General features: G+C 73.0%; 48 protein-coding genes and 1 pseudogene. 25 read left to right on the top strand and 24 right to left on the bottom strand.

Annotated features, from left to right (window positions below; genetic code table 11):
• Positions 1-337 (bottom strand): annotated as a pseudogene (locus tag PLJ28_RS08260) (2,3,4,5-tetrahydropyridine-2,6-dicarboxylate N-succinyltransferase); the annotation flags it as partial.
• Positions 338-354: 17 nt separating this feature from the next.
• On the opposite strand from PLJ28_RS08260, the gene dapE reads away from it, so the two are divergent.
• Positions 355-1,551, top strand: coding sequence for a succinyl-diaminopimelate desuccinylase (gene dapE, locus PLJ28_RS08265; RefSeq protein ID WP_298045553.1), 1,197 nt, complete (start codon positions 355-357; stop codon positions 1,549-1,551).
• 25 nt (positions 1,552-1,576) lie between these two features.
• On the opposite strand, the gene PLJ28_RS08270 is transcribed toward dapE, so the two are convergent.
• The 4 genes from PLJ28_RS08270 to PLJ28_RS08285 all read right to left on the bottom strand — a co-directional run bounded on the left by PLJ28_RS08270 (position 1,577) and on the right by PLJ28_RS08285 (position 4,994).
• The gene (locus PLJ28_RS08270) at positions 1,577-2,464 is read right to left on the bottom strand and encodes an amino acid ABC transporter permease (protein WP_298045555.1); all 888 of its coding nucleotides are present in this window, start codon (positions 2,462-2,464) and stop codon (positions 1,577-1,579) included.
• Positions 2,461-3,135 carry an amino acid ABC transporter permease gene (locus tag PLJ28_RS08275; RefSeq protein WP_183527042.1) on the bottom strand — a complete coding sequence of 225 codons (675 nt, stop codon included), beginning with the start codon at positions 3,133-3,135 and terminating at the stop codon, positions 2,461-2,463. Before PLJ28_RS08275 ends, PLJ28_RS08270 begins: the two co-directional genes overlap by 4 nt.
• A 115-nt stretch (positions 3,136-3,250) precedes the next feature.
• Positions 3,251-4,126, bottom strand: coding sequence for a glutamate ABC transporter substrate-binding protein (locus PLJ28_RS08280; protein WP_298045556.1), 876 nt, complete (start codon positions 4,124-4,126; stop codon positions 3,251-3,253).
• A 73-nt stretch (positions 4,127-4,199) separates the two neighbouring features.
• Positions 4,200-4,994 (bottom strand): amino acid ABC transporter ATP-binding protein, encoded by a 795-nt coding sequence (locus tag PLJ28_RS08285; protein WP_324590023.1) that lies wholly within the window; start codon positions 4,992-4,994, stop codon positions 4,200-4,202.
• Positions 4,995-5,140: 146 nt separating this feature from the next.
• Here PLJ28_RS08285 and PLJ28_RS08290 point away from each other — a divergent pair, with 146 nt between their 5' ends.
• The 3 genes from PLJ28_RS08290 (at position 5,141) to PLJ28_RS08300 (ending at position 6,632) form a co-directional block, all read left to right on the top strand.
• Positions 5,141-6,004, top strand: a complete 864-nt coding sequence (locus PLJ28_RS08290; RefSeq protein ID WP_183527036.1) for an LOG family protein — start codon at positions 5,141-5,143, stop codon at positions 6,002-6,004.
• Complete coding sequence (locus PLJ28_RS08295) at positions 6,001-6,354, top strand: DivIVA domain-containing protein (RefSeq protein WP_183527017.1); 354 nt, start codon at positions 6,001-6,003, stop codon at positions 6,352-6,354. The genes PLJ28_RS08290 and PLJ28_RS08295 overlap by 4 nt, the downstream gene beginning before the upstream one ends.
• A gap of 107 nt (positions 6,355-6,461) precedes the next feature.
• Positions 6,462-6,632 carry a DUF3117 domain-containing protein gene (locus PLJ28_RS08300; RefSeq protein ID WP_083843390.1) on the top strand — a complete coding sequence of 57 codons (171 nt, stop codon included), beginning with the start codon at positions 6,462-6,464 and terminating at the stop codon, positions 6,630-6,632.
• Positions 6,633-6,760: 128 nt separating this feature from the next.
• Here PLJ28_RS08300 and PLJ28_RS08305 read toward each other — a convergent pair whose 3' ends face one another.
• On the bottom strand, positions 6,761-7,411 hold the full coding sequence (locus PLJ28_RS08305; RefSeq protein ID WP_183527014.1) for an O-methyltransferase: 651 nt from the start codon (positions 7,409-7,411) through the stop codon (positions 6,761-6,763).
• 266 nt (positions 7,412-7,677) lie between these two features.
• Here PLJ28_RS08305 and PLJ28_RS08310 point away from each other — a divergent pair, with 266 nt between their 5' ends.
• Together PLJ28_RS08310 and PLJ28_RS08315 are read left to right on the top strand one after the other, a co-directional pair.
• On the top strand, positions 7,678-8,796 hold the full coding sequence (locus tag PLJ28_RS08310; protein WP_183527011.1) for a zf-HC2 domain-containing protein: 1,119 nt from the start codon (positions 7,678-7,680) through the stop codon (positions 8,794-8,796).
• A 55-nt stretch (positions 8,797-8,851) separates the two neighbouring features.
• Positions 8,852-9,556 (top strand): twin-arginine translocase TatA/TatE family subunit, encoded by a 705-nt coding sequence (locus PLJ28_RS08315; RefSeq protein ID WP_183527007.1) that lies wholly within the window; start codon positions 8,852-8,854, stop codon positions 9,554-9,556.
• A gap of 54 nt (positions 9,557-9,610) precedes the next feature.
• Here PLJ28_RS08315 and PLJ28_RS08320 read toward each other — a convergent pair whose 3' ends face one another.
• Genes PLJ28_RS08320 through PLJ28_RS08330 form a run of 3 tightly spaced genes read right to left on the bottom strand, consistent with a single transcriptional unit; the run spans position 9,611 to position 12,833 of the window.
• Positions 9,611-10,798 (bottom strand): Mrp/NBP35 family ATP-binding protein, encoded by a 1,188-nt coding sequence (locus tag PLJ28_RS08320; protein WP_183527005.1) that lies wholly within the window; start codon positions 10,796-10,798, stop codon positions 9,611-9,613.
• Positions 10,795-11,553: a DUF1003 domain-containing protein gene (locus tag PLJ28_RS08325; RefSeq protein WP_183527001.1), complete on the bottom strand. Its 759-nt coding sequence runs from the start codon at positions 11,551-11,553 to the stop codon at positions 10,795-10,797. The genes PLJ28_RS08320 and PLJ28_RS08325 overlap by 4 nt, the downstream gene beginning before the upstream one ends.
• A complete protein-coding gene (locus tag PLJ28_RS08330) occupies positions 11,553-12,833 on the bottom strand; it encodes a magnesium transporter MgtE N-terminal domain-containing protein (RefSeq protein WP_298045568.1) in 1,281 nt (426 codons plus the stop codon). The genes PLJ28_RS08325 and PLJ28_RS08330 overlap by 1 nt, the downstream gene beginning before the upstream one ends.
• A 146-nt stretch (positions 12,834-12,979) precedes the next feature.
• Here PLJ28_RS08330 and PLJ28_RS08335 point away from each other — a divergent pair, with 146 nt between their 5' ends.
• The 4 genes from PLJ28_RS08335 (at position 12,980) to PLJ28_RS08350 (ending at position 17,137) form a co-directional block, all read left to right on the top strand.
• The gene (locus tag PLJ28_RS08335; RefSeq protein ID WP_324590024.1) at positions 12,980-14,128 is read left to right on the top strand and encodes a LolA family protein; all 1,149 of its coding nucleotides are present in this window, start codon (positions 12,980-12,982) and stop codon (positions 14,126-14,128) included.
• Positions 14,125-15,078 carry an ABC transporter ATP-binding protein gene (locus PLJ28_RS08340; protein ID WP_324590025.1) on the top strand — a complete coding sequence of 318 codons (954 nt, stop codon included), beginning with the start codon at positions 14,125-14,127 and terminating at the stop codon, positions 15,076-15,078. Before PLJ28_RS08335 ends, PLJ28_RS08340 begins: the two co-directional genes overlap by 4 nt.
• A gap of 22 nt (positions 15,079-15,100) precedes the next feature.
• The gene (locus PLJ28_RS08345) at positions 15,101-15,901 is read left to right on the top strand and encodes an ABC transporter permease (protein WP_298045583.1); all 801 of its coding nucleotides are present in this window, start codon (positions 15,101-15,103) and stop codon (positions 15,899-15,901) included.
• Between the two features lie 102 nt (positions 15,902-16,003).
• The gene (locus PLJ28_RS08350) at positions 16,004-17,137 is read left to right on the top strand and encodes a YflT domain-containing protein (RefSeq protein ID WP_324590026.1); all 1,134 of its coding nucleotides are present in this window, start codon (positions 16,004-16,006) and stop codon (positions 17,135-17,137) included.
• A gap of 27 nt (positions 17,138-17,164) precedes the next feature.
• On the opposite strand, the gene PLJ28_RS08355 is transcribed toward PLJ28_RS08350, so the two are convergent.
• Positions 17,165-18,724, bottom strand: a complete 1,560-nt coding sequence (locus tag PLJ28_RS08355; RefSeq protein WP_298045575.1) for an aminopeptidase P family protein — start codon at positions 18,722-18,724, stop codon at positions 17,165-17,167.
• A gap of 46 nt (positions 18,725-18,770) precedes the next feature.
• On the opposite strand from PLJ28_RS08355, the gene PLJ28_RS08360 reads away from it, so the two are divergent.
• The gene (locus PLJ28_RS08360; protein ID WP_298045578.1) at positions 18,771-19,619 is read left to right on the top strand and encodes a PHP domain-containing protein; all 849 of its coding nucleotides are present in this window, start codon (positions 18,771-18,773) and stop codon (positions 19,617-19,619) included.
• Between the two features lie 56 nt (positions 19,620-19,675).
• Here PLJ28_RS08360 and PLJ28_RS08365 read toward each other — a convergent pair whose 3' ends face one another.
• From PLJ28_RS08365 to PLJ28_RS08380, 4 genes are all read right to left on the bottom strand, one after another.
• Positions 19,676-21,361 carry an ATP-binding cassette domain-containing protein gene (locus tag PLJ28_RS08365; RefSeq protein ID WP_324590027.1) on the bottom strand — a complete coding sequence of 562 codons (1,686 nt, stop codon included), beginning with the start codon at positions 21,359-21,361 and terminating at the stop codon, positions 19,676-19,678.
• 300 nt (positions 21,362-21,661) lie between these two features.
• Complete coding sequence (locus PLJ28_RS08370; RefSeq protein ID WP_298044620.1) at positions 21,662-22,531, bottom strand: DNA-methyltransferase; 870 nt, start codon at positions 22,529-22,531, stop codon at positions 21,662-21,664.
• 27 nt (positions 22,532-22,558) lie between these two features.
• Positions 22,559-24,325 carry a DEAD/DEAH box helicase gene (locus PLJ28_RS08375; RefSeq protein WP_298044622.1) on the bottom strand — a complete coding sequence of 589 codons (1,767 nt, stop codon included), beginning with the start codon at positions 24,323-24,325 and terminating at the stop codon, positions 22,559-22,561.
• 292 nt (positions 24,326-24,617) lie between these two features.
• A complete protein-coding gene (locus PLJ28_RS08380; protein ID WP_324590028.1) occupies positions 24,618-26,168 on the bottom strand; it encodes an RNB domain-containing ribonuclease in 1,551 nt (516 codons plus the stop codon).
• A gap of 96 nt (positions 26,169-26,264) precedes the next feature.
• Between PLJ28_RS08380 and PLJ28_RS08385 the strand changes: the two genes are divergently transcribed.
• The gene (locus tag PLJ28_RS08385) at positions 26,265-26,945 is read left to right on the top strand and encodes a 4a-hydroxytetrahydrobiopterin dehydratase (protein ID WP_298044625.1); all 681 of its coding nucleotides are present in this window, start codon (positions 26,265-26,267) and stop codon (positions 26,943-26,945) included.
• A gap of 1 nt (position 26,946) precedes the next feature.
• Here the strand turns inward: PLJ28_RS08385 and PLJ28_RS08390 are convergent, their stop codons facing one another.
• The 3 genes from PLJ28_RS08390 to PLJ28_RS08400 all read right to left on the bottom strand — a co-directional run bounded on the left by PLJ28_RS08390 (position 26,947) and on the right by PLJ28_RS08400 (position 29,408).
• Positions 26,947-27,180 carry a DUF3107 domain-containing protein gene (locus PLJ28_RS08390; RefSeq protein WP_029139347.1) on the bottom strand — a complete coding sequence of 78 codons (234 nt, stop codon included), beginning with the start codon at positions 27,178-27,180 and terminating at the stop codon, positions 26,947-26,949.
• A 140-nt stretch (positions 27,181-27,320) separates the two neighbouring features.
• A complete protein-coding gene (locus tag PLJ28_RS08395) occupies positions 27,321-27,941 on the bottom strand; it encodes a TetR/AcrR family transcriptional regulator (RefSeq protein WP_298044626.1) in 621 nt (206 codons plus the stop codon).
• Positions 27,942-28,037: 96 nt separating this feature from the next.
• Positions 28,038-29,408, bottom strand: a complete 1,371-nt coding sequence (locus PLJ28_RS08400; protein WP_324590029.1) for a glutamyl-tRNA reductase — start codon at positions 29,406-29,408, stop codon at positions 28,038-28,040.
• Between the two features lie 85 nt (positions 29,409-29,493).
• On the opposite strand from PLJ28_RS08400, the gene hemE reads away from it, so the two are divergent.
• From hemE to PLJ28_RS08430, 6 genes are all read left to right on the top strand, one after another.
• Positions 29,494-30,624: a uroporphyrinogen decarboxylase gene (hemE, locus tag PLJ28_RS08405; protein WP_298044629.1), complete on the top strand. Its 1,131-nt coding sequence runs from the start codon at positions 29,494-29,496 to the stop codon at positions 30,622-30,624.
• Positions 30,621-32,117, top strand: a complete 1,497-nt coding sequence (locus PLJ28_RS08410) for a protoporphyrinogen/coproporphyrinogen oxidase (protein WP_324590030.1) — start codon at positions 30,621-30,623, stop codon at positions 32,115-32,117. Before hemE ends, PLJ28_RS08410 begins: the two co-directional genes overlap by 4 nt.
• Positions 32,118-32,236: 119 nt before the next feature.
• Positions 32,237-32,962: a hydrogen peroxide-dependent heme synthase gene (gene hemQ, locus PLJ28_RS08415; RefSeq protein WP_298044632.1), complete on the top strand. Its 726-nt coding sequence runs from the start codon at positions 32,237-32,239 to the stop codon at positions 32,960-32,962.
• A complete protein-coding gene (locus PLJ28_RS08420; RefSeq protein WP_502876482.1) occupies positions 32,962-34,230 on the top strand; it encodes a ferrochelatase in 1,269 nt (422 codons plus the stop codon). Before hemQ ends, PLJ28_RS08420 begins: the two co-directional genes overlap by 1 nt.
• Positions 34,227-35,264 carry a hydroxymethylbilane synthase gene (gene hemC / locus PLJ28_RS08425; RefSeq protein WP_183526961.1) on the top strand — a complete coding sequence of 346 codons (1,038 nt, stop codon included), beginning with the start codon at positions 34,227-34,229 and terminating at the stop codon, positions 35,262-35,264. Before PLJ28_RS08420 ends, hemC begins: the two co-directional genes overlap by 4 nt.
• A gap of 40 nt (positions 35,265-35,304) precedes the next feature.
• Complete coding sequence (locus PLJ28_RS08430; RefSeq protein WP_183526958.1) at positions 35,305-36,132, top strand: uroporphyrinogen-III synthase; 828 nt, start codon at positions 35,305-35,307, stop codon at positions 36,130-36,132.
• 85 nt (positions 36,133-36,217) lie between these two features.
• Here the strand turns inward: PLJ28_RS08430 and PLJ28_RS08435 are convergent, their stop codons facing one another.
• On the bottom strand, positions 36,218-37,135 hold the full coding sequence (locus PLJ28_RS08435; protein WP_183526955.1) for an NYN domain-containing protein: 918 nt from the start codon (positions 37,133-37,135) through the stop codon (positions 36,218-36,220).
• Between the two features lie 133 nt (positions 37,136-37,268).
• Here PLJ28_RS08435 and hemB point away from each other — a divergent pair, with 133 nt between their 5' ends.
• Together hemB and hemL are read left to right on the top strand one after the other, a co-directional pair.
• Complete coding sequence (gene hemB / locus PLJ28_RS08440) at positions 37,269-38,255, top strand: porphobilinogen synthase (protein ID WP_298044635.1); 987 nt, start codon at positions 37,269-37,271, stop codon at positions 38,253-38,255.
• Positions 38,255-39,658: a glutamate-1-semialdehyde 2,1-aminomutase gene (gene hemL, locus PLJ28_RS08445; RefSeq protein WP_221243368.1), complete on the top strand. Its 1,404-nt coding sequence runs from the start codon at positions 38,255-38,257 to the stop codon at positions 39,656-39,658. Before hemB ends, hemL begins: the two co-directional genes overlap by 1 nt.
• A gap of 107 nt (positions 39,659-39,765) precedes the next feature.
• Here hemL and PLJ28_RS08450 read toward each other — a convergent pair whose 3' ends face one another.
• From PLJ28_RS08450 to PLJ28_RS08465, 4 genes are all read right to left on the bottom strand, one after another.
• Positions 39,766-40,635, bottom strand: coding sequence for a MetQ/NlpA family ABC transporter substrate-binding protein (locus tag PLJ28_RS08450; RefSeq protein WP_183526949.1), 870 nt, complete (start codon positions 40,633-40,635; stop codon positions 39,766-39,768).
• A 40-nt stretch (positions 40,636-40,675) separates the two neighbouring features.
• Complete coding sequence (locus PLJ28_RS08455; RefSeq protein ID WP_183526946.1) at positions 40,676-41,353, bottom strand: methionine ABC transporter permease; 678 nt, start codon at positions 41,351-41,353, stop codon at positions 40,676-40,678.
• Positions 41,350-42,399, bottom strand: a complete 1,050-nt coding sequence (locus tag PLJ28_RS08460; RefSeq protein WP_298044639.1) for a methionine ABC transporter ATP-binding protein — start codon at positions 42,397-42,399, stop codon at positions 41,350-41,352. The genes PLJ28_RS08455 and PLJ28_RS08460 overlap by 4 nt, the downstream gene beginning before the upstream one ends.
• A gap of 242 nt (positions 42,400-42,641) precedes the next feature.
• Positions 42,642-43,364 (bottom strand): 3'-5' exonuclease, encoded by a 723-nt coding sequence (locus PLJ28_RS08465; protein ID WP_298044640.1) that lies wholly within the window; start codon positions 43,362-43,364, stop codon positions 42,642-42,644.
• Between the two features lie 71 nt (positions 43,365-43,435).
• Here PLJ28_RS08465 and PLJ28_RS08470 point away from each other — a divergent pair, with 71 nt between their 5' ends.
• Genes PLJ28_RS08470 through PLJ28_RS08480 form a run of 3 tightly spaced genes read left to right on the top strand, consistent with a single transcriptional unit; the run spans position 43,436 to position 50,645 of the window.
• On the top strand, positions 43,436-43,864 hold the full coding sequence (locus tag PLJ28_RS08470; protein ID WP_324590031.1) for an MGMT family protein: 429 nt from the start codon (positions 43,436-43,438) through the stop codon (positions 43,862-43,864).
• Positions 43,865-43,872: 8 nt separating this feature from the next.
• Positions 43,873-47,211, top strand: a complete 3,339-nt coding sequence (locus tag PLJ28_RS08475; RefSeq protein ID WP_324590032.1) for an ATP-dependent helicase — start codon at positions 43,873-43,875, stop codon at positions 47,209-47,211.
• Positions 47,208-50,645, top strand: coding sequence for an ATP-dependent DNA helicase (locus PLJ28_RS08480; RefSeq protein WP_324590033.1), 3,438 nt, complete (start codon positions 47,208-47,210; stop codon positions 50,643-50,645). The genes PLJ28_RS08475 and PLJ28_RS08480 overlap by 4 nt, the downstream gene beginning before the upstream one ends.
• 93 nt (positions 50,646-50,738) lie before the next feature.
• Here the strand turns inward: PLJ28_RS08480 and PLJ28_RS08485 are convergent, their stop codons facing one another.
• On the bottom strand, positions 50,739-52,142 hold the full coding sequence (locus PLJ28_RS08485) for a phosphotransferase (protein ID WP_255459451.1): 1,404 nt from the start codon (positions 52,140-52,142) through the stop codon (positions 50,739-50,741).
• A 194-nt stretch (positions 52,143-52,336) separates the two neighbouring features.
• On the opposite strand from PLJ28_RS08485, the gene nudC reads away from it, so the two are divergent.
• Positions 52,337-53,347 carry an NAD(+) diphosphatase gene (nudC, locus tag PLJ28_RS08490; protein WP_298044010.1) on the top strand — a complete coding sequence of 337 codons (1,011 nt, stop codon included), beginning with the start codon at positions 52,337-52,339 and terminating at the stop codon, positions 53,345-53,347.
• A gap of 23 nt (positions 53,348-53,370) precedes the next feature.
• A complete protein-coding gene (locus tag PLJ28_RS08495) occupies positions 53,371-55,551 on the top strand; it encodes an ATP-dependent DNA helicase UvrD2 (protein WP_183526929.1) in 2,181 nt (726 codons plus the stop codon).
• Here the strand turns inward: PLJ28_RS08495 and PLJ28_RS08500 are convergent, their stop codons facing one another.
• Positions 55,552-56,595: a hypothetical protein gene (locus PLJ28_RS08500; protein WP_183526926.1), complete on the bottom strand. Its 1,044-nt coding sequence runs from the start codon at positions 56,593-56,595 to the stop codon at positions 55,552-55,554.
• Between the last annotated feature and the right edge of the window lie 60 nt (positions 56,596-56,655).

Raw genomic sequence — 56,655 nt, forward strand, 5'->3', positions numbered from 1 at the left:
CGAAGATCCCGTCCAGGTTGAGGGTGTTGGGGGCCGCCAGGCGGTGGGACAGCAGATGCAGCCGCAGCCAGGAGTCCAGGGTGTCGACGGGCGCGGAGTCCAGGTCAGACTCCACGGTCACGACCCGCTGGGTGGTGCCCCGGTCCGCGTCGGGGCGGGCGACGGACTCCAGGGCCCCGGTCATCGAGCTGTCCACGTCGGCCGCCGGGCCCAGCGCCGGGGCCGGGAACCAGACGTCCAGGACGGTGCCGTCCGCGGCGAAGGTCGCCAGTCCGAGGCCGGAGGCCGTCCGTGGGGTGGTCAGGGTGGCGCCGGGCTGGGAGGGGTTGGAGTCCATGGGAATATCCTACTGGCATGGATTCTTCCCTCCCGGTCACCACCGCGCCCGTCCTGCCCCCTCTCGACCTCGACGTGGCCCTGCTGACCGCCGAGCTGCTGGACATCCATTCCGTGTCCGACCACGAGACCCTGCTGGCGGACGCCGTCGAGGAGGCGCTGCGGGCCCTGCCGGCCCTGAGCGTGCAGCGCATCGGTGACGCGGTGGTGGCCCGCACCGAGTTCGGGCTGGACTCCCGGGTGGTGCTGGCCGGTCACCTGGACACCGTCCCGCTGCCCACCGTCCCCGGTGCCCGGGGCACGGTGCCCTCGCGCTGGGAGCCGGCGACCGGCGTCGGGACCGTGGCGGCCGTGCCGGCCGACGGGGACGTGCTCTACGGACGCGGCGCCACGGACATGAAGGGCGGAGTGGCCGTCCAGCTGGCACTGGCCGGGCTCCTGGGGCGCGACGCCGGCCCCCGTCCCGCGCGGGACGTCACCTGGGTGTTCTACGACCACGAGGAGGTCGAGGCGGCGCGGTCCGGCCTGGGCCGCATCGCCCGGCAGGCGTCCGCGTTGCTGGAGGCGGACTTCGCGGTGCTGCTGGAACCCACCGACGGCGTGGTGGAGGGAGGGTGCAACGGCACCAGCCGGTACCTCGTGACGGTGCCGGGCGTCGCCGCCCACACGGGCCGGTCCTGGCGCGGGGTCAACGCGATCCACGCGACCGCCCCCCTGCTGACGGTGCTGGCCGCCTACGAGCCGGCCACGGTCACGGTCGAGGGCCTGGACTACCGGGAGGGACTGAACGCGGTGCGGATCCACGGCGGCACCGCGGGCAACGTCGTGCCCGACTCCTGCGCCGTGGAGGTCAACTACCGGTTCGCCCCGGACAAGACCGTCGAGCAGGCGCACGAGCACGTGTACGCGGTCCTGTCCCACGCCGGCATCTCCCCGGAGGCCGTCGAGGTCACGGACGCCTCGCCCGCGGCCCGCCCCGGCCTGGACCACCCTGCGGCGGCGGCCTTCGTCGCCGCCGTCGGCGGGGTACCGATGCCCAAGTACGGCTGGACGGACGTGGCCCGGTTCTCCGAGCTGGGCGTGCCGGCCGTGAACTTCGGGCCGGGGGACGCCCTGCTGGCCCACGCCGACGACGAGCACGTCACCGCCGGCGCGGTGCGGGCGTGCCTGGGGGCGCTGCGTCGCTGGCTCGTGCCGGAGTCCGACGTCCGCTGACGGCCCGGACCGCCGGCCGCCCGGCCTACCTGACCGAGAGTGCGGGGCCCATGGTGGTGGAGGTGACCGGTGCGGTGTCCCCGCCGGTGCGGGAGGAGAGCCGTCCGGCGAGCTTGGAGGCCAGCCAGGTGAGGATGAAGTTGATGACGATGAAGATCAGTGCGGCCACCACGAGGGTCTGCAGGATGTTGGAGTAGCCCGAGCCGAGCTGGCGGGAGTACTGCAGCAGTTCGTAGAAGCCGATCAGGTAGCCCAGGGCGGAGTCCTTGATGATGACCACGAACTGGCTCAGCAGTGAGGGCAGCATTGCGGTCAGGGCCTGGGGGACCTCGACCAGGCGCAGGGACTGGTTGTTGGTCATCCCCACGGCTGCGGCGGCCTCGCGCTGTCCCTTGGGCAGCGACTTCACCCCGGAGCGGACCAGTTCGGCGATCACGGCCCCGTTGTAGACGGTGAGCCCGACGATCACCCCGTAGTACGCGGCGTCCGCGGAGGCGATCAGTCCCGAGGGGGCGACGATGCGGGAGAAGAAGAAGTACAGGAAGAACATCATCACCAGCACCGGCACGGCGCGGAAGAACTCGACCACCACGCCGGCGATCCAGCGGATCGGGCCGAACGGGGCCAGGCGCATGAAGCCGAAGATGAGCCCGAAGACCATGGCCGTGACCACGGCGATCCCGGAGGCCTGCAGGGTGAACTTCAGCCCGGGCAGGTAGTAGTTGGCCCAGGCGTTGGCGTTCAGGGCGTTGGCCCACTTCTCCGGGGCCAGCTGGTCCTGTTCGTTGAGCTGGATCAGCACCAGCACCACGATGACCAGCACGACCACCAGGGCCGCGGCGTTGGAGAGCAGGATGTTGCGCCGGGCCCTGGGGCCCGGGGCGTCGAAGAGGACGGTGGCCTGGGTTCTCATCGGGCCACCGCCAGCTTGTCGGAGAGCCAGGTGGTCAGCAGGCCCATCGGGATCACGATGATGCAGAACCCGATCGCGATGGTCAGGAAGATGGAGACCATCAGGTTGGGGTTGAACTCGATCATGGTCTTCATCAGTCCGGAGGCCTCCGCCACGGAGGCGGCCGCGGCCACCGTGGTGTTCTTGGTCAGGGCGATCAGGGTGTTGCCCAGGGGGGTGATGGCCCCGCGCAGGGCCTGGGGGAGCACGACCACCCGGGCGGCGGGCAGGAAGCTCAGGCCGATGGCGCGGGCGGCCTCGGCCTGGCCCTGGGGGACCGTGTTGACCCCGGAGCGGATGGCCTCGCACACGAAGGCCGCGTGGTAGATCGACAGCGCGATGACGGCGTAGATGAAGAAGTTGAGCTCGAAGTCCGAGGAGAACGTGATCTTCAGCTGGCCCCACACGGCCAGCACGCCGAGCACCATGATGATCGTCAGCGGGGTGTTGCGCACCACGTTCACGTAGGAGGTGCCGATGGCCCGCAGCGAGCCCACGGGGGAGATCCGGAACACGGCCAGCACGGTGCCCAGCGCGAACGAGCCGATGGCCGCGAGGATGGTCAGCCGGATGTTCATCCAGAAGGCGCCGATGATGTCGTACTCGGCGAAGAGTTCAAGAAAGCCGTTCATGGGGTTCCTGTCCCTGGAGCGGACGGAGGGGTGGGGCCGACGACGGCGGCGGGACGGCCCGAGGGCCGTGCCGCCGCCGTCTCAGTGCCGCGGTTCAGTCGCGCGGCGCGGCGGCTCAGGCCTCGCAGGGCACCAGCTCGGCGTCGGGGCCGTTGTTCAGCGTCTCGTCGGGGGTGTAGCCCGTCCCCTCGGTGTTCGTGGTCAGGGCCTCCTCCCAGGCGCCCTCGTCCTTCATCTTGGTGATGGCGTCGTTGATGGCCTGGCACTGGTCCGAGCCCTTGGGGATGCCCACGCCGTAGCGTTCGGTGGTGAAGGCGTTGCCGACCACCTTGAACTTGCCGGAGTTCTCGGGGGTGGCGGCCAGGCCGGCGAGGATGATGTCGTCCGTGGTGACGGCGTCCACCTGGCCGGACTCCAGGTAGGTCACGCACTCGGCGTACCCGCCCTGCTCGACCAGGTTCACACCCTCGGCGTACTCGTCCTTGATCCGCTGGGCCGAGGTGGACCCGGTGACGGAGCACAGGTTCTTGCCGTTCAGCGCCTCCGGGCCGGTGATCTCGGTGTCGTCCTGGCGCACCAGCAGGTCCTGGCCGGCCACGAAGTACGGGCCCGCGAAGTCCACGCGTTCGGCGCGCTCGTCGGTGATGGAGTAGGTGGCGAAGATCATGTCGACCTCGCCGCCCTCCAGGGCGTTCTCCCGGTTGGCCGAGGGGGTCTGGATCCACTCGATGTCGCCCTCGGCGTAGCCCAGCTCCCCGGCCACGTACTTGGCGACGTCCACGTCGAAGCCGGTCGGGTCGCCGGAGCCTTCGCGGAAGCCGAGGCCGGGCTGGTCGAACTTGATGCCGATGCGGACCGTCTCGCCACCGCCCTGGGTCTCACCGCCGCCGGTCTCACCGCCGCCGTTGTCCGTGGAGGACGGCGAGCAGGCGGACAGGGCGAGGGCGGCCGACGCGGCCAGGGCGGCGACGGAGATGTACTTCTTGCGCATGGTTCCTCCAGGGACGGTGATGATGTCGGTGCGACGGGTGGTCTGGGTGGGCGAGCGGTGCGTTCGCCCGGGTTCAGTGGGTGAGGATCTTGCCGAGGAAGTCCTTGGCGCGGGGGTGCTGGGGGCGGGTGAAGAAGGACTCGGGATCGGTGTCCTCCAGGACCTTGCCCTCGTCCATGAACAGCACCCGGTCCCCGGCCTTGCGCGCGAAGCCCATCTCGTGGGTCACCACCACCATGGTCATGCCCTCGCGGGCCAGCTGGACCATGACGTCGAGCACCTCCTGGACCATCTCCGGGTCCAGGGCCGAGGTCGGCTCGTCGAAGAGCAGGACCTTGGGCTTCATGGCCAGGGCGCGGGCGATGGCCACGCGCTGCTGCTGGCCGCCGGAGAGCTGGGCCGGCATCTTCCGGGCCTGCTGGGCCACCCCGACGCGTTCGAGCAGCCCCATGGCGTCCTTCTCCGCCTGGGCCTTCTTCACGCCCTTGACCTTGATCGGGCCCAGGGTGACGTTCTCCAGGATCGACTTGTGGGCGAAGAGGTTGAAGGACTGGAACACCATCCCGACGTCGGCGCGCAGCCGCGCCAGCGCCTTGCCCTCCTCGGGCAGGGGCTTGCCGTCGATGCGGATCGTCCCGCCCGGGTCGATGGTCTCCAGGCGGTTGATGGTGCGGCACAGGGTGGACTTGCCCGACCCGGACGGGCCCAGCACGATCGCCACCTGCCGTTCCGGGATGGTCAGGTTGATGTCCGTGAGCGCCTGGAACGACCCGAAGTGCTTGTTGACGTTCTCCAGTTCGACCAGGATCCGGGTGCCGGTGCTGTCCGCCGCGGGGGGATCCGCTGGGGGCGGTGTGGTCTGCGTCATGGCGACGAGACTAGCGGAGAACGACGCCGCCCGTCAGGTGACGTGGGTGGTTCATGGTGGTTTAACACCATCGTTGCGGAACTGAAACAACTCTTTCCCGTCCGGGGGCTACCGGGTCCGGAGGCCCCGCCGACTAGTGTGGTCCCATGTCACAGAACTCCGACGACCGGCGGCCGCGACCGGAGGTCCGGCGCGGTCCCCAGACGCTGCGCGGCGCCGACGCCTCGGCGCCGACGTTCGACCAGATGCTGCTGGACTCCCGCCAGCGTCAGGCGGGTTCCTCCGGACGGCGGAGCACCGAGTCGATCGCCCGGGACACCTGGCGGGTGATGCGCATGCAGGGCGAGCTCGTGGAGGGTTTCGGCTCGCTGGCGACCCTGGGCCCGGCCATCTCCGTGTTCGGCTCGGCCAGGGCCCGGCCCGGCGAGGCGGACTACGAGCAGTCCCGGGAGGTCGGCCGACGGCTGGCCGAGGCCGGCTTCACGGTCATCACCGGTGGCGGGCCCGGGGTGATGGAGGCCGCCAACCGGGGGGCCAAGGAGGGCGGCGGGCATTCCGTGGGGCTGGGCATCGAGCTGCCCCACGAGCAGGGGTTGAACGACTGGGTGGACCTGGGCATCGACTTCCGCTACTTCTTCGTCCGCAAGGTCATGTTCGTGAAGTTCTCCCAGGGTTTCGTGGTGGCCCCCGGTGGCATGGGCACCCTGGACGAGCTCTTCGAGGCGCTGACCCTGGTCCAGACCGGCAAGGTCACCGCCTTCCCCGTGGTCCTGCTGGACCGGGAGTACTGGACGCCGCTCGTGGCGTGGATCCGGGACACCCTGGTCGCCCGCGGGATGATCGCGGAGGACGACGTGGACCTGCTGCGCGTGGCGGACACCCCTGAGGAGGCCGTGGAGCTGGTGCTGACCACGGTGCCCGTGTCCCGCTGGCCGGACCGCCTGGCCGGGCGCGACGTGACCGACGACGGCCTGGGCGAGGGCGGCCCGGCCGACGGTGACCCGCAGTGACCGTGCCCGTGGTGCTGGTCCTGGTGGCGGCCGTCGTCGTGGTGGGCCTGATCGCCCTCGCCCTCGCCGGGCGCACCGGTTTCGCCCGGCCGCTGGCCGAGCCGGTCCGGACCCTGCCCCCGGTGCTGCTGCCGGCGGACCCGGAGGCGGCCGACGTCGACCGCCTGCGCTTCTCACCGGCGCTGCGGGGCTACCGGATGGACCAGGTGGACGAGACCCTGCAGCGGCTCGCGTCAGCGCTGGCGGATCGGGACGCCGAGATCACCGCGCTGCGGCGGCAGGCGCAGGACGGGCCTGACATCGGCGGTCCTGCCGGTGTGATTAGCGGCACCGCGCCGAATCCGGAATAATAGGGGATGTCAAGCGCTCTGCGACCGGCTCCCCTCGGGTGCCGGTCGCACGAACTATCGTGCGGCCCCAGCGCGACACGGGACCCGCAGTTGAGAAGGGAACACAGATGGCAGCCATGAAGCCTCGTACCGGGGATGGTCCCATGGAAGTGACCAAGGAGGGACGAAGCCTGATCATGCGCGTGCCGATCGACGGCGGCGGACGACTGGTCCTCGAGCTCAACAACGAGGAGGCCAATTCGCTCAAGGAGTGCCTCGTCGGGGTCACCGAGGGCTGACGTCCCGCCTCGTGACACCGGTATCGCACGAGACCCCCGGATCCCCGCCGCACGGCGGGTCCGGGGGTCTCGTGCATGATGGCGAGCGCCGGGAGCGCCGGTGTACCGGGGCAGTGCCGCTCCGGCGGTCAGCGCCGGACGGCCGCCAGCACGCCGGTACCGGTCGGGACGAGGGCGGAGAACCACTGCTCCTCGTCGCGCAGGAGCTTGCCGGCCTCCCGGGCGGCCACGGTGGAGGCCTCCCGCACCGCGGGCTTGGGGACCCGGTCCTGGTCCAGCGCGTCGTTGACCACCAGCAGCCCGCCCGGACGCAGCAGCCGCGCGGACTGCTCCACGTGGAAGACGAGGGACGCCTTGTCCGCGTCGAGGAACACCATGTCGTAGGACCGGCTGGTCAGCCGCGGCACCACGGTGCGCGCCCGGCCGGTGATCATCCGGGTCCGGTTGGCCGGGAACCCGCCGTCGGCGAAGGCCTCGCGGGCGGCCCGCAGCGCCTCGGCATCCGGGTCGATCGTGGTCAGCATGGAGGTGCGGACGAGCCCGCGCATCAGGGCGAGACCGGACACCCCGGCCCCGGTGCCGATCTCCACCAGGGTGGCGGGGGACCGGGTGGCCGCCAGCACGGTCAACAGGGCGGCGGTGCCCTCGCTCACCGGGACGATGCCCAGGTCTGCCGAGCGCTCGCGGGCCCGCAGCATGACCTCGTCCTCGTCCGGACGCGACTCGGCGAAGGCCCAGCTGGCATGCTTGTCCGTCTGATGGGGGCTCAGGGCCTTCATGGGGCGGGCTCGATTCTGTCGTCGGTTCCGGCGTCCTGTCGTCAGTCGCGGCACCCCAGTCTACGGCGACCTGGGCCTGTGCTCAGGCTCCTCCCAGAAAGACGGGGCACACTGGTCGGGTACGGAAAGGAGTCGTCGGCCGTGATCCCCACCGACTGCACCACCCCTCCCACCACACATGACAGCCGTTCCGGCCCCCGCGTTTCCGGCCCCAGTGCCTCGATCTCCTCCCCGGGAATGCCCGCCGGAGGGACGGACGAGGGCTGATGGCCGTCCTGCATCCCCGGAGCCGTCTGGACTCCTTCATCGAGGGCGCCCTGACCCCGTATTCCCGCGCGCGCGTCTCCGCCCATCTGGCGGACTGCTCGGACTGCCGCCGCGAGGTCGGTCAGCGCGAACGCATCCTGCGCGCCGCGTCATCCCTCGGACCGGTTCGCGGGCCGTCGTCTGACCCGTCCGGCCCGGAGGGTGCCGGGCAGCGGTGCGTCCCCGTGCTGGAGCGCCGCGACGGAGTGGCCGGCTGGAAGGTCGTGCTCGGTCTCGGAGCGGTGGGGCTGCTCACCTCCGGTGTCCTGATGTCGGCGTGGGTCGCCGGTGACCCGGAGGCCCGGGACCCGCAGGCCGGCCAGTTCCAGTTCCTGTCCTTCGCCGGGGACTCCTCCCCGGTCCCCGAGGCCGACGTGGGCCGCTCGGCCGCCGCGTCGATGTCCGGTGCGTCCTCGGGTGCCGCGTCCGTGTCACCGGTGCCGGACCGCGCACCTGCCGGTTCGATCCTGTCCTCGGCGGCCGGCATCACCCCGGACACGGCGGGTACGCTGACGCCCTCGATGGTGACCGACCTGCGCCAGGCGGGCTGGAACGTACCGACGTTCCACGGGCTCGGGATGCCCGCCACGTCGACCGGCTGGCAGCGCGGGGAGGGCTTCACCGAGGTGGTGATGACCCTGACCGGTGCCGGACACACCCTCGAGTTCCACGAGTGCCGCACCCTGCCGGACGCAGAACCGGTACCGTCCTGCCCGGTCGGCTGGGACCTGCGCAGCGGTCCCGCGGCGGAACGGGCGGCGGCGCCGGTCACCGGGCCGCTGTCCTGGACGGGCGCAGACGTCGTCCGGCTGCCGGTCGGCCTGGACATGCAATTGCGCGAGCACGCCGACGGTTCCTGGACCGCCGCACTGGCCACCTCCCAGGCGGGGTACACCGTGAACTCGGACCTGCCGGTCGAGAGTGCCCCGCGGGTGATGTCCATGGTGGTCATCTCGGAGCGCTCGCGCGTGCAGGGCGGCGCCGCACCGGAATCCCCGGGCGACCGGCTGGCGCGGGGCTTCGAGCGAATCCTCCCGTGGACGGACGGGACGGACGGGACGGAGCCGCAACGCCGGTGACGCCGGGCCGAGGCAGTCGCGGGCGGCCCCCGGTGCTCGGGTAGTCTGGGGTCCCGTGACCTTCGGAATCAACGGTGCAGAACTGATCATCCTGATCATCCTGGCCGTCCTGGTGCTCGGCCCGGAGAAACTGCCCGAGTACACGCGCAAGCTCACCGAGTGGATCCGCACCCTGCGGCGCATGGCCGAAGGGGCCAAGGTCCAGTTCAAGGACGAGACCGGGACCGACTTCGACGAGATCGACTGGCGGCGCTACGACCCCCGCCAGTACGACCCGCGGCGCATCATCCGCGAGGCCCTCGCCGACCCGGTCGACGATCCCGGGACGGACCGCCGGGCCTCCGGGACGGGCACCGGATCGACCGCGGCGAGGACCCCGCCGGACACCCGCGAGACCCTGCGGAACGACCTGGACGCCGTCCGTTCCGAACGCGATGCCCTCCGCGAGGACCTGAAGGAGATGGATCCCCGGGCACTGTTCTTCGGCTCCTCCGCCGCACGTCGCACCACCTCGTCGCCGAGCGGCGCCGGGTCATCGGCCCCGGACGACCGGGACGCCGCGGCGATCGAGGCCCCCACTCCGGCCGGCACCCCCGCGGTGCCGGCTGCCCCCGGCGCCGCGGCGAGGGAGGGGGCTGCTCCGGCCCCGGCTGCGGACGGCGCCGTGGCGGTCGAGGCCGGGGCGGACGCGGTCGGCGCCGAGCCGGCCGGCCCGCCCGCGGCGGCCCGCCCGGCACCCTTCGACGCCGAGGCGACCTGATCGGGCGCCCGGGCACCGGGACCGCGCGCCGGGGCCTCCGGGTGCGGTCCCGGATCAGTCCCGCGGGCTGACCGGCAGCCGCACCCCCGAGAGTCCACGCGGGCGGACGGCCAGTGCGTCGGCGATGCGCCGCAGCTCGGTGCCGGCCGCCGAGCCGGGATGGGCCAGGACCACGGGGGTGCCGCCGTCGCCGTCCCGGCGCAGGACGGGGTCCAGCGGGACCGAGCCCAGCAACGGGACCGGCTGGCCCAGCGCGGCCGAGAGCCGGTCGGCCACGAGCCGGCCGCCGCCGCTGCCGAAGAGGTCGAGCACCGTGCCGTCCGGCAGGGTCATCGCGGCCATGTTCTCCACCACTCCGGCCACCTGCTGGCCGGTCTGCTCGGACAGCTCCCCCGAGCGCGCCGCCACCTGGGCCGCCGCCTGCTGCGGGGTGGTCACCACGAGCAGCTCGGAGGTGGGCATCAGCTGAGCGGCGGAGATGGCGATGTCACCGGTGCCCGGGGGCAGGTCCACGAGCAGGATGTCGAGGTCCCCCCAGTACACGTCCGTCACGAACTGCTCCAGGGCCCGGTGCAGCATGGGTCCGCGCCAGGCGACCGGGCGGTCGGTGTCCAGGAACATCCCGATGGAGATGACCTTCACGCCGTGCGCGACGGGGGGCAGGATCATCTCGTCCACGCGCGTGGGGCGCTCCGCGGTCCCCAGCAACCCGGGGATGGAGAAGCCGTGGATGTCCGCGTCCACGAGTCCCACCGCCAGGCCGCGGGCGGCCAGCGCGGTGGCCAGGTTGGCGGTGACGGTGGACTTGCCCACCCCGCCCTTGCCGGAGGCCACCGCGTAGACGCGGGTCAGGGTGGACTGGCCGAAGGGGTTGGCCGGTCGCCCGGCGGTGAGCCGGTCCTTGAGGGCGGCTCGCTGCTCGGGCGTCATCACCGTCATGACGACCTCGGAGCCCGAGCATCCCGGCAGCCCGTCCAGGGCCCGCTCGACGTCCCCGGTGATGGTGTCCCGCAACGGACAGCCCGCGATGGTCAGGCGGATGCCGATCGTCAGGTGCCCGGGGGAGTCGGCCTGCGGGCTGGTGGCGAGTGCCTCGACCGGACGCCCGGTACCGCCCTCGGTGACGGAGGCGACCATGCCCAGTTCGGTGACGGGGCGCCGCAGCTCGGGATCCAGGACGGAGCCCAGTCGCTCCCAGGCGGCCCGTTCCAGTGGCGTGGTGAGTTCGGGGGTGTCTGTCATGCGGTGGTGTCGTCCTTGCTGGTCTCGGTGTCCACGGCGGCCTCCTCCGCGGCGATGATCGCCAGCGTCGTGGTCTGTGCGCCGTCCTCGTCGCCCTCGATCCGCTCACGGGCCTCCCGGCTCGGCCGGTTCTTCTTCTTTTTCTTCTTCCGCGCCACGGTGCCGGACCCCCGGTACGGGGCGCCGTCGTCGGGACCCTGCCGCAACTCCTCGAGCAGCTCGGCGCGCACCTGCTCGCGCATCTGGTCCTTGAGCTCCTCGGTGATCTCGGCGACCGCATCGCGCATCTCGGAGCGCACGAAGTCCCGGGTGGCCACGTCCTGCAGGGCGATCCGCAGGCCGGCGAGCTCACGGGTCAGGTACTCGGTGTCCGCGAGGTTGCGCTCGGCCCGCGCACGGTCCTCGCGCAGGGACACCTTGTCCCGGTCGTCCTGCCGGTTCTGGGCCAGCAGCAGCAGCGGGGCGGCGTAGGAGGCCTGCAGGGACAGCACCAGCGTCAGCGCGGTGAAGCCCAGGGCGGCGGAGTCGAACCGCCACGCCTCCGGGGAGAACGTGTTCCAGACCAGCCAGATGGCACAGAAGATCGTCATGGCCAGCAGGAACTGCGGGGTGCCCATGAACCGGGCGAACCCCTCGGTGGCCTCTCCGAACGCGTCCGGGTTCGGGCTCAGCCGCGGCCAGCGCCGTTCGCGGGCGCCCATCGGGGTCTCCAGGCCGGTCCGGCGCTGGACCTGGTCGGTCGACTTCTCTGCCATCAGCTGGCCTCCTCTCTCGGCACCGGTGCGTCCTCGGCCTCGGAGTCGTCCATGCTGCGCCAGTCCTCGGGCAGGATGTGGTCCAGCACGTCGTCCACGGTGACGGCCCCCACCACGCGGTGGTGCTCGTTGACCACCGGGATGCAGGTCAGGTTGTAGGTGGCCAGCTCGCGCGTCACGGCCGGCAGCGGCAGCAGGTCGGACACCGGTTCGAGGTCCTTGTCCAGCAGGTTGCCCAGGGGCTCCGGCGGCGGGTAGCGCAGCAGGCGCTGGAAGTGCACCACGCCGAGGTAGCGGCCGGTGGGGGTCTCCAGCGGGGGCCGGGCCACGATCACCAGGGAGGCCATCGCGGGGGTGAACTCCTGCTGGCGGATGTTGGCCAGCGCATCGGCGACGGTCGCCTCCGGGGGCATGATCACCGGCACCGGCGTCATCACCGAACCGGCCGTGTTCTCCTCGTACTCCATGAGGCGGCGGACGTCGTCGGCCTCCTCGGGTTCCATCAGCTCCAGCAGCAGCTCCTGCTGGGAGTCGGAGAGCTCGTGCAGCAGGTCGGCGGCATCGTCCGGGTCCATCTCCTCCAGCACGTCGGCCGCGCGCTCGATGTCCAGGTGGGAGATGATCTCGACCTGGTCGTCGTCCGGCAGCTCCTGGAGCACGTCCGCCAGCCGTTCGTCCTGCAGCTCGGTGGCGACCTCCACGCGGCGCTTGGCCGTCATCTCGTGCAGGACGTCCGCCAGGTCGGCGGCCTTGAGGTCCTCGTGGGCGGCCACGAAGCTGGTGGCACCCTGGGGCTCGGCCTGGTCGGCCCACCGGGCCTGTCCCCATTCCACGAGCAGGTGCTCGCCGCGGGCCCGGCCGAAGGCCGTGCGGCCGGCGTCGCGGCGGACGTAGAGGTCGCTGACCACCCAGTCGCCGTTGCGCTGCCGCTCCAGGCCCAGGTCCTCCAGGATGGCGTTCCCGGACCCGTCCGCCAGGGTGACCTTGCGGTCGAAGAGGTCCCCGGCGACCATCAGCTCTGCCCCGCGGCGTTCGAAGCGGCGCAGGTTGATCAGCCCCGTGGTGATGATCTGACCGGAGCCCATGGAGGTCACCCGGGTCATCGGGACGAAGACCCGTTTCTTGCCCGGCACCTCGATGACCAGGCCGACCGCGACCGGCGGCAGGCCGGGCCCGCGATCGGTCACGACGGCGTCGCGCATCCGTCCCAGCCGGTCGCCCAGCGGGTCGAACACGTCCAGGCCCAGCATCCGGGCGACGAAGATCTTGGGGGCACTCACCCCTCCAGCCTAGTCGGCCCGGGTCGGCCCGCCCGGGGGCGGCCGGGCCCGGCGAGGGCGGGGACACGCCCAGCGGGGCCATGGTCAGGGCGGCCGGGGCGGCGTACCGTAGGAGCACGGATATCCGCCCCAGGGAACGAGTGGCTATGAACCGTGGCCCATGGAAGAAGTGGACTCCCGCCGTGGCGGTGAGCGCGACGATCGCGGCGCTCGCGGCGGGTGGCTCCATCGCGGCCAGCGCGCGGACGGACCTGCCGGACAGGACACCCCGGGACGTGCTCGAGATGGTCGCCGCGCACGAGGTCGAGGGGTTCTCCGGCCGCCTGACGGCCAGCGTCGAGCTGGGCCTGCCGCAGCTGCCCGTGGAGGCCGTCCGGGACGCCGAGGCCCAGGACACCGGCGCCGTGGACGCACGACTGGCCGAACTGCTCGCGCTGGTGCCGGGCACGCACGAGGCCCGGGTCTTCGCCGACGGACACGACCGGTCGCGCCTGCAGCTCCTGGACGGGGCCGAGGAGAAGAACCTCATCCGCAACGACGAGGAGCTCTGGTTCTACGACTCCGTCGAGGACCGGGCCGTCCACGCCACCGTGCCCCGGGACGGCGCGGGGCACGGTGAGGCCTCGGACCCATGGCGGCGTGACGGGGCCCTGCCCACCCCGGAGCGGATCGCCGAGCGCGTGCTGGACCGGGCCGAGGTGCACAGCACGGTCACGGTCGAGGAGGGCACCGCTGACTCCGGCCGGGACGCCTACACCCTGCGCCTGGACCCGCGCACCGATCAGACCCTCGTGGACAGTGTCCTGGTCGACGTCGATGCCCAGACCGGCATGCCGGTCGGCATCGAGGTGCGTGCGGTGGGCCAGGACGAGCCGGCCGTCAGCGTCGCCTTCACGGAGTTCACCCCGGGTGCGCCCGACGCCGGCCTGTTCGACTTCGAGCCGCCCGCCGGGGCCACGGTGGAGGAGCAGACCCTTCCGGACTGCGGGCAGCGGTCCGATGCCGCCGGCGCCCGGGAAGACGTGAACCGGGAACCGGTCTCCGGTGACCGGGCACGGGGTGAGGTCATCGGCGAGGGCTGGGAGGCCGTCGTGGTGATGCCCGCCGGGACCGGCCCCGGGGAACTGGCCGGTTCGGCGCTGCTGGACGAACTGGCCGTGGAGGTCGAGGGCGGACGGGTGCTGAGCACGCCGTTGCTGAACGTCCTGCTGGCGGACGACGGGCGGGTGCTCGCGGGACCGGTGCCGCAGCACCGGCTGCTGGAGGTCGCCGCCGCCGGAACCGGCGAGGAGTGAACGGCGCATTCCCGGACGCGGACCCGGTCATCCGCACGCGCCGGTTGAGCAAGCGGTTCGGGAGGCGTCAGGCCGTCCGCGAGGTGGACCTGACCGTCCCGCGCGGCGCGGTGTTCGGGTTCCTGGGGCCCAACGGCTCCGGCAAGACCACGACGATCCGGATGCTGCTGGGCCTGGCCGCGCCGACCTCCGGCACCATCAGCCTGCTCGGCGAGCCGATGCCGCAGGCAGCCCTGCGGGTCCTGCCGCGCGTCGGGGCGCTCGTGGAGGGCCCGGCGTTCTACCCCTACCTCTCCGGGCGGGCCAACCTGGTCCGCCTTGACGCCGCGGACCGCACCTCCGATGGCCGCACGCGGGTGCGGCGGGTGGAGGAGGCGCTCGAGCGCGTGGGGCTCTCGCGCGCCGCCCGACTGGCCGTGCACGCCTACTCCCTGGGCATGAAGCAGCGACTCGGCATCGCCGGCGCCCTGGCCGCCGAGCGCGAACTGCTGGTGCTGGACGAGCCCACCAACGGACTGGACCCGCAGGGGACACGCGAGGTGCGGCACCTGGTGGCCTCACTGGCCGGGGCCGGGCTGACGGTGTTCGTCTCCAGCCACCTGCTCAGCGAGGTGGAGCAGGTGTGCACGCACGCGGCGGTCATGAGCAACGGGAGGCTCGTGGCACAGGGGACGCTGGACGAACTGCGCGGGACCGCGGCGGGGCGGGTGGTGGTGCACACCCGGGACACCGAGGCCGCCGGACGGGTGCTCGCCCGCCTGGGGCTGTCTCCGCTGCCCGACGGGACCGGCACCGTGCGCGCCACCACGGGCCCGCACGCGCCGCCTCCCGAGGACATCGTCTCCGCCCTGGTCACCTCCGGGGTGGGCGTGCGCGGGTTCAGCGTGGAGGGAACGAGCCTGGAGGAGCGGTTCGTGCAGCTGACGGGAGAGGGGTTCGACATTGCCTGAGCGCACCGCGCGGGCCGGTGGGATGCTCGCCTCGGAGCTGCACCTGTTGTTCCGGCGCCGGCGTACCTGGGCCCTGTTCGCCGCGCTGGCCGCGGTGCCGGTGCTCATCGGGCTGGCCGTGCGGGTCTCCACCGGCCCGCCGCGGGGCCGCGGGCCGGCGTTCCTGGACCAGGTCGCCGGCAACGGGCTCTTCCTGGCCGTGGTCGGACTGCTCGTCAGCGTGCCGCTGTTCCTGCCGCTGACCGTCGCGGTGGTCGCCGGGGACTCGATCGCCGGCGAGGCCTCCCAGGGCACCCTGCGCTACCTCCTGACGGCCCCCGTGTCGCGGGCCGGCCTGCTGCTCGTCAAGTACGCGGTCATCGTGGTGTTCTGCGCCGCTGCGGTGCTGGTGCTCGCGGGGGCCGGGGTGCTGGTCGGCCTGGTCCTGTTCGGGGTGCAGCCGGCCGTGCTGCTCTCCGGGGACACCCTCGGCCTCGGGGCGTCGTACGCGCGGATCGCCCTCATCGCCGCCTATGTGGCCGTGTCCCTGCTGGGGCTGGGGGCGATCGGGCTGTTCCTCTCGACGCTCTCGGACGTACCGGTGGGCGTGATGGCGGCCATCGCCGTGCTCGCGGTGGCGGCCCAGATCGCCGGTTCCCTGCCGCAGCTGGACTGGCTGCACCCCTGGCTGTTCACCGAGCACTGGACCGGTTTCGTGGACCTGCTGCGCCAACCGGTGCTCTGGGACTCCTTCGTCGACAACGCGGTGCTGCAGGCCGGTTACGTGCTGGTGTTCGGCGCGCTGGCCTACGGCAGGTTCGCCACGAAGGACGTGCTGAGCTGACCGGGGGCCGGGGGCGGGGGCCGGCACCGTGTTGCTTACGCCGGTGGCTGAGAACCGGCGCCCCGTGGTGACCGTCCAGGTCGTCAGCGGCAGAATGGACCCATGTCGATGCTCTTCGGTCCCGCGTCCTCCGACCCGGCAGCCAGCGGCCTGCCCCGTGGCGAGGTGCTGGGCACCTACGACTCCTACGCGGACGCCCGGAAGGTCGTGGACCGGCTGGCCGAGCAGGACTTCGACGTCCGGACCGTCTCGATCGTCGGCGTCGACCTGCGCACGGTCGAACGGATCCGCCACCGGCAGACCTATGCCTCCGTGGCCCTGCGCTCGGCCCTGCAGGGAGCGTTCTTCGGACTGATGCTCGGCATCCTGATGAGCCTGATCGACCCCGCCGGCACGGGTCCGCAGATGCTTTACACCGTGGGCCTCGGCGTCGGGATCTGGGTGCTGTTCGGGGTCATCGGCCACGCGATCCGCAAGGGCAAGGGCTTCGACTCCGTCCAGCAGCTCGTGCCCGCCCGCTTCGACGTGGTCTGCGAGTTCGCCTCGGCGGCCACGGCCCGCCAGATCCTCGGGGGCGCCCCGGCGCCGTCACCGGCGCCCACCGCCGCACCGGCGCCCGCGCAGCAGCCGCCGGGCCCCGCTCCGTCCGGCCCGACGGCGCCGGTCGGCCCGGCGACCCCGCCCACCGGGACGGGCGGCACCGGCCGGGAACCGGCCTCCGCACCGCCGGCCCCGACCGCGGACTCCGCGCCGGCTCCGGCCCCGGCCTCCGCGGCGACGCCCGCCTCCGCTCCGGCCCGCACCCATCACTTCCCCGACCTGCCCGACGGTCGGCCCCAGTACGGCGTCCGGCTGCCGGAGGAGCAGGCCCAGGCGCTGCGGGAGCAGATGCTGAAGGACCACTCCGGCGCCGGCCGGTCCGGCAACACCCCCGGGGCCTTCGCCGCCCCCGACTACGGCCGGCGCGGCAGCGGCCGGCGGAGGGACCCGGACCGCCCGCTCGACGGCGGCCCCGCCCCCGATGCCGGGTCCGGCACCGCGTCCGAGCCGCCCTCCGTCCCTGCAGCGGGGGAGGGCACCGCGGCGGGCACCGGGCCGGCGTCGGGCACCACGGAGGGACGCTTCGCCCGGCCGCGCTACGGCCGCCACGCCGAGCGCCCTGCCGGCGAGACCGGCGCGGAACCCGGCGCCGGACCGGACACCGTGCCTCCGGCGCGCGACGACGACCCGGCCTGACACCGGCCGGGCCGTCACGGGCGGGGCTCAGCGCTGGAGGTCGGCCATCCAGGCCTCGATCGCCTCGGGGGTGCGCGGCAGGGCGGCGGAGAGGTTCTCGGCGCCCTCGTCGGTGACACGGATGTCGTCCTCGATGCGGATGCCGATGCCGCGGTACTCCTCGGGCACGGCCAGGTCCTCGGCCTTGAAGTACAGGCCCGGCTCGATGGTGAAGACCATCCCCGGCTGCAGCTCGCCGTCGAGGTAGAGCTCCCGCTTGGCCTGGGCACAGTCGTGGACGTCGAGGCCGAGGTGGTGGCTGGTGCCGTGCGGCATCCACCGACGGTGCTGCTGGCCCTGCGGGGACAGCGCCTCCTCCACGGTGACCGGAAGCAGGCCCCACTCGTGCAGGCGCTCGGCGAGCACCCGCATGGCGGTCTCGTGGATCTGGCGGAACCGGATGCCCGGCCTGACGACCTCGAAGGCGGCGTCGGCGGCGTCCAGCACCGCCTGGTAGACCGTCCGCTGCACGTCCGTGAACGTCCCGTTGACCGGCAGCGTGCGGGTGATGTCCGCCGTGTAGAGGGAGTCGGCCTCCACGCCGGCGTCCACGAGGATCAGGTCCCCGTCCCGCACCGCGCCGTTGTTGCGGATCCAGTGCAGCACGGTGGCGTTGTTCCCGGAGGCCGCGATCGTGTCGTACCCCAGGTCGTTGCCCTCCAGCCGGGCCCGGGAGAAGAACGCGCCCTCGACGATGCGCTCACCGCGCTCGTGGCCGGCCGCCGCGGGAAGCACCTTCACGATGTCCTCGAACCCGGAGATGGTGGCCGCGACCGAGCCGCGCAGTTCCTCGATCTCCCAGCCGTCCTTGACCAGGCGCAGCTCGGAGAGGAACTCGGCCAGCTCGGCGTCGAGCCCGTCCGAGACCTCCAGGTCCACGCCGGTGTTGATCCGCGAGGTGTCGACCAGGGCCTCGACGTCCAGGTCCGAGCCGCGCAGCAGGCGGATCCGGATCCCGCCGATCTCCACCGCACCGGCGTTCTTGGTGACCGCGACCTCCAGCCCGGACAGGTCGGAGGTGCGGATGCCGGTGCGGGACTGCATCTGGCCGAGGGTGGGGCGGGCGCCGATCCAGAACTCGCCGGTGCGGGCGTTGGAGTAGAACTCCTCGGAGTCACGGCCGGCCAGCGGCCGGAAGTACAGGGTGGCCTCGTGGTCCGAACCGTGGTCGCCGGTCCCCGGGTCCACCGGTTCCAGCACGAGCACGGCGTCCGGCTCGTGGTCCACCCCGAGCCCGGTCAGGTGGGCGAACGCGGAGTGGGCACGGAACCGGTAGTCGGTGTCGTTGGAGCGGACCTTCAGCGGACCGGCCGGGACGACGATGCGCTCGCCCCGGTACTTCTCCGACAGGGCCGCCCGGCGCTTGGCCGCGAACGGCGCAGAGGTGTCCGGCATGACCAGGGGGGTCTCGGCCGGGGCCCAGTTCGAGCCCATGAACTCCTTGAAGGCCTCGGAGGTCGGCTTCTGGGACCGGTTGTTCACGCGGTCCTCGATGGGCTGGGTGTCGTGGGCCGGGGTCTCCGGGGTCTGGGACTGTGCATCACTCATGGCGTCCATCATCGCACTGCGCCCGGCGTTGGCTAGGCTGGTGGTCATGCCGTTCGACCTGCACACGCACTCCAACATCTCGGATGGCACCGAACCGCCCGCCACCGTGGTGCGCGCCGCGGCCAGGGCCGGGCTGAGCGGCCTGGCGCTGACCGACCACGACTCCACGGCCGGCTGGGCCGAGGCCGCGGACCAGGCGGTGGCGTCAGGGATCGTGCTCATCCCGGGCATGGAGGTCTCCTGCGTCTCGGACACCGGCATCAGTGTGCACCTGCTGTCCTACCTGCACGACCCCCACGATCCGGACCTGTCCGCGGAGATCGAGCGGTCCCGCAGTTCCCGCCTCACCCGGGCCCAGCGGATGGTGGGCCGGCTGGCCGAGGACTTCCCGATCACGTGGGACCACGTGCTGCGCCACTCCACGCCGGACGCCACGATCGGTCGGCCGCACATCGCCGACGCGCTCGTCTCCCTCGGCGTGGTGGAGGACCGCTCGGCGGCGTTCACGTCGATCCTGACGCCGCGCTCCAAGTACTACGTGGGCCACTACGCCCCGGACCCGGTGGACGCGGTCCGGCTGGTCCTGGCGGCCGGGGGAGTGCCCGTGTTCGCCCATCCCATGGCCTCCATGCGGGGGCGCGTGGTCGGTACGGAGCTGTTCCGCGAGATGATCGACGCCGGGCTGGCCGGGGTGGAGGCCGACCACCGGGACAACCCGGACGACGCCCGCCGCTGGCTGCGCGTGCTGGCCCGCCAGCATGGGATGTTCGTCACCGGTTCCTCCGACTACCACGGGGCCGGCAAGCCCAACCGGATCGGGGAGCACACCACCGACGCGGCCGTGGTGCAGCAGATCATCGAGCGCGGCACGGGCACCGAGGTCATCTACCCCTGACCCCCGCGGCGGGCGGCGGAGGACACGGGGGGCTCACGGGCGGAGCCGCGCCTGTCTCAGCGCCAGGGGTTCCGGGTCACGGACACGTGCACCGTCCAGGCCGCCAGGCCGAGGAAGGCCAGGGCCTGGACCCCGAGCAGGCCCAGGTCCATGAGCCACTGTCCGGCCGTGGGCTCGAACAGCGGGTCGATTCCGGGCGCGGGGGGTTGCTGGAGGCCCACCGTCGCGGCCGTCGCCGCATAGCCGAAGCGAGCGGGCAGCAACCAGGACACCTGCTCGAGGCCATCGCGTCCCGCCAGCGGGAACAGCCCGCCGCACAGAATCAGCTGGGACATCACCATGGCGACGAGCGCGGGCATGGTCTGTTCCGTGGACGTCACGGCTCCCGAGACGGCCAGTGCGGCGACGGCCATGGCCACACCGACCGCCGCTATCGCCACGGCGACCTCCACGCGTCCGTCGCCCAGCAGCAGGGCGTCGTCCGGTCCCGGCAGGCCGAGGAGGGCGAGCACGGTGAACACCAGGCATTGGCAGGCCACCAATACGCCGAGCACCACGGCCTTGCTGAGCAGGTATGCCGCCGGAGAGAGTCCGACGGCGCGCTCTCGTCGGTAGATCGGCCGCTCCCCGACGAGCTCGCGGATGGACAGCGCCGTTCCCATCAGGGCGGCGCCCACGACGAGGACCACCAGGCGTTGCTGGACCTGGTTGACGTCACCCTGTGCCTCGCTCAGGGACAGCCCGGCCCTGCCGGGGAAGGCCTGTGCCATCAGCGCGAGCAGCATGGGCATGCCGATCAGGAGCATGACGAAGAGCCGGTCCGCGGCGACCACCGAGATGTTCCGCCGGATGAGTGTCCACAGCTGGCGAGCCGGCGCCGCCCGCTGGGGCGGCGGGACAACCGCCGCCGGGACCGGCACCTGGACGGACGTGGTCCTGCCCGCGTAGGCGTCACGGGCGGATGCCCGTGCGTTGCGGTCCACCCAGGTCTCGTCCTCCAGGGCCGCGAACGCCGACGGGTAGTCGTCCACGCCGAAGAAGGGCAGCACCTCTGCCGGCGGTCCGAAGAACGCGACGCGCCCGCCCCGGGCCAGGACGAGCACGCGATCACACTCGTCCAGGGCCAGGACGCTGTGGGTGACCACCAGCACCACTCGGTCGCAGTCGGCCAGCGACCGCAGGCTCTCCATGACCTGCCTGTCCAGGCCGGGATCCAGTCCGGACGTGGGCTCGTCCAGGAACAGCAGTCGCGGTGCCGTGAGCAGCTCCAGGGCGATCGAGGTGCGTTTGCGCTGGCCCCCCGAGAGGGAATCGATCCTCTGGTCTGCCTGACCCGTCAGGTCGACCTCGGCGAGGACCTCATCGACCCGTTGGTCCCGCTCTGCCGAGCGCATGCCGGGAGGCAGGCGCAGCCGGGCGGCGAACTGGAGCGCCCTGCGGACGGTGAGCTGGCGGTGGAGGATATCCTCCTGCGGCACCAGTCCCACCAGGAACCGGAGCTGGGCGTACTCGGTGTAGAGGTCCCGCCCGTTCCAGGTGACCTGTCCGCGCGTCGCCGGCTGCAGCCCGGTGAGGGCGCCCAGCAGCGTCGACTTTCCCGCACCGGACGGGCCGATGACGCCCACGAGGGTGCCGGAGGGGACGGTGATCGAGACATCGTCCAGCAGCTGTACGCCGGACTTCGTGGTGACCTTCAGGTTCCGGGCGCTGAAGACGGGAGGTCCAGACGGCGGTGTGACCACATCCTCTTCATTCCACATCACCATGGTCGAACCAACTCCGATTGAGGCACCCTTGCTCGGCAGGCCCTCGCCGTGGACACGTCCGGCCTTGAGGGAGGTGCCGCTGAAGCTACCAGCGCTGCACAGGACGGCGCCATGGCCGCCCGCCGCGAGGGTCGCGGGACGGCGCAAAGCAAGTGGAAGACGAGTGGAGGACCATCAGATCGTCGCGCATCACGGCGGACGAGTGCGGTCCCCGCGCCGGACACGGGCCGGACACGAGGCGGGCCCTCCGGCCGGGGGCGGAGGGCCCCGGCCGTCTCACGGCCCGGTGCGGAACTCCAGGTGGGCGCTGACCGGCGCCAGCCGTCGGCGCATCACCTCGATCGCCTCGGGGTTCTGGTCCACCAGCACGAATCGGCGCCCGAGTTCCGCCGCCGCGGCCCCCAGCGTCCCGGAGCCGGCGAAGAAGTCCAGCACCCAGTCATCGCGCCGGGACGAGGCGGCGACCATCCGGCGCAGCAGGCCCAGGGGCTTCTGCGTCGGATAACCGGTCTTCTCCCTGCCGGTGGGGGAGACGATGGTGTGCCACCACACGTCGGTGGGCAGCTTGCCCCGCGCGGCCTTCTCCGCGGTGACCAGGCCCGGTGCCATGTACGGTTCCCGGTCCACCTCGGCGGAGTCGAACCAGTACCCGTCGGGGTCCTTGACGTAGACCAGGATCGTGTCGTGCTTGGACGGCCAGCGGCGCTTGGAGCGGCCGCCGTAGTCGTAGGCCCAGATGATCTCGTTCAGGAAGCACTCCCGGCCGAAGATCGCGTCCAGCATGACCTTGGCGTAGTGCACCTCGCGGTAGTCCAGGTGCAGGTACAGCGTCCCGTCCTCGGCCAGCAGCCGCCAGGCCTCGCGCAACCGCGGCTCGAGGAACTCCCAGTAGTCGGCGAAGGCGTCGTCATAGGAGGCCAGCGCCCCCTTGATGGTCCGGTACCCGCGGCCACCGAAGCCGATCCGGTCCGCCTCCTCCTCGGGGGCGCGCACGGTGGTCAGCTGCTGCCGTCGCTGGGTCCGTCCGGTGTTGAACGGCGGGTCGAGGTACACCACGGTGAAGGCCCCGCCCGGCAGCGACGGCAGGAACTCCAGGTTCTCCGCCGCCACCACGAGGTCGGGGCCCTCGGGGTCGAAATGCGTCACGTCAGGGCGTCATCCGCGACCGGTGCCTCAGCGGTCCTCGGGCTGCGCACCGGACTGGCCGGCCTCGCCCCCGGCGACCACGTTGCCGTTGCGCCGGCGCGTGCGGGTCCGGCTGCGGCCGCGGCTGCGGGCCGCGCGCTGCTCACCGCCCTCGGCACCGGCCCCTGCCGCCGCGCCGTCACGACGCCGGCCCTCGGCCTCCGTGCCCTGCTCGTCCTCGCGCGGCGCACGCTCGGTGCGCTCACCCCGTCCGGCGCGCTCACCCCGTCCGGCGCGCTCGCCGCGTCCGCCCCGCTCGGCGTCGCGGCCACCGGAGCGTCCACGCCCCCGGCCGCCGTCGGCCCCGTCCCGTCCGCCGCGTCCACGGCCGCCCTCACGGCCGCCACGGGGTGCGCCCGGGCCGCCGAGGTCCTCGAGCTGCTCCGCGTCCAGTCCTGCCTTGGTGCGCTGCGACCGGGGCAGCCGGCCCTTGGTGCCCTTCGGGATGCCGAGGTCCGCGAAGAGGTGCTTCGAGGAGGAGTAGGTCTCCGGCGGTTCCGGGACGTCGAGCCCCAGGGCCTTGTTGATCAGGGTCCACCGGGGCATGTCCTCCCAGTCCACCAGGGTCACGGCGGTGCCCTTGTTGCCGGCGCGGCCGGTGCGGCCGACCCGGTGCAGGTAGGTCTTCTCGTCCTCGGGGCACTGGAAGTTGATCACGTGGGTGACGTCGTCCACGTCGATGCCGCGGGCGGCGACGTCCGTGGCGACGAGCACGTCGATCTTGTCCCCGCGGAAGGCGCGCAGGGCCTGCTCGCGGGCGCCCTGGCCGAGGTCGCCGTGGATGGACCCGGCGGCGAAGCCACGCTTCTCCAGTTCGTCGGAGAGCCTGGCCGCCGTGCGCTTGGTGCGGGTGAAGATGATGGTCTTGCCGCGGCCCTCCGCCTGGAGGGACCGGGCCACCAGCTCGTCCTTGTCCATGTGGTGGGCGCGGTAGACCAGCTGGCGGATGTCCTTCTTGGTGATGCCCTCGTCCTCGGGGTCCGCGGCGCGGATATGGGTCGGCTGGGTCATGTACCGGCGGGCCATGGCGACCACGGGGCCGGGCATGGTCGCGGAGAACAGCATGGTCTGGCGGACCTCGGGCACCGCGGACAGCAGGGTCTCGACGTCCGGCAGGAAGCCCAGGTCCAGCATCTCGTCGGCCTCGTCGAGGACGACGATCTTCACCAGCTTCAGGTTCAGGTGCCGCTGGCGCATCAGGTCGATCAGGCGGCCGGGGGTGCCGACGACGACCTCCACGCCGCGCTGCAGCTCCTCGATCTGCGGCTCGTAGGCCCGGCCGCCGTAGATGGTGGCGATGCGCACGGACCGCTTCGAGGCGGCGGCGGTGATGTCCGCGGCCACCTGGTTGGCGAGCTCGCGGGTGGGGGCGACCACGAGGGCCTGCGGGGCACCGGGGGCAGCCAGCCTGTCGAAGCCCTCCTCGTCCGGGCCGATGACACGCTGCAGCAGCGGCAGGCCGAAACCGAGGGTCTTGCCGGTACCGGTCTTGGCCTGGCCGATGATGTCGTGCCCGCCCAGGGCGACCGGCAGGGTCATGGCCTGGATGGGGAAGGGATGGGTGATGCCCTTCTCGGCGAGGGCCTCGACCATGTCGGCGCGCACGTTGAAGTCGGCGAAGGACTTCTCGGGCTGCGGCGCGTTGGGCTCGGTGATGTCGATGGAGTCCTCGACGTCGATGGTCTCCAGGGAGGCCGTGGCCAGGTCCTCGGTGTCGATGTCGTTGTCGGCGGCGATCTTGTGTTCAGGGGTCATGGGGGAGTTCGGTCCCGTCGTTCAGGCACGTCGGCCCGGTGCGATGGCACTGTCTGCGAGTGCACTCCGGCGGCTCGCCCACACGTGGGGGCGGCGCGGATCGGCCGGACGCCGTGCGTCCTTGTGGTGGAGCCGATCGCTGGGAGTTGCCGGGACGTCCTCCGCGAGGGGGAGTCCCGGGACCCGGGCTGGGCCACACCGCTGACGGGGCGGGGCCGCGTGCCGGATCCGGTAAGTCAGATCACGAGGGTGAACACAGATGAACAGTGCGACCGGTCATCCTTGGTGGGGATCAGTCTACCGGTCCGGGCGCGTCCTGGTGTGCGCCGTCCCCGGCCGGGGCCTGGCCGGCCACCCGGAACAACACCGTCCGGGTGGCCATGTCCGCGCGCACCAGGACCACCCGGATGCGGCTGCCGGCCTCGGCGAAGCCCTCGTAGCGGGCCAGCACGGGCGGGTGCTCCACCTGGACCTCGCCCCACGGCAGCCGTCCCTGCGCACGGGCCCTCTCCTCCTGCTCGGGGCCCGGTCCGGAGACCACCACGGCGGTGAACTCCTGCCCCTCAAGGCCATGCAGCGAGGCCGCCTCCACCAGTTCCAGGGCGGCGTTGGAGGTCCGGGAGGCCAGCAGGTTGGACTCCCTCATGGCCTCGGGCAGGGCCGGCAGGATGGCGCGGATCGCCTCCGGGACCCGCTCGCCGTGCCGCAGGGCCAGGCAGGTCACCAGGACGAAGCGGTCCACGAGGCGGCGCAGCGGGGCCGTGGCGTGGGCGTAGGGCGCCGCGATGGCGGACTGCACGGCGATCTCGGGAGCGTCACCGTCGAAGGCGGTGTATCCGGCGCCGCGGAACAGGGAGGTGGCGGCGTGCATGATGGCCAGTTGCTGCGGGTCCCTGATGTCCAGCCCGCGCAGGTACTCGCCGTAGGACTGCCGATCGGACCACGGGTGGCCCAGGGCGCGGGTGCGTGCCCGGAACCGGTCGATGGAATCCGCGTCCGCCGGCGGCATGGTGCGCAGGAGGCCGATCCCGCCCTCCAGCATGATCCGCGCGGCGGCCATCCCGGTGAGCAGGGACACCTGAGCGTTCCAGTCCTCGACCTCCAGCGGGGGAGCGGTCAGCACCTCGTAACCGTGATCGGTGACCGTGATCTCCTGCTCGGGAAGTCTCAGGCTGGCCCCGCCCCGCGCCGCCTCCTGACGGGTACGCAGGATCCCGACCTGCTTCAGCAGGGCCAGGGACGTGGCGGTCTCGTCGTCGGCGCTGCCCGGGCCGGCATCGATCCTGGCCTGGGCCCGCTCATAGGTGAGCTGCTCGCGGCTGCGCACGGTGGCCCGTTCCAGGGCGGTGTCCACCACGGCGCCGTCGGCGTCCAGGGCGAAGGTCCACAGGTACGCCCCGCGGTCCACTCGCGGCAGCAGCGAACCGGCGTCCTCGCTGATCACCTCCGGGTGGAGGGGCACGCGTCCGTCCGGGAGGTAGATCGTCTGGCCGCGCCGCAGGGTCTCGGCGTCCAGGGCACCACCCGGGGCGATGAACGCCGGGACGTCCGCGATGGCGTAGTGCACGGTGAACCCGTCCGGATGTCCCTCGGCCCCGCGCTCGATGTACAGGGCCTGGTCGAGATCGGTGGACCCGGGCGGATCGATGGTCACCAGCGGCAGGTCCGTCCGGTCGTTCCCCGGCAGCGACCGCACGACGGCGGCGGCGGCCCGCTCGGCCTCGTCCAGCACCTCGGGCGAGAACGCGGTGGGCAGGTCGAACTCCTCGCGCAGGGCGGCCAGGCTGCGCGCCAGTTCGGTCTGCGCGGCGGAGCGGGCGAGGTCCAGATGGTAGTAGGCCACGGATCACACCCTACCGGCGGGTCGGGGCATTCCGGCGGGCCCTCGTGGCCTGCAGGTCGTTGACCGATCGCGGGGGTGGACGGCACGGTGGGGTGCATGACTGGCAAGGGAATCCTCACCACCGCCGAACTCGACGACGCCCTGTCCGGGCTGCCGGACTGGCGGCGCCGGAACACCGGGATCTACACCGCCTACCGATGCGCGGACAGCGCCGCCGCGGTGGACCTGATGGGCCGCATCGCCGCCGTGTGCCAGGAGCTCGACCACCACCCGGACCTGGACTGGCGGTACGACCACCTGTTCATCGACTCGTCCAGCCATGACGCCGGCGGTGCCGTGACCAAGCGGGACGTGCGGCTGGCCCGGAGGATCTCCGAACTGGCCGCCGACGCCGGGGCCACGCCGGTGCCGGCCGAGAACCGTACCTACGACCTCGCCCTGGACACCCGAGACCCGTCAGCGCTGGAGGACTTCTGGACCACGGCCCTGGGGTACCGGAGGAACGAGCGGACCGGAGACCTGCGGGATCCCTGGGGGCGCGGGCCGGGGCTCTGGTTCCAGCGGACCGACACCCCGGACCCCCGCCCGATGCACGTGGACGTCAACGGCCCGCGGGACGGCTGGGACCCGGTGCGCGCCGCACTCACCGAACGCTCACGAGACCAGCGCGAGGACGCCACCTTCGCCCCGCGCTGGTGGATCTACACCGACGCGGACGGCAACCGGGTGTGCCTGTGCAGCGGCGAGGACGACACCGGCGACGACGCCGACGGCTAGGTCAGGCGCTCGGGGCTGCGACGAAGCCCACGGGGCGGGCGGCCTCGGTGCCGATCTCCACGTAGCCGATGATGCCGGCGGGGATCATGACCAGGCGGCCCTTGGTGTCCTTCAGCCGCAGCATGCCGCCGTCGGAGATGGCGTCGGAGACCAGGCGGGCGACGTCCTCGTTGCTGGCGTCCGATTCGATGACGACTTCGCGGGCCACGTTCTGCACGCCGATGCGGATCTCCATGGCGGTCTCCTTCAGTAGGTCACGGGCCGTCCAGGGGGGACGGCCGGGCTGCTCTTACGTCGCCAGACTAGGCGAAAACCGGCGCTCGACGGGCGGATGCGCCGTTTCTTCGGCTGGCGGCGTAACGTGCCGCCGGCCGGTCAGCCCTCCTTGGGGAACCGGCTGATGCCACGCCAGGCCAGCCGGAAGGCGAGGTCCGCGGCGCTCTCCAGGTCCGGGCGTCCCTCCTGGCCGGCCTGCCCGGCCCAGTGGCGGGACGCGGACTGCGCGAGACCGGCCAGGCCGTGGCCCAGCAGCAGCGCCTCCTCCCGCGATAGCCGGGTGTCCGCGGCGATGATCTCGGCGATGTCCGTGGCGAAGCGGTGGTCCATCTCCTCGACCCGGCCGGCGACCTCGGGGTCGTTGTTCAGCCCGGAGTCGAAGATCAGGCGGTAGGCACGGTCCGGCCGGTCCACGAACTGGAAGCAGGCCCTGATGGTGGCCAGGACCCGCTCCTTGTTGTCCGTGGTCGACCCCAGCGCGTCGGAGAGGGCGCCCTGCAGGAGCGTCAGCTGGGTGTCCATCAGGTCCAGGAAGAGCTCGTGCTTGCCGGGGAAGTGCTGGTAGAGCACCGGCTTGGAGACGGCGGCCGCCACGGCGATGTCGTCCATGGAGGTGTCGTGGTAGCCGTGCTCCACGAAGACCTGCTGCGCGGCCTCCAGGAGCTGGCGCCGCCGCTCCTCGCGGGGCAGCCGGGACTGGCGCATGGGGCTGGAGGTCACGGTGAGGCCTTTCTGCACGGGTACGCCCGGTCAGGACGGTGTCGAGGAGTCTACCGGCCGGTAGGACGGTGGGGGAACGCCGGTCGTCGGGGCCGGTCAGGCGATCCGGGGCGAGGCGGCGAGGGCGTCCGGCAGGGCGTCCTCGCGCGGGTCGCCGACCGGGCAGGACCCCGGGGCGCCGTTCGCAGCGGAGGGCGAGACGTCCAGGCCGAAGAGGACGTTCAGTGCGTTCTCGTACTCGTCGAGGCGACCCTCGGCGGCGAGTTCCTTGGCGCGGACGGTCGGCTCGTGGAGCATCTGCCGGACCATGCGACGCAGGGCGAACTCGACCTCCTCGGCGGCCGCGGTGCACCCGTGCCGGCTGCGCACCCGTTGCATCTCGGAGTCCAGCACCCGCTGCGTGTGCCGGCGCAGGGCCACGATGGCCTCATTGGCGCTGCGGGACTTGCGCTCCTGCAGGAAACCGTCCACTGCGCCGTCCACGAGCTGCGCGGCGGCGGTCAGGGCGGCCTGTTGTCCCTCCGGCGCGGCCATCTTCACCGATTCCAGGGTGATGAGGTCCACGCCGGGCAGGTCGGCGATGGCGGGGTCGAAGTCATGGGTCAGGGCCAGGTCCAGGACGGTCAACCGGGCGGTGACACCCTCGCGCAGGCGCCGCAGGGTCTCGGCCTCGAGCCGCCGGTCACCACCGGAGCAGCCGATGATCACGTCGGCCTCCGCGATGGCCCCGTGGATCTTCTCGCCCCCCAGGGCCAGGGCCCAGCCACCACGGTCGGCGACGAAGGCCTCCGCGCGGCCCGAGGACGAGTGCACGCCCACGTTGGCGGCGCCGCGATCGGCCAGCTGGGCCAGCGTGGTCCCCGCGTAGGCCCCGGTGCCGATCAGCAGGATGTTGGCGTCCTGCCAGAAACGCTGGGCGCCGACCACCGAGGTGCCGGCCCGCATGCTGGTGGCCAGGTCCAGGGCCACGGAGACGATCGAGCGGCCCGCCGTGCCCAGGGCGGTGTGCGTGCCCACGTCCTTGGCGGTGCGGGTGGCGGACTCGAAGAGCTTGGTCAGGGTCCCGGTGGCGGTGCCGGATTCCCGGGCGGTGCCGAGCGCGCGCCGGACCTGGCCGGCGATCTCGCGCTCTCCCACGACGGCCGACTTCAGCCCGGCGCCGACCTCGAACAGGTGCCGGACCGCCGCGTCACCGGCGAGGGTCCGGAACGAGGAGGCGACGGCGTCCGTGGACAGGCCCGATCCCCGGGCGATGGCCTCGACGAGCTCCTGGCGGGCCTGGTCCACGGATCCCTCGTCCGGGGCCTCGGCATAGATCTCCACCCGGTTGCAGGTGGCCAGCACGACCGCCCCCTGGGCGGTCGAGGTGGGGATGGCTGAGGCGACCTCGTCGGTGCCGTTGCTCAGCTGCGCCACCGTGTCGAGGTCAAGGTCGGTGTGCGAGGCAACCAGGGAAAACAAAGTCACAATGCGAGCGATTCTACCGCCTGTAGAGCATGGGGGGCCACCGGACCTGCCGGTCAGCGGAAACACGGGCGGGTTCGATGGAAGAATGGGCGCCATGCCTTCCTCCACCGCCCTGCCCGCCGACCACCCGCTGATCACCACGGACCCCGCCCGCTCGACGGCGTCGTCACCGCTGATCACCGCCTACCGCGGCGGTACCCCGTCCCGGAAGCCGGTGTGGTTCATGCGCCAGGCAGGGCGTTCCCTGCCGGAGTACCGTGCCCTGCGTGAGGGCACCGACATGCTGGAGTCCTGCCTGAGGCCCGCGATGGCCTCGGAGATCACGCTGCAGCCCGTGCGCCGGCATGACGTGGACGCCGCCATCTTCTTCTCCGACATCGTCATCCCGCTGAAGCTGGCCGGCGTCGACGTCGACATCGTGCCCGGCACCGGTCCCGTCCTGGGCGCCGCCGTGCGCACCGCCGAGGACGTCGCGGCCCTGCCCGAGCTGACGGACGAGGCCCTGGAACCCATCCGCGAGGCCGTGCGGCTGACCGTGGCCGAACTCGGCTCCACCCCCCTGATCGGCTTCGCCGGGGCGCCGTTCACCGTGGCCGCCTACATGGTCGAGGGCCGCCCCTCGCGCGACCACCTGGGCCCGCGGACCATGATGCACGCCGACCCGGAGACCTGGAACGCGCTGGCCGCATGGGCCGCGGACGCCTCGGGCCGGTTCCTGCGCGCCCAGATCGAGGCCGGGGCCTCGGCCGGCCAGCTCTTCGACTCCTGGGCCGGGTCGCTCTCCCTGTCCGACTACCTGGAGTACGTCCAGCCCCATTCCGCCCGGGCCCTGTCCCACGTCCAGGACCTGTCCGGTGAGACCGGGGTGCCCCTCGTGCACTTCGGCACCGGCACGGGGGAGATCCTGCCCGCCATGCGCGACGCCGGCGCCTCCGTGGTGGGCGTCGACTACCGGCTCCCCCTGGACGAGGCCCATCGCCGCCTGCAGGCCAGCCCGGGAGCGGACGGCCGCGGCGCGGTGCCCCTGCAGGGCAACATCGACCCCGCACTGCTCTCCGCTCCCTGGGAGGTGCTCGAGGCACACGTCCGCGAGGTCGTCGAGACCGGCCGGGTCGCCCCCGGGCACGTCGTGAACCTCGGCCACGGCGTGCCGCCGACCACGGACCCCGAGGTCCTGACCCGGGTCGTCGGGCTCATCCACTCGCTGCAGCCGTGAGGTCCGGCACCGAGGCGCACGACGGCCACCGCGGTCCTAGACGGGCCGTCGTCGTCGGCGGCGGGATCTCCGGGTTGCTGTCCGCCTGGGAGCTGGCCCGTTCCGGGCACGAGGTGACCCTGCTGGAGGCCACGGCCACCCTCGGGGGCTGCGTCGCGCCCGTCCGCGCCCCGTTGCCGGACGGCACGGAACTGGTCCTCGACGCCGGCGCCGAGTCGTTCGCGGTCCGCACCCCCGCCGTGCGCGGACTGATCGAGGAGCTCGGGCTCTCCGACGCCGTCGTGAGCCCGAACCCCGTGGGCTCGTGGATGTACCTGCCGGGCCCGGCCGGAGGCGGCGGGCGGGCCGTCCGCTCGCCGCGCGTCGGGATCCTGGGCATCCCCGGGGACCTCGACGCCCCCGAGGTCGCCGAGGCCCTGGGGGCCGACGCGCTGGAACGGGCGCGCCGGGACCTCGCCCTGCCGGTGGGGCGCTGGGAGCGGGCCCTGCGCGACGGCGGCCCGGTCACCGTCGGGGCGGTGGTGCGGGACCGGATGGGCGAGGGCGTGCTGCAGGTCCTCGTGGCGCCGGTCGTCGCCGGAGTGCACTCGGCAGACCCGGACACCCTCGACCTGCGGACCGTCGCCCCGGGCCTGCTGGAGGCGCTCGTGGCCGAGGGGTCGCTGGCCCGGGCGGTGGCCGCCCGGCGCGCCGCCGCCCCGCCCGGTGCCCTCGTGGCCTCCCTGCGCGGGGGGATGAACACCCTGACCGCGGCCCTGGCCCAGGCCCTGCGGGACGCCGGGGTCTCGGTCCGGACCGGGGTCCGCGCGACCGGGCTGGACCGTGCCGCGGACGGGTGGACCGTCTCGGCGCGCACGCAGGACGGCACGCACGAGACCCTGTCCGCCGGCCGCGTCGTCCTCGCCACCGACGGGCCGGCCGCCTGGGACCTGCTCGCCCCCGTGGCCGGCGGTGCCCTGACCGAGGCGGACCGCCCGGCCGAGGGGGCCGGGGTCGCCCTGGTGACCCTGGTGGCCGACGCCGCCGGGCTCGACGCCGCCCCGCGGGGGACCGGCCTGCTGGTCTCCCCGCAGGTGCCGGCCGACGTCGTGGGTGCCAAGGCGATGACCCACGTGACCGCCAAGTGGGACTGGGTCCGGACGGCACCGCACCGGCACGTGCTGCGCCTGTCCTACGGTCGCGTCACGGACGCCCCGGACGCCTCCACCCCGGGATACGGCACCGGCGACCGGGAGCTGCTGGCCCGGGCCGTGACCGACGCGACCACGCTGACCGGCGTGGACCTGGCCGGCGCGGTGGTGCACTCCTTCGTCGTGCGCTGGCGATCCGCCCTGCCCGCGGCGACCACCGCCCACCGGGCGGCGGTGCGCAGCGTCCGGGACTGGCTGGACGGGCAGGACGGCCTGGACGCCGTCGGCGCCTGGCTGGCAGGGACCGGACTGGCCGCCGTCGTGGGGGACGTCCGGCGCCGGATCGGTGCGGGCGAGACCTGAGGGGTAGGCTGGACACGCCGTTCTACCGGCTGTAGAAGCCGGTGCGCGGCAACGACCACGGCAGCGCGGTGCACCGCACGTGCCCGACGCCACACGGTGACAACACAGGAGTTGTGACGATGACCGAGAACCAGGCAGCAGCGGACCCCGAGGCCGGGAGCGCCGAGCACGTCGAGTGGTTCACCACCTACACCGTCTTCGCCCGGAACGGGTCCGGCCAGGGCGGGGCACACACCGAGGCCGAGCGCCAGCGGGCGGTGAAGCAGTTCGACGCCGCGGTCGCCGGGCTCGCCGAGCGCGGCGTGACGGTCCGGGGCACCTACGACGTCTCCGGCATGCGCGCCGACGCGGACGTCATGGTGTGGATGTACGGTCACGTCCCCGAGGACCTGCAGGCGGCCATCAGGACCCTGCGCCGGACCGAGCTGCTGGCCGGGACGCAGATCGTGCTGTCCGCGATGGGCTCGGACCGGATGGCCGAGTTCAACAAGGACCACGTGCCCGCGTTCGCCATGGGCCGCGAGCCGCTGAAGTGGCTGTGCTTCTACCCCTTCGTCCGCTCCTACGACTGGTACACCCTGGAGCCGGCCGAGCGCGGCCGGATGCTGAAGGACCACGGGCTGCTGGGCCGGGACTTCCCCATGGTCTGGGCCAACACCACGAGCGCCTTCGCCCTGAACGACTGGGAGTGGCTGCTCGGGCTCGAGGCGCCGAGGCTGAACCACCTGGTGGACATGATGCGCCACCTGCGCAACAACGAGACCCGTCACTACGTGCGCGAGGAGGTCCCGTTCTACACCGGACGCCTGATCTCCTCGGCCGAGATCGCAGAGGTGCTGGCCTGATGAGCGAGAACACCACCGGAACCGCCGGGCAGTCCTTCGACCCGCGCACCGGGTACGACGAGAACGGGGTCATGGCGCCCAAGGCCTACGACGCCGTGCTGCTGGCCTCCTTCGGCGGGCCCGAGAGCCAGGACGACGTGATCCCCTTCCTGCGCAACGTCACCCGGGGCCGGGGCATCCCGGACGAGCGGCTCGAGGAGGTGGCCACCCACTACCGGGCCAACGGCGGGGTCAGCCCCATCAACGCGCAGAACCGCGAGCTGAAGGCCGCGATCGAGGCGGAGCTGGCCGCCCGCGGCATCGACCTGCCGGTCTACTGGGGCAACCGCAACTGGGACCCCTACGTCCCCGAGACGCTGGAGCGCATCTACGCCGACGGCCACCGCCGGCTGCTGACCGTGGCCACCTCGGCCTACTCCTGCTACTCCTCCTGCCGCCAGTACCGCGAGGACCTGGGGATGGCCCTGCGCTCCACCGGCCTGGAGGGCAAGCTCGAGGCCGACAAGGTCCGCCAGTACTTCAACCACCCCGGCTTCGTGGAGCCCTTCGCCGAGGGACTGCGCACCGGGCTGGCCGAGATCCGTGCCGATCTCGCCGAGGCGGGCCGGGCCGGGGGCCGGTTGCACCTGTTCTTCGCCACCCACTCCATCCCCACTGCCGACGCCGAGGCCGCCGGCCCGCGTCCGCTGGCCGCGGAGCTGCAGGAGAGGACCGGGCTGAAGCCCGGAGAGGGCAACGGCGCGGACGTCTACTCCGCCCAGCACCTGGACGTGGCCGAGGAGGTCCTCAGGCTCGTGCCGGAGGCCGAGGGCATCGACTGGTCGCTGGTCTACCAGTCCCGCTCCGGCGCCCCGCACGTCCCGTGGCTGGAACCGGACATCAACGACGCCATCGAGGAGCTGGCTGCGCGGTCCGGCGAGGACGGCACGGAGCCGCTGGCCGGCGTCGTGGTCATCCCGCTGGGCTTCGTCTCGGACCACATGGAGGTCGTCTGGGACCTGGACACCGAGGCCCGGGAGACCTGTGAGGAGCTCGGGCTGGCCTTCCGCCGGACCCCGACGCCGGGCACCCACCCCTCGTTCGTGTCCGGCCTGGTAGACATCGTCGAGGAGCGGCTGGGCACCCGCGAGGGCCGCGCCGCCGTCGGCTGCTTCGGCCCGTGGTACGACGTCTGCCGGCCCAACTGCTGCGTCAAGGTCATGCGGGACGGGACCGTGCGGCCCACCGTGGCCGCCGTCGACTCCGAGGTGGGGGTGCCGTCCGCGTGAGTGGTGCAGACACCGGCTTCACCGTCGGCACCCGCGGGTCGAACCTGGCCCGGACCCAGACCACCACGGTGGCCGAGGCGCTGGCCGTCGGGTCCGGGCTGGAGTACGAGCTGCGGATCATCCGCACCGAGGGGGACGTGACCACCGGGTCCCTGGCCTCTCTCGGTGGCACCGGTGTCTTCGCCTCCGCGCTGCGCGCCGCCGTGCTCGACGGCGACGTGCAGCTGGCCGTGCACTCGCTCAAGGACCTGCCCTCCGCCCAGCCCGCCGGGCTGCGGATCGCCGCCGTTCCGCCGCGCGTGGACGTCCGTGACGCCCTGTGCGCCCGGGACGGGCTGACACTGGCCGAGCTGCCCGAGGGGGCCACGGTGGGCACCGGCTCCCCGCGCCGGGTGGCCCAGCTGCTGGCCGTCCGCCCCGACCTGAGGGTCGTGGACATCCGCGGCAACGTCCAGACGCGACTGGCCCGGGTGCCGGGACTGGAACAGCACGACGACCATGCACCCGCCGCGGCCGGTTCCCCCCGGGGCGACCTGGACGCGGTGATCCTGGCCTGCGCCGGCCTGGACCGGATCGGGATGCAGTGGGCGATCACCGAGCGGCTCGCGCCGACCGTGATGCTGCCGGCGCCCGGCCAGGGTGCCCTGGCGGTGGAGTGCCGGCCGGAGACCGCCGATGCCGGTGACGCCCTGGCCCAGGCGCTGGCCGGGTACGACGACCCCGTCACGCGGTTGCAGGTCACCGCCGAGCGCGGGTTGCTCGAACGCCTCGAGGCTGGCTGTGCCGCACCCATCGGCGCCCTGGCCCGCGTGGAGAAGGACCCGGCCCGGTTGGTGCTGGACGCCGTGGTGGCCGCCACCGACGGCAGCCGGGTGCTGCGCAAGCACGCCTCCGTGGAGCTGCCCGCCGTGCGGATCCGGTTCGAGGACGGGGCACCGGACGAGGAAACCCTCGCGGCGGCCCGGGCCCTGGGCATCGAGGTGGCCGAGGCGCTGCTGGCCGACGGCGCGGACCTGCTCCCGGCCGACCGCTGACACGGATGCCGGGACGGTGCTCGTGACCGGACGGGTCGTCATGACGCGCCAGCCCGCCCAGGCCGGGGACGTGGAGGCCGGGCTGCGCGAGGCCGGGTGGACGGTCCGGTTCCTGCCGCTGACCGACTTCGAACTGCCGGCCGACCTCACGGACCTGCACGCGGCCGTGGACCGGCTGCGTGCCGGGGGCTACGCCTGGCTGGTCGCGACCAGTCCCAACACCGTGCGCTCGCTGGTCCGGGCCGGTTGGGACGGATCCGTGCCGGCGGGCACGCGGGTGGCCGTGACCGGACCGGGGACGGCCCGCGTGCTGGCCGGGGCCGGATGCCCCGCGACCCCCTGGATGCCCGACGGCGACGCGTCCGCCGCGGGGATCATCGCCGGGTTCCCGGCCGCACCGGGGGCGGCCTCCGCCCGCGGGGCCGGGGGCTCCCGGGAGACGGCGCGGGTGTTCCTGCCCCAGTCGGCCCTGGCCACGGACGAGGTGGCCACGGCGCTCCGGTCCCGCGGCTGGGACGTGCAGCGGGTGGAGGCCTACCGTACGGTGCCGTACCCGGCGGCGCCGGAGCGCCGCCTGCTGGCCGGGACGGGACGCGCCCCCGCGGCGGACGGTCCGGGGGGAGCGGTGGTGGGCCTGCCGGACCTGTCCGGCGCCGTCGTCGTGCTGACCAGCCCGAGCGCCGTCCGGGAACTGTCCCGCCACCCGGACGGACCAGGACCCGCCGGTGTCCGGTTCGTGGCCATCGGCCAGCCCACCCGGCGGGCCGCCGAGAGGGCCGGGATCGAGCTGATCGGCACCGCCGCCAGCCCGGACGCCGCCGGGCTGCTGGCGGTGCTCGGCCGTCAGCCGGCCCCGCGCTCACCCTGACCCAGGACCCCCGCCCACGGAACCTCCGCCCGGTCCGGGGTCCGCGGACCGGTCCCGTCAGCCGGTGACCCGCGGCGCCGGGCCGTCACCTGCGGCCGGCCCGCCGTTTCAGGGCGACCTGCATGTGACCGCCCTCGGTGCGGTGCTCGAGGTAGGGCTGTTCGGCCACCAGGGTGCTGAGCTTCTGGTGGCCGAAGTCGCGCGGGTCGAAGTCCACGTGGGCGCGGCTCAGGTGCTGGCCGACCCGGCTCAGTCCGGCCCAGCCGTCGTCGTTGCTCGTGGCGTTGACCGCCTTGACCAGCGCGCTCTCCAGGTTGATCCGCGGCGCCTCGGCCTCGCCGGCGCCGTTCGTCTCCTCGGTCCCGGGGGCCTCACCGGTGCCGGTCGTCTCTCCGGTCCCGCGGATCCCGCCGTCCGGCGCCGCCGCCGCGGGGACACCCGATACCGCGGGCACATCGGCCACGGAGCCGGTGCCGGCCGCCGCCTGGGCCCTGCGGCTCCGGCTCCGGCCGGTCGAACCGCCGGTCGAGGGTTCGGCGGCACCGGTGGACTCACCGTCACCGAGCAGCTCGAGGTAGATGAACTGGTCCACGGCATTGCGCAGCGACGCCGGGGTCTTGCGCTCACCCAGGCCGATCACGCGCTTGCCGGACTCGCGCAACCGGGTGGCCAACCGGGTGAAGTCCGAGTCGGAGGACACCAGCGCGAACGCCTCCACGTTGCCCATCCACAGCAGGTCCATCGCGTCGATGATCAGCGCCGAGTCCGTGGAGTTCTTTCCCGTGGTGTAGGAGAACTGCTGGACCGGCTGGACGGCCAGCCGGTTCAGCTCGTTCTTCCAGCCGCCCAGCTGGTTGGTGGTCCAGTCACCGTAGGCGCGCTTGATGGTGGGCGTTCCGTAGGTGGCCAGTTCCTCCAGGACGGCGCCGGCGTGGGTGGCGGAGACGTTGTCGCAGTCGATGAGCACGGCGATGCGGGTGGTCGCACTGGAGGAGATGGTCATGCCCCTCACCCTACTGGCCCCGGGTCCGCCGGACCCGTCCGTGGCGAGGCCTCCGGATCGGGGCGGCACGGGAGAGGAAAACCCCATGGCTCACTAGACTGGTCTGGCACCACCGTCGAGCCCAGAGGAATCCATGTCCTTCCCCACCCACCGTCCGCGCCGCCTGCGCCAGTCCGCCGCCATGCGCCGGCTGGTCGCCGAGGTCCGGATCCACCCGGCCGACCTCATCCTGCCGGTCTTCGTCCGGGAGGGTGCCACCGAGCCGATCCCGCTGCAGTCCATGCCGGGGGTCGTCCAGCACACCCAGGACTCCCTGCGCTCCGCCGCCGCCGAGGCCGCGGAGCTGGGCCTGGGGGGCATCATGCTTTTCGGCGTCCCCGAGACCCGGGACGCCACCGGTTCGGCCTCCCTCGACCCTGCCGGCGTGCTCAACGCCGGCATCCGGGCGGTCAAGCAGGAGGTCGGGGACTCCCTCGTGGTGATGTCGGACCTGTGCCTGGACGAATTCACCGACCACGGCCACTGCGGCGTGCTCACCGCGGACGGCGTGGTGGACAATGACGCGACCCTGGAGATCTACGGCCGGATGGGCGTGGCCCAGGCCGAGGCCGGGGCCGACATGGTCGGCCCCTCCGGCATGATGGACGGCCAGGTGGTCGTCATCCGCCAGGCCCTGGACGACGCCGGCCACCAGGACACCGCGATCCTCGCCTACGCCGCGAAGTACTCCTCGGCGTTCTACGGCCCCTTCCGTGAGGCGGTGGACTCCCAGCTGACCGGCGACCGCAAGACCTACCAGATGGATCCCGCCAACCGGCGCGAGGCCATGCTGGAGGTCTCCCTCGACCTGGACGAGGGTGCCGACCTCGTCATGGTCAAGCCGGCCATGAGCTACCTGGACATCCTGCGGGACGTGGCCGAGGTCTCCGACGTGCCGGTGTCCGCCTACCAGATCTCGGGGGAGTACGCGATGATCGAGGCCGCCGCCGCCAACGGTTGGATCAACCGCGACCAGGCGATCATCGAGTCCGTGCTGTCCATCCGGCGTGCCGGGGCGGACAGCGTGCTGACGTACTGGGCCAGCGAACTGGCCCGCTGGATCAAGGAGGGAAGGCTCTGATGTCGGAGACCACGGAGACCACGGAGACCACGGAGACCACGGAGACCACCGGGACCACCGGGCAGGCACGCGCCGGCGCCCCGTCGCCGTCCACCAACGCGGGGATCTACGAGGCGGCCCGTACCGTCATCCCCGGCGGGGTGAACTCCCCGGTCCGGGCCTTCGGCTCCGTGGGGGGCACCCCGCGGGCCATGGTGAGGGCCCAGGGTGCCTACCTGACGGACGTCGAGGGCAACGAGTACGTGGACCTGGTGTGCTCCTGGGGGCCCATGCTGCTGGGACACAACCACCCCGCCGTGGTGGACGCCGTGCACCGTGCCGTGGACGCCGGGCTGTCCTTCGGCGCCTCCACGCCGGACGAGGCGCGGCTGGCGGCCCTGATCGCGTCGCGCGTCCCCGTGGACCGGGTCCGCATGGTCTCCACCGGCACCGAGGCGACCATGACCGCCGTGCGGCTGGCACGCGGGGCCACGAACCGGAACCTCATCGTGAAGTTCGCCGGCTGCTACCACGGGCACTCGGACGGCCTGCTGGCCGCCGCCGGTTCCGGCGTTGCCACCCAGGCCCTGCCCGGATCCGCCGGCGTCACCGGGGCCCAGGCCGCCGAGACCCTGGTCCTGCCCTACAACGACCGTGCCGCCCTGGAGGAGGCCTTCGCCGCACGCGGTGACCAGATCGCCGGGATCATCACGGAGGCCGCCCCGTGCAACATGGGCGTGGTCACCCCCGCCGAGGGATTCAACCGGTTCCTGCGCGAGATCACCGAACGCCACGGTGCGCTGCTGGTCTGGGACGAGGTCCTCACTGGGTTCCGCGCCTCGGACACCGGCTACTGGGGACTGTCCGGCAAGCCGGAGGGATGGACCCCGGACCTGTGGACCTTCGGGAAGGTGATCGGGGGTGGGATGCCCACGGCCGCCGTCGCCGGCCGCGCCGAGGTCATGGACCTGCTGGCACCGCTCGGACCCGTCTACCAGGCCGGGACGCTCTCGGGGAACCCGGTGGCCATGGCCGCCGGCCTGGCCACCCTGCAGAACGCGACGGAGGACGTCTACGCGACGATCGCCCTGCGCTCGCGGCAGCTCGAGGACCTGCTCGTGGGCGCGCTCGACGAGGCGGGGGTGGACCACTCGATCCAGCGGGCGGGGACGCTGTTCTCGGTCGCCTTCGGCACGTCGGAGCGCGGTGTGCACGACTACGCCGACGCCCAGGCCCAGGACGTCCACCGGTACGCCCCGTTCTTCCACGCGATGCTCGACCACGGGGTCTACCTGCCGCCGAGCGTATTCGAGGCCTGGTTCGTCTCGGCCGCGCACGACGACGCCGCCATGGAGCGGATCGCCGCGGCCCTGCCGCACGCGGCGCGGGCCGCGGCGCAGGCCCAGCCCGCCACGGGATCCTGAGGCCGCCCCCGCGGGTGGGGCCGGCGTCGGGATCCCCGACGCCGGCCCGGTCCCGGGGATGACGAAGGGCCGGTACCCCGCGGGGTACCGGCCCTTCGTGCCTGCGGTCAGAAGGCCGGGGTGACGTCCCCGCCGGGCCAGGTCTGCTCGATGTAGGACTTGACCTCCTGGGAGTGCAGGAGCTCCTCCAGCTTCTCGATGGCGGCGGTCTTCTCACCGGCGCGCCAGGCCAGGAAGTTCGCGTACGGGTTCTCCCCGGAGATGTCCTCCACCACCAGGGCGTCGTCAAGGGTCATGCCGGCCTGGATGAAGTAGTTGCCGTTGATGATGGCCAGGTCGATCGCCGGGTCCTTCACGATCTGGACCAGGATCTCCGGCTGGTTCTCCTCGAACGTCAGCCCCTTCGGGTTCTGCTCCTCGGACAGGGTGAGGGCGGCGGAGTCGTCCTCGATGCCCGAGAGCAGCCCGGCGGACTCGAGCATCTTCAGGGCCCGCGGCTGATTGCCGGGGTCGTTGGTGATCGCGACGGTGGCGCCGTCCGGGATGGACTCGACCGAGTCGTGCTTCTCGGAGAACGCCGCGTAGGGCTCGATGTGGATGCCCTCGCCGTGCTCGAACTCGTACCCCTTCTCCTCGACCTGGGAGTCGAAGAACGGCTCGTGCATGTAGTAGTTGGCATCCGAGGAGCCCTCGTCCAGGGAGACGTTGGGCAACTGGTAGTCATCGAACTCCTGGATCTCCAGGTCGATTCCCGTGCCCTCGGTGAGGTTCTCGTCCACGTACTCCAGGATCTGGGCGTGCGGGACAGGGTTGGCGCCGACCTTCAGGACCACCGGGTTGGCCGGGTCCAGGGTGGCGTCCGCGGACGGGGAGGCGTCGCCGCCACCGGCACCGCAGCCGGCCAGCGCGCCGACCAGCAGCAGGCCACCGGCACCGAGCAGCGAACGACGGCGCAGCGGGGAGGTGTTCTTGGTCATCGGGTTTCCTTCGGATTGATGCGGGGATGGGGGAGGGAGGTCAGCGATGGTCCACGGCGCGGACGATCCGGTCGCCGACCCACTGGATGAGCTGGACGAGGATCACCATGATGACGATGGTCGCGATCATCACCGCGGTGTCGAAGCGCTGGTAGCCGTAGTTGTAGGCCAGGCGTCCCAGGCCGCCACCGCCGATCAGGCCGGCCATGGCGGAGTAGCCCACGAGCATGACGAGCGTGGTGGTGATGGAGGCGACCAGCCCGGGCATCGCCTCGGGCAGCAACACCTTGCGCACGATCTGGCCGCGGGTGGAACCCATCACCCGGGCCGCGTCCACCGTCCCGGAGGGCACCTCGCGCAGCGAGGTCTCCACCAGCCGCGCGAAGAACGGGGCCGTGCCGATCGTCAGCGAGACGCACGCGGCGATCGGGCCGATCGAGGTCCCCACGAGCCAGGCCGTGAAGGGGATGAGCGCCACCATCAGGATCGCGTACGGGATCGAGCGCGTGACGTTGATGACCGCGGACAGCAGCACGTGCAGCCAGGACACCGGCCGCAGGCCACCGGGCGCCGTGACGTGCAGGATGACGCCGAGGGCCAGGCCGATCACCAGCGTGAAGACGCCGGCGATGCCGACCATCACGAGGGTCTCGACGAGCGCCTCGGGCAGGGCCTCGGTCAGGGCGGGGTTGGCCAGGAGTTCCTGGAACCAGTTCACTGTGCACCTCCAAGGTCCTGGGCGGTGCCCTGGGCGGTCTCCACCTGGGTCCGGGTCCGCTGGGCGGCCCGGTAGCCGTTCTGCTCGAGGAAGGCCACGACGGCTTCCGTTCCGTCCGTCCGGTCGTCCGCACCGTCCGGCAGGGCCAGCAGGTGGTGGGCGAAGCGCACGCCGGCGAGGTCCTCGACCGAACCGGCGAGGACACGCACGCCGTGGCCGAAGCGGTCCTTGATGACCGCGCTGACCGGGACGTCGGCGGCCGGTCCCTGACCGAGGACCTCCACGAGGGACCCGGCGGTGTCGAGGGCGGCCTCGGGGAGTGGGAGCAGGGCGGCGGACAGCCGTGAACCCAGGTCGGACGCCACCTCGGTCAGCGCACCGCCCTCCACGATCCGGCCCCGGTCCAGCAGGGACACCGAGGTGCAGATCTTCTTGACCACGTGCATCTCGTGAGTGATGACCACCACGGTCAGCCCGAGCCGGTCGGACAGGTCGCGGATCAGCTCCAGGATGCCGTCCGTGGTCGCGGGGTCCAGTGCCGAGGTCGGCTCGTCGCAGAGCAGCACGCGGGGGTCGGAGGCCAGGGCGCGGGCGATGCCCACCCGCTGGCGCTGGCCGCCGGAGAGCTGGGAGGGATAGGAGGACTCGTAGTCCTCGAGTCCGACGAGACCCAACAGCTCGCGGGCGCGGGCGGTGCGGGCGGCCTTGTCCTGACCGGTGACCTCCAGGGGGTAGGCCACGTTGCCCAGGACCGTGCGCGAGTCCAGCAGGTTCGCGTGCTGGAACACCATGCCGATCCGGCGCCGGGCCTGCAGTAGGTCACGGTCGGCGGCGGTGGACAGGTCGGACCCGTCGATCGACACGGAACCGGAGGTGGGGCGGTCCAGCAGGGTCAGGCAGCGCACGAGCGTGGACTTGCCGGCACCGGAATGGCCGATGATGCCGTGCACGGCACCGGTGGGCACGGTGAGGTCGATCCCGTCCAGGGCCACCACCTCACGCTCACCCTGCCGGTAGACCTTGCGCAGGTCACGGATCGAGATCATGCAGTTCCTTCGGGTTGGCATCGTTGCTGTCGGCACGGTCGGCGCCCGCAACACGGGGTCGCCGTCGGTGGACGGCGACTCACCATTCAATCAAGCATGCACGCCGGGCGCAGGCGTGATGGGCCGGTTGTCCGTCTCACGGTGACATACCCGGTTCCCGGGGCGTCCAGACCACGACGACCGGGCCCAGAATGACGTTTCGTGACGACGCGGGACCGTGAAGAGGATTCTACCCGGGTGCCTCAGCGGGCGATGACCGGCCAGTCGCCGTTCACCACGGCGGCCGGGTCCTTGCGGCGCAGGTAGTCCTGGAAGCTCGCGGACTGCTCCGCCTTCCACGCCGCCTGCTGGGCGTGCAGGGTCTCCAGCGGCACCTGCAGCTGCGGGTACTTCCGGGCCAGGCAGTCCGCCACCCCGACGGCGGCCAGGGAGTCCGCCGCGGAGGTGTGCGCGTCCAGCAACTGCACCTCGTAGAGGGAGCAGACGTCCGTGAGGGTGCGCTTGCCGCGGCGGTACCGGTCCACCTGCTTGTCGATCACGTAGGGGTCGATGATCCAGCGGTTCGGCAGCGGTTCCAGCCCCCGGCGCGCCAGCTCCCGGTCCATGACGGTGAAGTCATAGCAGGCGTTGAAGGCGATGACCGGGATCCCGGCGTCGAAGAAGTCCCGCAGGGTCTCGGCGATCTCCACGATGCCGACGTCCGCCGGCAGGCCCTCGGCCCGCGCGCGCTCGGTGGTGACACCGTGCACCGCCGCGGCCTCCGGGGGGATCGGTATCCCCGGGTCCACGAGCCATTCGTAGTTCGCGGCCAGGTTGCCGTGCGGGTCCACCACCACCAGCGAAGCGGTGACCACCAGGGCGGTCTCCGGGTCCCGTCCCGTGGTCTCCAGGTCGAAGCCGACCCGGATCTGCTCGTGCCACGGCGTGGGCTGGGCTGCGGGGGCGTTGGCTGGGACGTCGCTCACCCCCTCACCGTACCGTCCGGGGCGGACGCGCAGCACCGCGGGACCGGGCGCCGTGCGGTGCGGATGGCACCATGTCACCTGTGGAGCACACCGCCGGTCCCGGCTGGCCCGAGGGACCCTACGAACTGTCCGAGGCGCTCGTGCTGGCCGCCGGGCTGGTCCCGCCCGGCCGGGCGATCAGCTACGGGGAACTGGCGCGGCTGCTGGGCGCCGGCGGGCCGCGGCAGGCCGGCCGGGCGATGTCGATGGCCCCGGACGGCACCCCCTGGTGGCGGATCGTGCGCGCGGACGGGACGCTGCCGGCGTCGCTGTCCGCCCGGGCCGCCCCGCGGTACCGCACCGAGGGAACCCCGCTGAAGGGCACCGGCGGGCCCGCCGACGGCGCCGGCCCGCGCGTGGACCTCGCGGCCGCGCGGTGGGTCCCGGACACGGCGGCGCTCGCACTGCTGGCCCGGTTGCGGGCCGGCTGGGTCCCTAACCCGTCCGGAACGGCTGATTGAATACACCCATGCCTGCCGAAACCCCTCCCGCCGCGTCCTCCGGAACACCGACGTCGTCCGGGGCACCGACCCAGGGCCTGCGCCTGACCGGTCCGGCGCAGGTCCGCGCCGAGGCGTTCGTCCCGGACCGGGACCAGCAGCGGGTGCTGGACCTCGCGCCCGGGCACGGTCCAGTCCTGGTCCTCGGCGGACCGGGCACCGGACGCAGCTCCGTGGCCGTGGAGTATGCCGCGCGCCGGATCGAGGGTGGCCTGGACCCCTCGGCGTTGCTGGTGCTCGCCCCCACCCGCCAGTCCGCGGCGAGGCTCCGGGACGCCCTGTCCGTCCGGCTGGACCGGGGCGGGCGGGGGACCCGCTCCGCCACGCCGGTCCGGACCTGGGCGGCCTATGCCTTCGACCTGATCCGGCGGGCCAGGGTCGGCGGATACCTGCCGACCGTCCAGCGCACCCCGCGGCTGCTGTCGGGCGCGGAACAGGACACCGTCATCGCCGAGCTCCTGGAGAGCTACGCCTCCGAGGCCCGCTCCGGCCCGGACTGGCCCGGGGACCTGTCCGAGGCGGTCACCACCCGGGGGTTCCGGCGTGAGGTCCGGGAGCTGATCGACCGCACCAGTGAGTACGGCGTGGAGCCCGGGCGCCTGGAGGAACTGGGGGAGCAGTACCGGCGGCCGGAGTGGAGCGCGGCGGCCGTGCTCTTGCAGGACTACCGGGACCGCCTCGACCTGGGCATGGCCGAGGCCTTCGACCCGGCCGGCCTCCTGACCACGGCGAGCAGGCTGCTCGAGGAGAACCCGGACCTGCTGGACGCCGAGCGGGCCGGACTGCCGGTGCTGGTCATCGACGACCTGCAGGAGGCCACCCCCTCGGTGCACCGGCTCATCCGCCTGCTGGGAGGGGGACAGGACGTGGTGGCGACCGCCAGCCCGGACACGGTGGTCCAGGGCTTCCGCGGCGCCCGGCCCGACCTGGTCCACGACTACCCGGACTGCCTGGTGACCCGCCGGCCACCCGTGGGCCCGACCGGTGCACCCGAGGGCCTGACCCTGACGCTGACCGTGGGCCACCGGATGGGTCCGGAGGCGCTCACCGCCTGGCAGCGGGTGGCCCGGCGCATCCCCGCCCAGCCCGGGATGCTGGAGGTCCGCCAGGACCTGGCGCCCCGGGAAGACGCCGCGGCGGGAGACGTCGCCGTGCACCTGGTGGCCTCCCCGGCCCATGAGCAGCACCTCGTGCTGCAGCAGCTGCTGCACCTGCACCACCGGGAGGGCATCGCCCTGGACCGGTTGGCGGTCATGGCCCGCTCGGGACCCCTGGTGGCGGAACTGGGGCGGTTCCTGGAGTCCGAGGGCATCCCCGTGAACCACTCCCTGTCGGACACGGTGCTCAAGACCGAGCCGGCCGTGACGCCGTTGCTGTACCTGCTCCGGACGGTGTCCGCACCGCCGGGCAGCCCCGAGTCCGCCCCGGACATCGATCGGGCGCTGTGGCTGGCCGGAGGCCGCTACGGCGGGGCCACCGCCCTGCACCTGCGCCAGCTGCGCCAGCGACTGCTCCGGGACGAGCGCGCCCGGGGAGGCACCCGCGCCAGCACCGAGCTGATGCTGGCCGCCCTCGAGGACCCCGGCTCCCTCGACCACTACCGGCTCTCCGGAGCCGGGCTCCAGCGCATCGCCCGCATGGTGGCCGCCGGACGCGCGGCGGCACAGGATCCCGCCGCCACCGCGGAGACCGTCCTGTGGGCCCTGTGGGAGGCCTCCGACCGTCCTGGCCGCTGGGAACGGGAGGCGGTGGCCGGGACCGGAGCGGACGCCCGGCGTGCCGACCGGGACCTGGACGCCGTCGTCGGGCTCTTCCAGGCCGCCGAACGCTACGTGGACCAGTTCCCGGGAGCCTCGGCGCTGTCCTTCGCCGACTACATGGAGGCCCAGGACCTGCCGATGGACTTCCTGGCCTCCACCGCCCGGCACGAGGGGTCCGTCTCCGTGCTGACCCCGGCCACGGCCGCGGGGCAGGAATGGGATGCGGTCATCATCGCGGGGCTGCAGGACGGCATCTGGCCGAACACCCGGTTGCGTGGACAGCTGCTGGGGGCCGGTGACCTCGCGGACATCGCCTCCGGGCGCGGCACGATCGCCGACAGGCGGTCCCGCACCGCCGAGGTCCGCCAGGACGAACTGCGCAGTTTCTCCACCGCGGTGTCGCGGGCCCGCCGGACCGTGATCGGCGTGGCGGTCGCCTCCGAGGACGCCCAGCCCAGCGACTTCCTGGACGTCCTGTCACCGTGGCGTGAGGTGGAGACCACCCGTCCGCTGACCGATGTCCCGCCACCCATCACCGCCACGGCGCTGGTGGCCGGGTTGCGGCGACGGCTGGAGGAGGCCGCCGCCCAGCCGGTCGGGGACGGTACGACGGCGCCGGAGCCGCTCGAGGCCGGGCTCGCCGAGGCGGCCTCTGCCCTGGCCCTGCTGGCGGCGCAGGGCATCCGGGGCGCGGATCCGGCCGACTGGTGGGGACTGCTGCCGCTGTCCACGCGGGAACCCCTCGTGGACGTGGCCACCACCGCGATCCCCGTCTCGCCCTCGAGGGTGGAGACCGCCCTGAAGTCCCCGTTGAACTGGTTCCTGTACCAGGCCGGCGCCCAGCCGGGCAGCACGCAGGCGCAGTCGATCGGCACGCTCATCCACGCCGTCGCCGAGGCCCACCCGGACGGCCCGGCCGAGGCGCTGGCCGCGGAACTGGAGCGGCGCCTGCCGGACCTCGGCCTGGAACCGGGCTGGGAGTCTGAGCGCATCGAGGCCGAGGCCCGCCGGATGCTCGAGTACTTCGTGTCCTACCTGCGCCAGATGGCCAAGGACGGCCGGTCACTGGTCGACGTGGAGCACCGGTTCCACCAGGAACTCGAGCGCGGGGGGCTGAGGGTCCGCATCAACGGCAGCATCGACCGGCTGGAGCGGGACGCCCAGGGACGTCCCGTCGTCATCGACCTCAAGACCGGCCGGCACGAACCCTCCAAGGCAGACCTGCTCCAGCTGCCCCAGCTCGGGGTCTACCAGGCGGCGATCGCCGCCGGGGCGGTGGACGGGCAGGACTTCGACCGGCCCCAGGAACCGGGCGGGGCGGCGCTCGTGCAACTGCGCACCAAGAACAAGTCGGTCAAGGTCCAGGACCAACCGGCACTGGCCCCGGACGACCAGTGGGCACTCGACGAGGTCTTCACGGCAGCAGCCAGCATGGTCGGCCCGGAGTTCCTCGCGGTCCACGGCGGGCCGGACAACCCCGGGTGTGCGCTGCCCGCCGTGTGCCCCATCCACAGCGACGGAAGGCAGGCCACCGAATGGCACCGATGACCCAGGAGACCACCGTGGCGCCGTACACGCCCGAGGACCTCGCCGAGCGGCTGGGCCAGTACGCCCCGACCCCGGAGCAGTCCGTGGTGATCAGCTCCCCGCTCGAACCGCGGCTCGTGGTGGCCGGCGCCGGCTCGGGCAAGACGGCCACCATGTCGGACCGCGTGGTGTGGCTGGTCGCCAACGGCCTCGTGGCCCCGGACCAGGTGCTCGGGGTGACGTTCACGCGCAAGGCCGCCGGCGAGCTGGCCCACCGGATCAACCGCAAGCTCGACCTGCTGGCCGAGACCGGCATCGAGGTCGAGGGGGCCGAGGAGGCGCCCGCCCGGGCCAGCGTCTCCACCTACCACTCCTACGCCCACACCCTGGTGCGCGACCACGGCATGCGGATCGGGCTGGAACCGGACACCGGGATGATCGGCGAGGCCCAGTCCTACCAGATGGTCGCCCGGCTGGTCCGTGCCTACGAGGGGGACCTGGGCTTCGCCGACGCGGCGTCCTCCACCATCGTGCGGGGCGTCATCAAGCTGGCGGCGGACTGCGCCGAGCACCTGGTGGAGCCGGAGGCCGTGGAGGAGTTCCTCACCCGGATCCACGACGCCGGGGCCGCCCTGCCCTACAGCGAGAAGCAGGTCGAGGGCAGCCACGCCAAGGTCACCTCCCTCCTCGGCATGCTGCGCCTGCGCCGGGTGATGTCCCACCTGGTGGCGGACTACCGGGCCGCGAAGGACGAGGCCGGGGTCATGGACTACGGGGACCTGGTGCGGTACGCGGCACGCATCGCGAGCGAGGTCGAGGCCGTGGGGGAGATCGAGCGCTCGCGCTACCGGGTGGTGCTGCTGGACGAGTTCCAGGACACCTCTCACGCCCAGCTGGAGCTGTTCCGTGGGCTGTACGGCCGCACCGGCCACCCGGTCACGGCCGTGGGCGATCCCAACCAGTCCATCTACGGCTTCCGGGGGGCCTCCGCGGGGCAGCTGTTCGCCTTCCCCGGCCAGTTCCCCGTGCCGGATCCCCGGGGTGGCGCCCGGCCCGCCCCGGTCAGCTACCTGACCACGGCGTGGCGCAATTCGCTCAACGTCCTGGCCGCTGCCAACACGGTGGCCGGCCCGCTGCGCAGCGAACCGGTGAACGGGATCGAGGTGAGGCCGCTCGCCCCGTCACCGGTCGCGGGGGACGGTGAGGTCCGGGTGTCCTGGCTGCCGGACTCCGAGCAGGAGGCGGCGGCCGTCGTGGAGGCCCTCAAGGACGCCGCGGACGAGGACCTGCCGGTGGCCGACCGGCGGACGCGCGCCGTGCTGTGCCGCACCCGCCGGCAGTTCGAACCGCTCATGGAGGCCCTGGACACCGCGGGGGTGCCCTACGAGGTGCTGGGTCTGTCCGGGCTGCTGTCGATCCCCGAGGTCGCGGACGTCATCGCCGTTCTGCAGGTGATCTCGGATCCGCGCCGTTCCGACCACCTGATGCGGATCCTCACCGGACCCCGCTGGCGTATCGGCACCGCCGACCTCATGGTCCTGCAGGAACGGGCCTCGGCCCTGGCCCGGAACCGGCGGCGCGCCGAGCCGGACACCGGGGTCGAGGCCGCCGGGGACGAGGACGCGGCGAACCAGGACACCTCGCCGGAGGAGGAGTCCGAGGCCGCCTCCCTCGTGGAGGCACTGGACTGGCTGCCCGAACCGGGCTGGACCTCCGGGTCCGGCCGGGCGTTCAGTGCCGAGGGCCGACGCCGGCTGGAACGGCTGGCGGGCGAGCTGAGGGCGCTGTCGGGACAGACCGGCCTCGAACTGCCGGCCCTGATCCGGCTGGTGGAGAAGACCCTGGGCCTGGACATCGAGGTGCTCGCCCGCCCGGGCGTCACGGGTGTGGCCGCACGCCGGCACCTGGATGCCTTCCTGGATGCGGCGCGGGACTTCTCCCACGGCGCGGAGGAGGGGTCCAGCACGGACCTCACCGCCTTCCTGGCCTGGCTGGAGGCGGCCGAGGAACGGGAGAACGGGCTGGGGATCACCGGGGTCGAACCCCGCCACGATGCCGTCCAGCTGCTGACCGCACACGCGTCCAAGGGACTGGAGTGGGACGTCGTCGCCGTGCCGGGCATGGTGGACGGCCAGTTCCCCGGCACGACGTTCGACACGTGGACCGCGCACGGCAGCGGGCACCTGCCGTGGGACCTGCGCGGTGACCGGGAGAGCCTGCCGCACTGGTCCAGGGACTGGGCCACGCAACAGGACTGGGCCGGCCACGCGGCCGGCTGGTGGCTCAAGCACCAGGAGGCCTACCCGGATTCCTACCGGGACCTGGCCGCCGCCCACCACCTGCAGGAGGAACGCCGGCTGGCCTACGTGGCCTTCACCCGCGCCCGGACCCTGCTGCTGGTCAGCGGCAGTCACTGGCGCGGGTCGAACAAGACCCCGGCGGAACCGTCGGTGTTCCTGGCCGAACTGGCCGAGCGGGCCGGCACGCCGGAGGTCGCACGCGGGACGTGGACGGCACCGGAGGAGGCGGGGGAGATCAACCCGTTCGCCGGACGGAAGCTCACGGCGTGGTGGCCGTTCGACCCGCTGGACGGGCCGGTGGTGCGGGTCATGGACCCGGAGGCACCCGATGACGAGGACCGCGCCAGCCTCCTGCCGCCCCGGGCCCGGCCCCGCCGGGCCGCCCTGGAGACGGCGGCGGACTGGGTTCGGCAGGCGGACCCGCTGGTAGTGGTGGACGGGGGAGCGACCGACCTGACACGCCAGGCCCAGTGGGTCCTGGACCGGGCCACGCCGGTGAACCACCGCGGGGTGACCGTGGAGCTGCCCAGCCACATCAGTGCCTCGACCTTCGTGGAGATGGCCGGCGATCCCGAGGCCCTGGCCCGCCAGCTGCGGCGGCCCATGCCCCGGCCGCCGGCGCACGCCGCACGCCGCGGGACGGCGTTCCACAGCTGGGTGGAGGACCACTTCGGCAGCACCGGGATGCTCGACTTCGAGGATGCGGAGGACTCGGCGGACCATTGGGTGGAGGATGCCCTGGACCTGGAGCCGATGAAGCAGAGCTTCCTGGCCAGCCGCTGGGCGGACCGGGTGCCCGTCGTCGTGGAGCCCCCCGTGGAGACCACGGTCGGGGGCGTGACCCTGCGTGGACGGATCGACGCCGTCTTCCGGGAGGGTGGTACCAGCGATGCCTTCGACGACCCCCAGGCGCGCTGGGAACTCGTGGACTGGAAGACCGGTGCCGTGCCGCGCGGCCGGGACCTCGAGGTCAAGTCCCTCCAGCTGGCCGTCTACCGGCTCGCCTGGTCACGCCTGCACGGCATCCCCCTGCAGAACATCAGCGCGAGCTTCGTCTACGTTGCCCACGGGGTCGAGAAGTCGATGCACGACCTCGCCGGCGAGGAGGACCTCGAGCGGATCCTGGCGGACGCCATCCGGCCGGCCGGGAGCTGAGCCGGCCGGGAGCTGAACCGGCCGGGAGCTGGATCGGCCCGGCCGCGCCGGGCCGGTTCAGGACCGCAAGCCGGTTCAGGAGGGCGAGCCGGTTCAGGAGGGCGAGCCGGTGTCCCGCTCGATCCGCAGCTGCCGGACCTCGTCGAGATCCAGGGTGGTCGTGGGCGGTTCCTCGGCGCGGTGCGATCCCGAGAACCCGGTGTCACCTCCGGGCTGGTCCACGGCCTCGTCGGGCGCGTGCCCGGTGGCGCCGCCCTCGTTCTCGGACCCCACCTCGGATCCCGCCTCGGGCGCGTGCTCGGTTGCGCCGTCCTCGTCCCCGGTTCCTGCCTCGGGGGTGTCCACCGGGTCGTGGTCGGTGATGACGGCGTCGTCCTCATCGTCCTCGCCGTCCACGAGGTCCTCGTCGTCCATGTCACGCGCCTCCGGCGCAGGGGGCCCGGCCGCGTGCGAGCCCGTCCCCTCGGCGACCGGGGACGCCGGCGCGCTCGCGCCCAGGTCGGATGCCGTGTCCGCGGCCGCCACCACGGCGGCGGCGGCCGGCGTCGTCACCGGGCGCGGGCCGGGCCGGGCCAGGCTGATCTCCTGGCCACCGTGGTCCTCCACGTCGTCCCGCAGCTCCAGGAGCATGGCCTCGGCCTCGGCCGCCATGTCCTCGTCGTCGTTGGCGACGCCCCGGACGAGCCACTGGGCGAGCGCGAACTCGGCGGCCAGCGCCGCGCGGCGCATCAGGTGCTCGTCCGCCACGGTCCCGCCCGTGCGGTGCTGCCAGTAGGACCTCACGACGGCGTCGGTGAACTGCTGGTCACCGGAGGAGGCCAGCCAGGAGAAGTCGTCGGCCGGGTCCCCGATGTGCAGGTCGGTCCAGCCGGTCACGGACACCACGCGGCCGCGGTCCACCAGCAGGTTGTCCTCGTGCAGGTCCCCGTGGGCCACGACCGGGGTGAAGTCCCAGAGTTCCATCTCCTCGAGCGCGTTCTCCCAGCGGCGCAGCAGCACGGCGGGGATCCGTCCGGTCGTGGCGGCCTGGTCCAGCTCGTTGAGCCGGCGCTGGCGGAACTGGTCGGCGGTGTACACCGGCAGGTCGGCGTTCTCCACCACCTCGGCCGGCAGGGCGTGCACGGCGGCGATGACCCGGCCGATGTCGTCGATGCCGCGGGGTCCCAGCCCCGCCAGCTCCTCGATCTCCAGCTCGCGGCCGGGCATGTCGTGGTAGACGAAGGTGCGCAGCCCGTCGATCCGGACGGCACCGGCCACGGAGGGGGCGCGGAAGGGCAGCGCGGCGCGGACGGCGGGGGTGAACCCGGAGAGGACCTGGAGCTCGGTCTCCAGCCGCATGGCGGCCTCCTCGTGGCGGGGGGAGCGCACGCGCCACCGGTTCCCCTGCCGGTCGAGCACGACGGCGGCGGAGAAGTCGCGGGGATCGTCCGGCGAGCCGACCACGCCGGTCGGAGCCAGGTCCGGGATCGCGGCGCTGGCCAAGGCAGCAAGTTCCATGGGCGTACGGTTCACGTACCCAACCGTACTTTCCCGCCGCCCGTGCGCGGCTCGTGCGGGGCGGCGAGTCGCCCGAATGACACCTCGAGGTGCGGTGTGCACCGGGCGGGCCCCGTCCGCCGCCGCCGTGTGGGATCGTCCACAACCGGGCGGGCGGCCCCTGGACCGTCCCCGCCGGACGGTACCTTGGAGGCATGCGAATTCCGGATGAGACCCTGCCTGCCCTGGGCCGGCTGCCCCTGGCCCGGGAGGACGTGGACCGCGGCTGCGAGGTGCGCGCCCACGAGGGGTGGCTGCAGGAGGCCTGGACCCGTCCGGAGGCCAGGGTGCTGTGGCTCAGCGGCAGGCGCGCCCCCGTCCTGGGCGGTCAGCTCGTGCTGGCCCGTCCGGAGGGGGACCTGCCGGACGGCGCCGTCTACCTCGGCCGGTCCGCGGCCGCCCTCGTGAGCCCGGACCCGGCCACGGGCGGGACCGGTGCCGTGCGCGCCGAACTGATCCTGCTGACCGCGGACGAGCACCCCCGGCTGGCGGGTCCCGAGGCCGGCGGGGTGCCCGTGGACCGTCCGGAGGACGTGAACTGGGTCGGGCTGCGGGACGTGGCCGCGGCCCTGACCGACCGGGACGCCGGGGTGTTCGTCGAGGCCCAGGCCATCGCCAACTGGCACGCCACCCACACGCACTGCCCCCGCTGCGGGACGCCGACCACCCCGGCCCAGTCCGGCTGGGTCCGGGTCTGTCCCGCCGACGGCTCCGAGCACTTCCCGCGCACCGACCCGGCGATCATCGTGGCCATCACGGACCGGGACGACCGGATCCTGCTCGGCAACAACACCGCGTGGGGGCCGGGCAGGTTCTCCACGCTGGCCGGCTTCGTGGAACCGGGGGAGTCCCTGGAGGCCGCCGTGGTGCGGGAGATCCACGAGGAGTCCCAGCTCGTCGTGCACTCACCGCAATACCTGGGCTCCCAGCCCTGGCCCTTCCCGCAGTCGCTCATGCTCGGCTTCTCGGCCGTCACGGACGAGCCCGATGCCGCCGCGGCCGACGGCGAGGAGCTCGCCGAGGTGCGCTGGTTCACGCGGGAGCAGCTCCGGGACCAGGTGGCCGCCGGGGACATCACCATCCCGGGGGCCACGTCCATCTCCCGGGCACTGATCGAGCACTGGTTCGGCGGGGACCTGCCCGAACCCCGCACCCTGCAGAACTGACCGAGAGCACCTACCGGAGAACCGTGACCGAACACCCCGAGGAACCCCGCGACATCCTGGCGGGCCTGGACGCCGAGCAGCGCCAGGCCGTCACCACCCTGAACGGACCCCTGTGCATCCTGGCCGGGGCCGGCACCGGCAAGACCCGCGCCGTCACCCACCGGATCGCCTACGGGGTGCAGACCGGCGTGTTCGACCCGCACCGCACCCTGGCGGTCACCTTCACCGCCCGGGCCGCCGCCGAGATGCGCACCCGGCTGCGGGACCTCGGCACGCACGGGGTGCAGGCCCGTACCTTCCACTCCGCGGCGTTGCGCCAGCTGCAGTACTTCTGGCCCCAGGTCGTGGGCGGAACGGTGCCGGAACTGGTCGAGTACAAGGTCAACCTGCTCGCCGAGGCGGCCCGGCGCCTGCGGACCACCACGGACCGTGCCGCCCTGCGGGACCTGGCCGGGGAGATCGAGTGGGCGAAGGTGTCCATGCACACCCCGGACGGCTACGCCGCCGCCGCGGCGGGACGGGAGATGCCCGCCGGGTGGGACGCGAACGGGGTGGCCCGCCTCTACCAGGGCTACGAGGACGTGAAGTCCGACCGCAACCTCATCGACTTCGAGGACGTGCTGCTGCTGATGGTCGGCATCCTGGAGACCGAGCCGAAGATCGCGGCCCAGGTCCGGGACCAGTACCGGGTGTTCATCGTGGACGAGTACCAGGACGTCTCCCCGCTGCAGCACCGGCTGCTGGACCTCTGGCTGGGCGGGAGGCAGGAGCTGTGCGTCGTCGGGGACGCCTCGCAGACCATCTACTCCTTCACCGGGGCGACCTCCCGGTTCCTGCTGGACTTCCGGGCCCAGTACCCGGAGGCCACCGTCGTGAAGCTGGTCCGGGACTACCGCTCCACCCCCCAGATCGTGGACCTGGCCAACCGGTTGCTGGACGAGCGGACCCGGCAGCAGGTGCCGATCCCCGGTCCGGACGGCACCCGCGGGCCGATGCCCCGCTGGGCCGAGCCGCTGGAGCTGGTCTCCCAGCGCCCGCACGGGCCGGCCCCGGTGTTCGCCGAGTGCACCGACGACGAGGCCGAGGCCGGCTGGGTCGCGGCCCAGGTGAAGACGCTGCTGGACGAGGGGATCACCGCCGCGGAGATCGCCGTGCTGTTCCGCACCAACGGGCAGTCCCAGGCCCTCGAACAGGCCCTCGCCGCCGCCGGCATCGGCTACCAGCTGCGCGGTGGAGAGCGGTTCTTCTCTCGCCGCGAGGTGCGCGACGGCATCCTGCAGCTCCGCGCGGCGGCCCGTTCCGCCCAGGACGTGGCGGGGGACCAGGTGCCCGGCCGGGTGAGGGACGTGCTGGCCTCGCTGGGCTTCACGGAGACCGCCCCGCAGGCCTCGGGCGCGGTGCGGGAGAAGTGGGAGTCCCTCAACGCCCTGGTCGCCCTGTCCGAGGAGCTGGCCGCCGCGCGCGGAGACCAGTTCACGCTGACGGACCTGGTCGCCGAGCTGGACGAGCGGGCCGCCAGCCAGCACGCCCCCACCGTCCAGGGTGTCACCCTCGCGTCCCTGCACTCCGCCAAGGGCCTGGAGTGGGACGCCGTGTTCCTGGTCGGGCTGTCCGAGGGCCTGATGCCCATCAGCTTCGCCCAGACCCAGGAGGACATCGACGAGGAACGGCGGCTGCTGTACGTGGGCATCACCCGGGCCCGGTTGCGGTTGTTCCTGACCTGGACCCTGGCCCGCGGCACCGGAGGGCGCTCCACCCGCAAGCCGTCCCGGTTCCTCGAGGCGCTGGACCCGGAGGCCGGATCCCGGCACGGGGCCCAGTCCCGACGCCGGCCCTCCGGTCCGGGCGGGAACGGCACCGGCACGCGGGGCAACGGCCGCAAGCGCTCGCAACCGGCGCTCTGCCGCACGTGCGGGGCCCTGTTGGAGACCGGAGCCGAGCGGAAGACCGGTCGGTGCCTGGACTGCCCGGCCACCTATGACGAGGCCATGTTCGAGGAGCTCAAGGCCTGGCGGCTGTCCACCTCCCAGGCGGCCTCCCTGCCGGCCTTCGTGGTGTTCACGGACGCCACCCTCGTGGCGATCGCCGAGGCCGCCCCGAAGACCCCCGCCGAGCTGCTGCGGATCCCCGGGGTCGGCCGGTCCAAGCTGGAGAAGTACGGCCAGGACGTGCTGGAACTGGTCAACGGGACCACCCCGGCCTGATCACCCGGGGACGGCTGCCCCGGTGACGCACCCGCAGTCCCGGTGCGGGGGCACCGTCAGGGTGTCCACGCGGCCCGAGGCGGCCTGCAGGTGCAGCATCGTGCCGTCCGTGACCGTTCCGGTGTCGATCCACTGCAGCAGCTGCCGGGCCGCCAGGGCGCCGGCGGCCGTGGCCAGGGTAAGCTCCTCCCGGCCGGCCCTTGCCGCCAGCAGCGCGTCGGTCCGCGTGGAACGCAGGGGATCCGTGGCCGCCGCGGCCAGGTCCCAGCACAGCGGGCAGCCCGGCGCCCCGGGCGCGCACCACGGTCCGACCAGCACGTCGTCGTCCCGGACCACGACCGGCAGCAGCGGGTGGTCGGCGGCGCGCGCCAGGGCCACGGCCTCGAGATCGACCGCGCCGAGGGTGACCAGCACGGTGACGTCACCGCCCGGTCCCGGCCTGGCCGGGGACGTGAGCGGCAGGACGACGGGGTCGAGGCCGAGGTCGTCGATGCGCCGGGCCAGGGCCACCGGACGGATCCGTCCCAGGTCGGCGGGCAGGTACCCGGTGCCCAGGTCCCCGGTGGCCACCTCGGTGCAGTCCCACAGGACCAGCCGGCCGACGCCGGCCGCGGCCAGGCTGCGCGCCACGGCCGCGCCGGTCCGGCCCAGTCCGAGGACCTGTGCACCGGCCCGGTGACGCCGGGACACGATCTGGGCGGCACGCTCCCGGGAGTCCACCGGGCCGTGGTCGACGGCCAGGGCCGTGGCGACGTCCTGGGCGAGGACGTCGGCGGCGTGACCGGGGCCGGTGCCGGCCGGGGAGGGATGCCGGTGCAGGAAGCCCTCCAGCGAGGAGACCAGCGCCCGGGCCTCCGCGGGGTCCAGCCCGCAGTCGCGCACCACGTCCGGTTCCCGACCGTCCTCGATCCCGGACTGCATCCGGTCCAGGAACGCGAGGACCTCGGGCGAACAGCCGGACAGCTGGGTGGACCCCGTGCCGGACCCGATCTGGACGGCGTCCGGTGTCAGGCGGACCAGGGACAGGCCGGGGTTCAGGCGCATGGGACTCCTCGGGTGACCAGGCGGGGCTGGGGTCGTCCGACCATCGTGACACCACAGCGG

The organism is Citricoccus sp. (assembly GCF_035445025.1).
GTDB lineage: Bacteria > Actinomycetota > Actinomycetes > Actinomycetales > Micrococcaceae > Citricoccus.

What these genes read in the sequence shown, in the direction of transcription:
- dapE (WP_298045553.1), top strand. Translation starts at nt 355, where the DNA reads ATGGATTCTTCCCTCCCGGTCACCACCGCGCCCGTCCTGCCCCCTCTC.
- PLJ28_RS08270 (WP_298045555.1), bottom strand. Translation starts at nt 2,464, where the DNA reads ATGAGAACCCAGGCCACCGTCCTCTTCGACGCCCCGGGCCCCAGGGCC.
- PLJ28_RS08275 (WP_183527042.1), bottom strand. Translation starts at nt 3,135, where the DNA reads ATGAACGGCTTTCTTGAACTCTTCGCCGAGTACGACATCATCGGCGCC.
- PLJ28_RS08280 (WP_298045556.1), bottom strand. Translation starts at nt 4,126, where the DNA reads ATGCGCAAGAAGTACATCTCCGTCGCCGCCCTGGCCGCGTCGGCCGCC.
- PLJ28_RS08285 (WP_324590023.1), bottom strand. Translation starts at nt 4,994, where the DNA reads ATGACGCAGACCACACCGCCCCCAGCGGATCCCCCCGCGGCGGACAGC.
- PLJ28_RS08290 (WP_183527036.1), top strand. Translation starts at nt 5,141, where the DNA reads ATGTCACAGAACTCCGACGACCGGCGGCCGCGACCGGAGGTCCGGCGC.
- PLJ28_RS08300 (WP_083843390.1), top strand. Translation starts at nt 6,462, where the DNA reads ATGGCAGCCATGAAGCCTCGTACCGGGGATGGTCCCATGGAAGTGACC.
- PLJ28_RS08305 (WP_183527014.1), bottom strand. Translation starts at nt 7,411, where the DNA reads ATGAAGGCCCTGAGCCCCCATCAGACGGACAAGCATGCCAGCTGGGCC.
- PLJ28_RS08310 (WP_183527011.1), top strand. Translation starts at nt 7,678, where the DNA reads ATGGCCGTCCTGCATCCCCGGAGCCGTCTGGACTCCTTCATCGAGGGC.
- PLJ28_RS08320 (WP_183527005.1), bottom strand. Translation starts at nt 10,798, where the DNA reads ATGACAGACACCCCCGAACTCACCACGCCACTGGAACGGGCCGCCTGG.
- PLJ28_RS08325 (WP_183527001.1), bottom strand. Translation starts at nt 11,553, where the DNA reads ATGGCAGAGAAGTCGACCGACCAGGTCCAGCGCCGGACCGGCCTGGAG.
- PLJ28_RS08335 (WP_324590024.1), top strand. Translation starts at nt 12,980, where the DNA reads ATGAACCGTGGCCCATGGAAGAAGTGGACTCCCGCCGTGGCGGTGAGC.
- PLJ28_RS08345 (WP_298045583.1), top strand. Translation starts at nt 15,101, where the DNA reads ATGCTCGCCTCGGAGCTGCACCTGTTGTTCCGGCGCCGGCGTACCTGG.
- PLJ28_RS08350 (WP_324590026.1), top strand. Translation starts at nt 16,004, where the DNA reads ATGTCGATGCTCTTCGGTCCCGCGTCCTCCGACCCGGCAGCCAGCGGC.
- PLJ28_RS08355 (WP_298045575.1), bottom strand. Translation starts at nt 18,724, where the DNA reads ATGAGTGATGCACAGTCCCAGACCCCGGAGACCCCGGCCCACGACACC.
- PLJ28_RS08360 (WP_298045578.1), top strand. Translation starts at nt 18,771, where the DNA reads ATGCCGTTCGACCTGCACACGCACTCCAACATCTCGGATGGCACCGAA.
- PLJ28_RS08375 (WP_298044622.1), bottom strand. Translation starts at nt 24,325, where the DNA reads ATGACCCCTGAACACAAGATCGCCGCCGACAACGACATCGACACCGAG.
- PLJ28_RS08385 (WP_298044625.1), top strand. Translation starts at nt 26,265, where the DNA reads ATGACTGGCAAGGGAATCCTCACCACCGCCGAACTCGACGACGCCCTG.
- PLJ28_RS08390 (WP_029139347.1), bottom strand. Translation starts at nt 27,180, where the DNA reads ATGGAGATCCGCATCGGCGTGCAGAACGTGGCCCGCGAAGTCGTCATC.
- hemE (WP_298044629.1), top strand. Translation starts at nt 29,494, where the DNA reads ATGGGCGCCATGCCTTCCTCCACCGCCCTGCCCGCCGACCACCCGCTG.
- hemQ (WP_298044632.1), top strand. Translation starts at nt 32,237, where the DNA reads ATGACCGAGAACCAGGCAGCAGCGGACCCCGAGGCCGGGAGCGCCGAG.
- PLJ28_RS08420 (WP_502876482.1), top strand. Translation starts at nt 32,962, where the DNA reads ATGAGCGAGAACACCACCGGAACCGCCGGGCAGTCCTTCGACCCGCGC.
- PLJ28_RS08430 (WP_183526958.1), top strand. Translation starts at nt 35,305, where the DNA reads ATGACGCGCCAGCCCGCCCAGGCCGGGGACGTGGAGGCCGGGCTGCGC.
- PLJ28_RS08435 (WP_183526955.1), bottom strand. Translation starts at nt 37,135, where the DNA reads ATGACCATCTCCTCCAGTGCGACCACCCGCATCGCCGTGCTCATCGAC.
- hemB (WP_298044635.1), top strand. Translation starts at nt 37,269, where the DNA reads ATGTCCTTCCCCACCCACCGTCCGCGCCGCCTGCGCCAGTCCGCCGCC.
- hemL (WP_221243368.1), top strand. Translation starts at nt 38,255, where the DNA reads ATGTCGGAGACCACGGAGACCACGGAGACCACGGAGACCACGGAGACC.
- PLJ28_RS08450 (WP_183526949.1), bottom strand. Translation starts at nt 40,635, where the DNA reads ATGACCAAGAACACCTCCCCGCTGCGCCGTCGTTCGCTGCTCGGTGCC.
- PLJ28_RS08460 (WP_298044639.1), bottom strand. Translation starts at nt 42,399, where the DNA reads ATGATCTCGATCCGTGACCTGCGCAAGGTCTACCGGCAGGGTGAGCGT.
- PLJ28_RS08470 (WP_324590031.1), top strand. Translation starts at nt 43,436, where the DNA reads ATGTCACCTGTGGAGCACACCGCCGGTCCCGGCTGGCCCGAGGGACCC.
- PLJ28_RS08475 (WP_324590032.1), top strand. Translation starts at nt 43,873, where the DNA reads ATGCCTGCCGAAACCCCTCCCGCCGCGTCCTCCGGAACACCGACGTCG.
- PLJ28_RS08480 (WP_324590033.1), top strand. Translation starts at nt 47,208, where the DNA reads ATGACCCAGGAGACCACCGTGGCGCCGTACACGCCCGAGGACCTCGCC.
- PLJ28_RS08485 (WP_255459451.1), bottom strand. Translation starts at nt 52,142, where the DNA reads ATGGAACTTGCTGCCTTGGCCAGCGCCGCGATCCCGGACCTGGCTCCG.
- nudC (WP_298044010.1), top strand. Translation starts at nt 52,337, where the DNA reads ATGCGAATTCCGGATGAGACCCTGCCTGCCCTGGGCCGGCTGCCCCTG.
- PLJ28_RS08500 (WP_183526926.1), bottom strand. Translation starts at nt 56,595, where the DNA reads ATGCGCCTGAACCCCGGCCTGTCCCTGGTCCGCCTGACACCGGACGCC.